The organism is Streptomyces scabichelini, from assembly GCF_011045015.1.
Classification (GTDB): domain Bacteria; phylum Actinomycetota; class Actinomycetes; order Streptomycetales; family Streptomycetaceae; genus Streptomyces; species Streptomyces scabichelini.
The window spans coordinates 1-46697 of sequence record NZ_JAAKZY010000068.1; the positions used below are offsets into that span (position 1 = coordinate 1).

At 69.0% G+C, this 46697-nt stretch carries 47 protein-coding genes, 1 tRNA gene and 2 pseudogenes; 21 read left to right on the plus strand and 29 right to left on the minus strand.

From position 1 onward, the window contains the following. The first annotated feature begins 4 nt into the window (after positions 1–4). Positions 5–1635: pseudogene (locus G5C60_RS21895) on the plus strand (IS200/IS605 family accessory protein TnpB-related protein). A gap of 13 nt (positions 1636–1648) precedes the next feature. On the opposite strand, the gene G5C60_RS21900 reads toward G5C60_RS21895, so the two are convergent. After that, a complete protein-coding gene (locus G5C60_RS21900) occupies positions 1649–2398 on the minus strand; it encodes an SDR family NAD(P)-dependent oxidoreductase (protein WP_165261889.1) in 750 nt (249 codons plus the stop codon). Positions 2399–2526: 128 nt separating this feature from the next. Here G5C60_RS21900 and G5C60_RS21905 point away from each other — a divergent pair, with 128 nt between their 5' ends. Continuing rightward, a complete protein-coding gene (locus G5C60_RS21905) occupies positions 2527–2961 on the plus strand; it encodes an Rrf2 family transcriptional regulator (protein ID WP_165261891.1) in 435 nt (144 codons plus the stop codon). Positions 2962–3124: 163 nt separating this feature from the next. Here the strand turns inward: G5C60_RS21905 and G5C60_RS21910 are convergent, their stop codons facing one another. The 4 genes from G5C60_RS21910 to G5C60_RS21925 all read right to left on the minus strand — a co-directional run bounded on the left by G5C60_RS21910 (position 3125) and on the right by G5C60_RS21925 (position 8534). Next, entirely contained in the window at positions 3125–4156 is a 1032-nt protein-coding gene (locus tag G5C60_RS21910) for an FAD-binding oxidoreductase (RefSeq protein WP_165261893.1), read from the minus strand. Then, on the minus strand, positions 4153–5442 hold the full coding sequence (locus G5C60_RS21915) for an aromatic ring-hydroxylating oxygenase subunit alpha (protein WP_165261895.1): 1290 nt from the start codon (positions 5440–5442) through the stop codon (positions 4153–4155). The genes G5C60_RS21910 and G5C60_RS21915 overlap by 4 nt, the downstream gene beginning before the upstream one ends. Before the next feature lie 53 nt (positions 5443–5495). Further along, a complete protein-coding gene (locus G5C60_RS21920) occupies positions 5496–7556 on the minus strand; it encodes an oxidoreductase (protein WP_165261897.1) in 2061 nt (686 codons plus the stop codon). A 195-nt stretch (positions 7557–7751) separates the two neighbouring features. Beyond that, positions 7752–8534 carry an IclR family transcriptional regulator gene (locus G5C60_RS21925; RefSeq protein WP_206439831.1) on the minus strand — a complete coding sequence of 261 codons (783 nt, stop codon included), beginning with the start codon at positions 8532–8534 and terminating at the stop codon, positions 7752–7754. Positions 8535–8843: 309 nt separating this feature from the next. On the opposite strand from G5C60_RS21925, the gene G5C60_RS21930 reads away from it, so the two are divergent. From G5C60_RS21930 to G5C60_RS21940, 3 genes are read left to right on the plus strand one after another with little or no spacing between them, the layout of a single operon-like run. After that, a complete protein-coding gene (locus tag G5C60_RS21930; protein WP_241266971.1) occupies positions 8844–9998 on the plus strand; it encodes a quaternary amine ABC transporter ATP-binding protein in 1155 nt (384 codons plus the stop codon). Next, positions 9991–10926 (plus strand): ABC transporter permease, encoded by a 936-nt coding sequence (locus G5C60_RS21935; RefSeq protein ID WP_165261901.1) that lies wholly within the window; start codon positions 9991–9993, stop codon positions 10924–10926. Before G5C60_RS21930 ends, G5C60_RS21935 begins: the two co-directional genes overlap by 8 nt. 38 nt (positions 10927–10964) lie before the next feature. Beyond that, positions 10965–11894 (plus strand): glycine betaine ABC transporter substrate-binding protein, encoded by a 930-nt coding sequence (locus G5C60_RS21940; RefSeq protein WP_165261903.1) that lies wholly within the window; start codon positions 10965–10967, stop codon positions 11892–11894. An 89-nt stretch (positions 11895–11983) separates the two neighbouring features. On the opposite strand, the gene G5C60_RS21945 is transcribed toward G5C60_RS21940, so the two are convergent. The 3 genes and pseudogenes from G5C60_RS21945 to G5C60_RS21955 form a co-directional block, all read right to left on the minus strand. Continuing rightward, positions 11984–12433, minus strand: coding sequence for a DUF6336 family protein (locus G5C60_RS21945; RefSeq protein WP_241266970.1), 450 nt, complete (start codon positions 12431–12433; stop codon positions 11984–11986). A gap of 347 nt (positions 12434–12780) precedes the next feature. Next, positions 12781–14139 (minus strand): alkaline phosphatase PhoX, encoded by a 1359-nt coding sequence (locus G5C60_RS21950; protein ID WP_165261905.1) that lies wholly within the window; start codon positions 14137–14139, stop codon positions 12781–12783. Between the two features lie 314 nt (positions 14140–14453). Then, a pseudogene (locus tag G5C60_RS21955) lies at positions 14454–14579 on the minus strand (translocation protein TolB); the annotation flags it as partial. A 132-nt stretch (positions 14580–14711) separates the two neighbouring features. Here G5C60_RS21955 and G5C60_RS21960 point away from each other — a divergent pair. Continuing rightward, positions 14712–15095 (plus strand): hypothetical protein, encoded by a 384-nt coding sequence (locus G5C60_RS21960; RefSeq protein ID WP_165261907.1) that lies wholly within the window; start codon positions 14712–14714, stop codon positions 15093–15095. Between the two features lie 86 nt (positions 15096–15181). On the opposite strand, the gene G5C60_RS21965 is transcribed toward G5C60_RS21960, so the two are convergent. After that, positions 15182–15640, minus strand: a complete 459-nt coding sequence (locus G5C60_RS21965; protein WP_165261909.1) for a type II toxin-antitoxin system VapC family toxin — start codon at positions 15638–15640, stop codon at positions 15182–15184. Then, a complete protein-coding gene (locus tag G5C60_RS21970) occupies positions 15630–15899 on the minus strand; it encodes a type II toxin-antitoxin system prevent-host-death family antitoxin (RefSeq protein WP_165261911.1) in 270 nt (89 codons plus the stop codon). The genes G5C60_RS21965 and G5C60_RS21970 overlap by 11 nt, the downstream gene beginning before the upstream one ends. Before the next feature lie 471 nt (positions 15900–16370). Between G5C60_RS21970 and G5C60_RS52230 the strand changes: the two genes are divergently transcribed. Next, entirely contained in the window at positions 16371–17117 is a 747-nt protein-coding gene (locus G5C60_RS52230) for a DUF2637 domain-containing protein (RefSeq protein WP_338145891.1), read from the plus strand. Here G5C60_RS52230 and G5C60_RS21980 read toward each other — a convergent pair. Then, positions 17112–17894, minus strand: a complete 783-nt coding sequence (locus G5C60_RS21980) for a hypothetical protein (RefSeq protein WP_165261913.1) — start codon at positions 17892–17894, stop codon at positions 17112–17114. The two genes, G5C60_RS52230 and G5C60_RS21980, sit on opposite strands and share 6 nt — an antisense overlap. Positions 17895–18297: 403 nt before the next feature. Here G5C60_RS21980 and G5C60_RS21985 point away from each other — a divergent pair, with 403 nt between their 5' ends. The 4 genes from G5C60_RS21985 to G5C60_RS22000 are packed head-to-tail and all read left to right on the plus strand — an operon-like array spanning position 18298 to position 23778. Beyond that, a complete protein-coding gene (locus tag G5C60_RS21985) occupies positions 18298–18933 on the plus strand; it encodes a DUF4365 domain-containing protein (protein ID WP_206439832.1) in 636 nt (211 codons plus the stop codon). A gap of 10 nt (positions 18934–18943) precedes the next feature. Then, positions 18944–20029, plus strand: coding sequence for a hypothetical protein (locus G5C60_RS21990; RefSeq protein WP_165261915.1), 1086 nt, complete (start codon positions 18944–18946; stop codon positions 20027–20029). A gap of 30 nt (positions 20030–20059) precedes the next feature. Beyond that, a complete protein-coding gene (locus G5C60_RS21995) occupies positions 20060–20671 on the plus strand; it encodes a hypothetical protein (RefSeq protein WP_165261917.1) in 612 nt (203 codons plus the stop codon). Further along, complete coding sequence (locus tag G5C60_RS22000) at positions 20668–23778, plus strand: helicase HerA domain-containing protein (RefSeq protein ID WP_165261919.1); 3111 nt, start codon at positions 20668–20670, stop codon at positions 23776–23778. Before G5C60_RS21995 ends, G5C60_RS22000 begins: the two co-directional genes overlap by 4 nt. A 154-nt stretch (positions 23779–23932) precedes the next feature. On the opposite strand, the gene G5C60_RS22005 is transcribed toward G5C60_RS22000, so the two are convergent. Then, the gene (locus tag G5C60_RS22005; protein WP_165261921.1) at positions 23933–24085 is read right to left on the minus strand and encodes a hypothetical protein; all 153 of its coding nucleotides are present in this window, start codon (positions 24083–24085) and stop codon (positions 23933–23935) included. Here G5C60_RS22005 and G5C60_RS22010 point away from each other — a divergent pair. Together G5C60_RS22010 and G5C60_RS52235 are read left to right on the plus strand one after the other, a co-directional pair. Continuing rightward, positions 24078–24338, plus strand: coding sequence for a hypothetical protein (locus G5C60_RS22010; protein WP_165261923.1), 261 nt, complete (start codon positions 24078–24080; stop codon positions 24336–24338). The genes G5C60_RS22005 and G5C60_RS22010 overlap by 8 nt on opposite strands. Before the next feature lie 368 nt (positions 24339–24706). Then, a complete protein-coding gene (locus tag G5C60_RS52235; protein WP_338145888.1) occupies positions 24707–25339 on the plus strand; it encodes a DUF2637 domain-containing protein in 633 nt (210 codons plus the stop codon). Positions 25340–25526: 187 nt separating this feature from the next. Here the strand turns inward: G5C60_RS52235 and G5C60_RS22020 are convergent. Next, positions 25527–25602: transfer RNA gene (locus G5C60_RS22020), tRNA-Arg, on the minus strand. Positions 25603–25913: 311 nt separating this feature from the next. Between G5C60_RS22020 and G5C60_RS22025 the strand changes: the two genes are divergently transcribed. From G5C60_RS22025 to G5C60_RS22040, 4 genes are all read left to right on the plus strand, one after another. After that, on the plus strand, positions 25914–27521 hold the full coding sequence (locus G5C60_RS22025) for a dynamin family protein (RefSeq protein ID WP_165261925.1): 1608 nt from the start codon (positions 25914–25916) through the stop codon (positions 27519–27521). 5 nt (positions 27522–27526) lie between these two features. Next, the gene (locus G5C60_RS22030; RefSeq protein ID WP_165261977.1) at positions 27527–29542 is read left to right on the plus strand and encodes a GTPase; all 2016 of its coding nucleotides are present in this window, start codon (positions 27527–27529) and stop codon (positions 29540–29542) included. 157 nt (positions 29543–29699) lie between these two features. Beyond that, positions 29700–30170 carry a single-stranded DNA-binding protein gene (locus G5C60_RS22035; protein ID WP_165261927.1) on the plus strand — a complete coding sequence of 157 codons (471 nt, stop codon included), beginning with the start codon at positions 29700–29702 and terminating at the stop codon, positions 30168–30170. Positions 30171–30469: 299 nt separating this feature from the next. After that, positions 30470–31876: a TQXA domain-containing protein gene (locus tag G5C60_RS22040; protein WP_338145889.1), complete on the plus strand. Its 1407-nt coding sequence runs from the start codon at positions 30470–30472 to the stop codon at positions 31874–31876. 246 nt (positions 31877–32122) lie between these two features. On the opposite strand, the gene G5C60_RS22045 is transcribed toward G5C60_RS22040, so the two are convergent. From G5C60_RS22045 to G5C60_RS22105, 13 genes are all read right to left on the minus strand, one after another. Beyond that, on the minus strand, positions 32123–33385 hold the full coding sequence (locus G5C60_RS22045) for a tyrosine-type recombinase/integrase (RefSeq protein WP_165261931.1): 1263 nt from the start codon (positions 33383–33385) through the stop codon (positions 32123–32125). Further along, on the minus strand, positions 33385–33582 hold the full coding sequence (locus tag G5C60_RS22050) for a helix-turn-helix transcriptional regulator (protein WP_165261933.1): 198 nt from the start codon (positions 33580–33582) through the stop codon (positions 33385–33387). Before G5C60_RS22050 ends, G5C60_RS22045 begins: the two co-directional genes overlap by 1 nt. A gap of 1 nt (position 33583) precedes the next feature. Further along, positions 33584–34960, minus strand: a complete 1377-nt coding sequence (gene repSA, locus G5C60_RS22055; RefSeq protein WP_165261935.1) for a replication initiator protein RepSA — start codon at positions 34958–34960, stop codon at positions 33584–33586. Continuing rightward, positions 34953–35138 (minus strand): hypothetical protein, encoded by a 186-nt coding sequence (locus tag G5C60_RS22060; protein ID WP_165261937.1) that lies wholly within the window; start codon positions 35136–35138, stop codon positions 34953–34955. Before G5C60_RS22060 ends, repSA begins: the two co-directional genes overlap by 8 nt. 88 nt (positions 35139–35226) lie before the next feature. Continuing rightward, positions 35227–35409 (minus strand): hypothetical protein, encoded by a 183-nt coding sequence (locus tag G5C60_RS22065; protein ID WP_165261939.1) that lies wholly within the window; start codon positions 35407–35409, stop codon positions 35227–35229. 1 nt (position 35410) lies between these two features. Beyond that, complete coding sequence (locus G5C60_RS22070; RefSeq protein WP_165261941.1) at positions 35411–35725, minus strand: SpdD-like protein; 315 nt, start codon at positions 35723–35725, stop codon at positions 35411–35413. 24 nt (positions 35726–35749) lie between these two features. Next, on the minus strand, positions 35750–35905 hold the full coding sequence (locus tag G5C60_RS22075; RefSeq protein WP_165261943.1) for a DUF4175 domain-containing protein: 156 nt from the start codon (positions 35903–35905) through the stop codon (positions 35750–35752). A 13-nt stretch (positions 35906–35918) separates the two neighbouring features. Beyond that, positions 35919–36110 carry a mobile element transfer protein gene (locus G5C60_RS22080; RefSeq protein ID WP_165261945.1) on the minus strand — a complete coding sequence of 64 codons (192 nt, stop codon included), beginning with the start codon at positions 36108–36110 and terminating at the stop codon, positions 35919–35921. 21 nt (positions 36111–36131) lie between these two features. After that, positions 36132–36797, minus strand: a complete 666-nt coding sequence (locus G5C60_RS22085; RefSeq protein WP_165261947.1) for a DUF2637 domain-containing protein — start codon at positions 36795–36797, stop codon at positions 36132–36134. Between the two features lie 4 nt (positions 36798–36801). Next, complete coding sequence (locus G5C60_RS22090) at positions 36802–36972, minus strand: hypothetical protein (RefSeq protein ID WP_165261949.1); 171 nt, start codon at positions 36970–36972, stop codon at positions 36802–36804. 78 nt (positions 36973–37050) lie between these two features. Then, a complete protein-coding gene (locus tag G5C60_RS22095; RefSeq protein WP_165261951.1) occupies positions 37051–38406 on the minus strand; it encodes an FtsK/SpoIIIE domain-containing protein in 1356 nt (451 codons plus the stop codon). 2 nt (positions 38407–38408) lie between these two features. Continuing rightward, positions 38409–38762 (minus strand): SCO3933 family regulatory protein, encoded by a 354-nt coding sequence (locus G5C60_RS22100; RefSeq protein WP_165261953.1) that lies wholly within the window; start codon positions 38760–38762, stop codon positions 38409–38411. A gap of 139 nt (positions 38763–38901) precedes the next feature. Beyond that, complete coding sequence (locus G5C60_RS22105; RefSeq protein ID WP_165261955.1) at positions 38902–39681, minus strand: GntR family transcriptional regulator; 780 nt, start codon at positions 39679–39681, stop codon at positions 38902–38904. Between the two features lie 18 nt (positions 39682–39699). Between G5C60_RS22105 and G5C60_RS22110 the strand changes: the two genes are divergently transcribed. Further along, positions 39700–40164 (plus strand): NUDIX domain-containing protein, encoded by a 465-nt coding sequence (locus G5C60_RS22110; RefSeq protein WP_165261957.1) that lies wholly within the window; start codon positions 39700–39702, stop codon positions 40162–40164. A 332-nt stretch (positions 40165–40496) separates the two neighbouring features. Here G5C60_RS22110 and G5C60_RS22115 read toward each other — a convergent pair whose 3' ends face one another. Further along, complete coding sequence (locus tag G5C60_RS22115) at positions 40497–41594, minus strand: pentapeptide repeat-containing protein (RefSeq protein ID WP_165261959.1); 1098 nt, start codon at positions 41592–41594, stop codon at positions 40497–40499. A 370-nt stretch (positions 41595–41964) separates the two neighbouring features. Here G5C60_RS22115 and ettA point away from each other — a divergent pair, with 370 nt between their 5' ends. The 3 genes from ettA to G5C60_RS22130 are packed head-to-tail and all read left to right on the plus strand — an operon-like array spanning position 41965 to position 44746. Continuing rightward, entirely contained in the window at positions 41965–43629 is a 1665-nt protein-coding gene (ettA, locus tag G5C60_RS22120; RefSeq protein WP_165261961.1) for an energy-dependent translational throttle protein EttA, read from the plus strand. Positions 43630–43631: 2 nt separating this feature from the next. After that, positions 43632–44060 carry an acyl-CoA thioesterase gene (locus G5C60_RS22125; RefSeq protein ID WP_165261963.1) on the plus strand — a complete coding sequence of 143 codons (429 nt, stop codon included), beginning with the start codon at positions 43632–43634 and terminating at the stop codon, positions 44058–44060. After that, entirely contained in the window at positions 44057–44746 is a 690-nt protein-coding gene (locus tag G5C60_RS22130; protein ID WP_165261965.1) for a DUF8185 domain-containing protein, read from the plus strand. Before G5C60_RS22125 ends, G5C60_RS22130 begins: the two co-directional genes overlap by 4 nt. Before the next feature lie 112 nt (positions 44747–44858). On the opposite strand, the gene G5C60_RS22135 is transcribed toward G5C60_RS22130, so the two are convergent. Continuing rightward, positions 44859–45821, minus strand: coding sequence for an ATP-binding cassette domain-containing protein (locus tag G5C60_RS22135; RefSeq protein WP_165261967.1), 963 nt, complete (start codon positions 45819–45821; stop codon positions 44859–44861). Between the two features lie 128 nt (positions 45822–45949). Further along, positions 45950–46697, minus strand: a 748-nt coding sequence (locus G5C60_RS22140; RefSeq protein ID WP_165261969.1) for an FtsX-like permease family protein, incomplete at its 5' end; no start/stop codon positions are given.

The window sequence follows — 46697 nt, forward strand, 5'->3', positions numbered from 1 at the left end:
ACATATGGGCGGGCTGCGGGAGTTGGCGGCACCGTTCGTGGTGCCCGGCCCGGCCGGGGTGGCGATCCGGGATCGGCTGCGGGTGAGCGAGTCGGATGCGGCGGTGCTGGCCGAGGTCGGAGCGTTCCTCGGTTCGCTGGCCTGCGGTGATCTCGCGGAACGCTCTCGGCAGGGGCTGGCGCACGATGCGGCCGGGTGGGCGGTGCGTAAGCGGGCGCTGACGGGCAGGTCGTCGGCGCGCTGGGCGGGCAGTATCACCAAGGCCACCCACGACCAGTGGGCGCTGGCGAGGCGCGGGCAGGCCGCCCATATGGGCTGGCTGCGGGGGCAGATCGTCGCCATCGAGGCGCGGCTGGCTAGGCCGCTGGGTGCCAAGGCGGACAAGCGGGAGGACCTGGTGCGCGGCTACGGCTCGCGTAGTGAGTGGCGTGCCAAGTCCCGCCGTCTGCACGCCCTGAAGGACCGGCTGGCGGGGGTGGAGGCGGACTGGGCGGCGGGCCGGGTGCGCGTGGTGCGCGGCGGCAAGCGCCTTGCGCACGCCCGTCACCACTTGGCGGCGGCCGGGCTGGACGAAGCGGCGTGGCGACAGCGGTGGCGGGCGGAGCGGATGTTCCTGGCCGCGGACGGGGAGTCCGGCAAACGGTTCGGCAACGAGACCCTCCGCGTCACCGACACCGGACAGCTCTCCCTCAAGCTCCCGGCTGCGCTGGCCCACCTGGCCAACGCACCGCACGGCCGGTACGTCCTCGACGCGACCGTACGGTTCCAACATCGGGGTCAGGAATGGCGGGATCGGGTTACCGCGAACCGGGCAGTGGCCTACCGCATCCACCACGACATCGCGCGCGGCCGCTGGTATGTCACCGCGTCCTGGCAGCGTGCTGCCGCCCCGGTCCTGCCGCTGGAGGCGGCGTTGGCCCGGGGTTGGTGGGGGTGGACATGAATGACGACCATCTCGCTGCCTGGCGTCTGGATGTGCACGGCAACCCGGTCGGCGAGCCGCAGCGTTTCTTCTACGACCTCTCGGGCAGCGCGGAACACCGGGATGCGCAGATCCGGCATGCGCTGAGCCGGCTGCTGGTCTACAGCCGCCGTTGCGGGGCCGCCGCGATCGCCCTCGAGGACCTTGACTTCGCGGCGGAGAAAAGCCGGGAGCGGCATGGCCGCAACAAACGCTTCCGGCGGCTGCTCTCCCGCTTCCCCACCGCGAAACTCAGGGCCCGGCTGGTGTCGATGGCTGCCGAGCAGAACGTGGCCGTCGTCGCGGTGGACCCGGCGTACACCAGCCGGTGGGGTGCCCAGCACTGGCAGAAACCGCTGACCACCCCACGATGTACACCGTCCCGGCACGATGCGGCGAGCATCGCGGTCGGGCGACGCGCCCTCGGGCATCCGATCAGGCGACGGACGGCACCGCCCCACGACGACCGGAGTGATCGTCGTGGGCATCGGACCGTCCAGGCCGGACCGGGCACCCGGCGGCGTGAGGGACCCCGTCCCCGTATCCCTGGACCACGGACAAGATCCGTGTCACCGGACGCGGAGCGAAAGCGGGCGACCAGGACATCCAACACCGTTCGGGATGTCCGCAGTGACCAGGTATGGGTCCAAGACTCACTCCTGCTCACTGATTAGGAACGGTTCGGGTTCAGGCGTTGTAGCCGCCGTGGGCGTCCAGCACCGCGCCCGTGACGTACGACGCGGCGGGGCTCGCCAGGAAGGCGATCGCCGCGGCGATTTCGTCGGGGTGCCCCATGCGTTGCAGGGACAGCGAGCCGAGCAGGACCTTGAGGGTCTCGGGGTCCGGCGGTTCCATGCCGCCCTCCATCAGTCCGGCCTCCACGACGTTGGCCGTGATGTTCCGGGGTCCGAGGTCGCGTGCGACGCCCATGGTGTACCTCTCGATGCCTGACTTGGTCGCCGAGTAGTCGGCAAGGCCGGGGGCGCCGACCCGGGAGCCCAGTCCGGAACTCACCGTGATGATGCGGCCGCCCGTGCGCAGCACTCGGGAGGCGGCCCGGATGACGGAGATCACGCCGAGGTAGTTGGTGGCGTGCATCCGGTCCAGTGCGGCGGTGTCGGCGTCCGGGTCGTCCACCGTGCCGGCCGCGGGGATCGCCGCGTTGTTGACGAGGATGTCCAGGCCGCCGAAGTGCGCGACCACGTCGTCGATCAGCGCCGGCGCCCGGCTCGTGTCCGCCTGGTCGGACTGGAAGGCGACGGCCTTGGCTCCCTTGCCGTGCACCTCGTCGACGACGGCCTGCGCCTGCTTCTCGGAGCTGACGTAGGTGAAGGCGACGTCGGCGCCCTGCTCGGCCAGCAGCCGTACGGTCGCGGCTCCCAGTCCGCGCGACCCTCCGGTGACCAGGGCGACCTTGCCCGTGAGTGGCTTGCTCATTCTTCTCACCTCGTTGATTGACCCTTCCTGGCAGTCGCAACACTAATTGTTACGACAGGCTGTCGCAACCTTCACTGTTACGACTGCGCTGTCGTAACATGAAGCGTTGCGGCCGGGAGGAGGAGTCCATGAGCGCCAACAGCAGGCTGACCATCGCCGCCCACGCGCTGGCCTGGATCGGCCTCTACCAGCGCCAGGGCCATGAGGTCGCCACCTCCGAGCAGATCGCGACCAGCGCGAACACCAACCCCGTGGTGATCAGACGGCTGCTCGGCGAGCTGCGCAGGGCCGGGCTCGTGGAGTCCCGGCGGGGCGTGGGTGCGGGCTGGTCGCTGGCACGCGAGCTGGAGTCGATGACCCTGCTCGACGTGTACGAGGCAGTGGAACCCGGCCCGCTGTTCGCAATGCACCGCACCACCCCGGACCAGGGATGCGTGGTGGGTCACGGCATCCAGCCGGCAATGCAGAGCATCTACGAGGGCATCGAGGAGACCGTGAGACACGAGCTGGCCCGCGTCACGCTCGAGAACGTACTCCGGGACGTACTCGCGGCACCTCGCTAGCCTCCCTGTCACGCCCTACCGCAGCCGCCCATGCCCGGGGGTGGCCCGCTCCGGCGTCGACGGCGCCGTAGTGCTCGACGGCCGCGCGGGCGCGGCGGATGTCCGTCGTTCACAACCTGGGTCGTTCACAACCCGGGCCGGGTCGCGTCGTGTTGTCGTGTCCTCACGCGTCGATCGCGAGGTCTTCCAGCGGTTTTGAGCAGCAGAGCAGGATCTTGTTCTGGGTGATCTCGCGTGGCCGGATGCCTCCGTTGTGCTGCATGTCGACGGAGCCGGAGAGCAGGGTCGTCTTGCAGGTGCCGCACATGCCCTGCGCGCACGAGGCCGGCAGGCTGAGGCCGGCTCGGGACGCGGCGGCGAGGAGCGAGGTGTCGGCGTCGCACTCGATGGTGCGTCCACTGCGGGTGAACTCGACCTTGAAACCCGCACTCGTGCCGGCGGCGGAGGCGTCTGTCGACGCGGTCGGCGCCTCGAAGGTGAAGCTCTCCTCGTGGTAACGCTCCATGTCGAGGCCCGCGTCCGACAGCATGTGCCGTACGGCGGCCATGTAGGGGGCGGGTCCGCAGGTGAAGACCTCCCGTTCGCGGAGGTCCGGTGCGACCTGCCGGAGCGTCTCGATCGTCAGTCGGCCGCGGTATCCGCCCCAGGGGGCGTACGGGCGGTCCTCCTCGCAGATGTGGACCACCCGGATGTTCGGCGCGGTCGCGGCGATGAGGTCGAGTTCGTGGCGGAAGACGATGTCCGCCGGGGTGCGGGCGCTGTGCACGAACACCACGTCGGCGGGGTCGGCCAGGTCGTACAGCGTCCTGGTCATCGCCATCGACGGCGTCACCCCGACGCCCCCGGACAGGAAGAGGTACTTGGGCGCGGGATGCCGGGCCGTGGAGAACTCGCCGAGCGGTCCGCGCGCCCGCACGGTGTCGCCGGGCTTCAGGTGGTCGTGCAGCCAGTTCGACACGAGGCCGCCGGGCACGCGCTTCACCGTGATCGAGAGCAGGAAGGGGCGGGTGGGCGGTGAGGAGATGGTGTAGCAGCGCTGGACCGGCCGGCCGTCGATGTCGAGGGCCAGTGTCAGGAACTGGCCCGGCTCGTGCCGGAACAGCCGGGGTTCGGCGTACTCGAACACGAAGGTGGTGACGTCGTGGGTGAGCGGGTGGACCTGACGGCACACCAGCAGTTCTTCGGTCTCGGTCATCGCTGCCGCTCCAGGTGTGACAGGTGTGCCAGGTGTTCCTTGAGCCGGGTCACGTACCAGTTGACGAACGCCTCGACCTGTTCCTCCGTCGGGCCGTACGGGCCGGGCAGGTAGGCCGGGCTGCTGATGCCCTGATGGGCGCGGGCGACGAACACCGCGTCCTGGTCGTTCGTGGCCTTCCACACCTTCGTCAGCGTGTCGAGGTCGTAGTCGCTCCCCTCGACGGCATCGGCGTGCACGAGCCAGGTGGTGCGGACGAGGGTGCGGTCCGGGGCGAGCGGGATCGCGGTGAAGGTGACCGCGTGGTCGGCCATGAGATGGAACCAGGAGTTGGGCTGCAGATGCAGGGACAGCCGGCCCAGGCGAGCGGTGGGGAAGTCCGCCAGCGGGCGCTTGCAGGCGGCCGTACCGTCCTGGGTGTAGGACTCCCCGGCCCCGTCGAGGGGCTCGCGCTGGACACGGAAACCCGTGGTACGGGTGTCCAGTTCCTCGATCGCGGCATACGGCAGGCCGAGCGACTCGTAGGTCGTGCGGGCGTCCGCGTCGGCCTGTAGGTAGCGCTCGTAGGCCGGCCGCAGCGTCGGAGGGAGGTTGTGCTCCTCGTAGCCGTAGGTGGGGAAGTAGCAGGCCTGGAGTTCGGGGTGACCGCCCGCGCAGTGGTAGCACTCCCGGTTGTTCTCCATGGTCAGCTTCCAGTTGCCGTTCTCGACCAGGTCGATCTGCGTGGCGACCTTCGCTTTGCCCAGGTTGTGCGGTGCGAGGTACGGCTCGACGCGGGCGGCGACCTCGTCGAAGTCGTCGGGCGGCGTCTCGGCCAGGCAGAGGAAGACCAGCCCGGCCACCGTGCGCACGTGCACGGACCGCAGCGAGAAGCATTTCGGGTCGAAGCCGGGCGCCTGGGACTCGGCGTGCAGCAGTCTGCCGTCCACGCCGTACGTCCACCGGTGGTACCCGCAGACGATGTTGCCCACCGAGCCGCGCTCCTCGTTCAGGATGCGCGCGCCGCGGTGGCGGCAGACGTTGTGGAAGGCCCGTACGTCCTCGTCGTCGTCGCGGACGACGATGACCGAGTACGGCCCGATGGTGACCGTGACGTAGTCGCCGGGCTCGGGAAGCTCCGCCTCGGCGGCGACGAACAGCCAGTGCCGGGCGAAGACGGCCTCGATGTCGAGGCCGAAGAACTCCTCGCCGACGTAGAAAGGGGCTTCGAGGCTCTGCCCGAGGGGACGTCGGGCAATGAGGTCGGCTGGGGCGCGCACCTCGGCGGCTGGTGTCACTGCGTTCATCTCATCTCTCCAGCAGGACTCAGGAGTTGACGGGTTGATGTGGTCAGAGGCGTTCAGACCGGCAGACACAGCCGTAGCGCGTCGTAGATCGCGGCGTGGATGTTGCGGGCGGCGACGGCGTCTCCGATGCGGAACAGCTGGTAGCGGCCCGCCTCGTTGCGGACCACCGCTTGTTCCTCGTGCGCAAGCAGGGCGCGGTGGTCGACCTCGCCGAGGTTGGTCGAGCCGGGGAGGAGTTCGACGTACAGCTCGTCGTTCGGCAGCGTCCCGTGCTCCACGACCACCTGGTCCACGATCCGCTCGGTCTCGGCCTCGGTGTACTCGCTGTAGAGGGTCGCGGCGAGCCGTCCGTCCTCGGTGCGGCGTACGGAGCGCAGCCGCTGGGCGAGCGTGGTGACGACCTCGTGTGCGGTGAAGGCCCGCAGGTAGGCGGGGGAGTTCATGCTGCCGACGTCGGGGGCGAGGGTGCGCTCCGGAGTGACGTACTCGATCCAGGCGCCGGATGTCGTGAGGACCTCCACGGCGTCCATGGCCGGGTAGCCGCCGTGGTCGTCGTAGACGAGGATCTCGCCCCGCGGGCGCCGCAGTGAGCCCGTCATCACGTCCCAGGTGTCGAAGACCAGCCCCTCGCCCTCGGTGAGGAAGCTGCGGTTGGGTGTACCTCCGGTGGCGACGATCACGAGGTCGGGGTGTTCGGCGAGGACGTCGTCGGCTTCGGCATACGTTCCCAGGCGCAGGTCGACGCCGAGATGCTTGCACTCCGCGAGACGCCAGTCGACGATCTGGATCAGGTCACCCCGGCGCGGGTTCGACGCGGCGAGTCTGATCTGTCCGCCGGGCTGGTCGCTCGCCTCGAACAGGACGACGTCGTGGCCGCGTTCGCCCAGCACACGCGCCGCTTCCAGGCCGGCCGGACCGCCCCCGGCGACCACTGCCTTCCTGCGGCGGCCGATGGTGGGGGAGATGAGATGCGGTACGTGGAGTTCGCGGCCGGCTGCCGGGTTGTGAACGCACTTGGTGTCGCCGGAGTCGTAGATCGCGTCGAGGCAGTAACTCGCCCCGACGCAGGGCCGGATGCGGTCCTCCTGGCCGGCCTTCACCTTGGCGACCAGGTGCGGATCGGCGATCTGCGCGCGGGTCATGCCCACCAGGTCAAGGAGTCCCTCGCGCAACGCATGCCTCGCGGTGGCGACGTCGGCGATACGCGCCGCGTGCATCACGGGGATGGAGAGCCGTCGCTTGATCTCGCCGGTGAAGCCCAGGTACGGCCCGAGCGGGGTGCCGATGGACGGGATGGTCTTCGCCAGGGAGGCGTCGCTCTCGAGAGAGCCGTGGATGGCGCTGATGAAGTCGATGCCGTCGGCGGCGTACTGCTCGGCGGCGGTGAGTGCCTCGTCGAAGGCGAGACCGGGGAGACCGCCGGGGTGCGCCTCGTCGAGCGACATCCGGATGCCGACGACGAAGTCGGGGCCGACGGCTTCGCGGACGGCGAGGATCACCCGGCGCGGGAACGCCATGCGGTTCTCCAGGCTGCCGCCCCACTCGTCGTCGCGGTGGTTGGTCGCGGGGGAAAGGAAGCTGTCCAGGAAGTGGCCGTATGCCTCCAGCTCGATGCCGTCGAGGCCGCCCTCCTGGCAACGAAGCGCCGCGGCGGCGTAGTCGGCGGCGATCCGGTCCAGGTCCCAGGCCTCGGCGGCTTTCGGGAAGGAGCGGTGCGCGGGTTCGCGCAGCGGTGAGGCGGAGACCACCGGCAGCCAGTCACCGGTGAAGTTGCTGGTGCGGCGCCCGAGATGGGTGACCTGGCACATCACCGCCGCCCCGGCTTCGTGCAGGTCGTCGGCGAGCCGGCGCAGCCACGGCACGATCTCGTCGCGGTACAGGAGCAGATTGCCGAACGCGGGCGGACTGTCGGGCGAGACCACCGCCGAGCCGCCGATCATCGTCAGGCCGACCCCGCCCCGCGCCTTCTCCAGGTGGTAGGCCCGGTAGCGGTCCTTGGGCATGCCCTCTTCGCCGAACGCGGGTTCGTGGGAGGTGCTGACCACGCGGTTGCGCAGGGTGAGGTGCTTGAGCTGGAAGGGCTGGAGCAGGGGATCCAGGGTGGTTGAGGGCACAGCCGCTCCTCGGGGACGCGCCGGACGGTGTCTTCGCCTGCTGGTTTCGCTATGCGAAACGACACCGTGATACGAGACAGATAGTGAAGCTGGGAATCCCCGGCCGTCAAGAGCCCCCTGCAAGAGCCCCCTGTCTGTCTCGGTGTCTGTCCCGGTTGTCTGTCTCGCTGCGTGGCCGGACCGGCGACGCCCGGCTCAGCCGCGCTTCACGTACCCCCGGCGCCAGGAGATCTTCGCGCCGGCCTTCATCACCTGTTCCGCGAGACCGGGAATGGTGTCCTCGTTGATCCGGAAGGTCGGCCCGGACAGTGTCACGGCCGCGATGACCTGGCCGTTCAGGGAGTGGATCGGGGCAGCGATGGCAGCAAGGCCTATCTCGTGCTCCTCGCTCGTGGTGGCGTAACCGCGCTCGCGGACCGCTTCGAGCTCCGCCGCGAGACGCGTCGGGTCGACGATGGTGTGCGGGGTGTACTGCTTCGGCCGCTCCGCGAAGATCTCCTCGATCTCCTCGGGGGTCATGTGCGCCATGAAGAGCTTGCCCGCCGAAGTGGCGTGCATCGGGGAGCGCCGGCCGACCCAGTCGATGCTCATGATCGACGAACCGATCGCCTGGTCGATGCTGATCACGTCGTCGCCGTCCCGGATCGCGACGTTCACGGTGTCGCCTACGGTCGCGGCCAACTCCTGGCAGACGGGGTGGCTCAGTACGGCCAGATCGTTCACCTTGCTCGCGCCGCCCGCGAGTTCGACCATCGTGTACCCGATGCGGTACCGCCCGCGCTCGGTGTCCTGCTCGACCATGCCCCGTGACTCCAGGGTCGCCAGCAGCCGGAACACGGTCGACTTGTGGATGGCCAGTTCATCGGCGATCTCGGTCACGCCGCTGGGGCCCCGCTTGGCCAGCACCTGAAGGATCGATACCGCCCGGTCGACGGACTGCACCGAGTGATCACGTGGGCGGCTGCCGTTGCTGGTCATGGCGGAAGAGTAGTCGAGCGGCAGTCGCTGTCGGCGAGCCCCTGGCCGCCTGGTTTCACCCGGTGCCGCGGCCGCATGCGACCACTGGACGCGCGCCTTCCCGTTGGACGCGCGCCTTCCCGCGACGGTCGTTCCGGGGTTAATTCGCCGTTTCCTTCCTCCGGGGGCCTTGACGGGTTGCCCGACGCGGGGACATCGTTCGTACCGCATTCGTACCGCATTGCACATAAGTTTTGCTATGCGAAACAACCTCGACCTTCCGCCCCGCGCGGACCCCGGAGGTGGGGCACGGTGATTGAGGCATCTCGGCTGAAAAAGGTGTACGGCTCGGCATCCAAATCCGAATCCGAGTCCGACGGAGTGCACGCGGTCGACGGCGTGACGTTCGACGTGGCGCCAGGAGAGCTCTTCGTGGTCATGGGGCTGTCGGGTTCCGGCAAGTCGACCCTGCTCCGCATGCTGAACCGGCTGGTGGAGCCGACCTCCGGTGAACTGCGCGTCGACGGCCGCGATGTGCTGACGATGGGTGACGCGGACCTCCGGGAGCTGCGCAACCGCAAGGTCAGCATGGTCTTCCAGCACTTCGCGCTGTTCCCGCACCGCACGGTCCGCGAGAACGCCGCTTACGGCATGCGTCTACGAGGAGTCGCCGAGTCCGAGCGACTCGACCGCGCCGACTGGGCGCTGCGGACGGTCGGCCTCGGTGACCGGGGCGATGCCTTTCCAGCTGAACTGTCCGGTGGTCAGCGGCAGCGTGTGGGTCTGGCCCGCGCGCTGGCCACGGACGCCGAGATCCTCCTCATGGACGAGCCGTTCAGCGCGCTCGACCCCCTGATCCGCCGCGACATGCAGGACCTGCTGCTGACGCTGCAGCGGGACCTGCGCCGCACGATCGTCTTCGTCACCCACGACCTCAACGAGGCGATGCGCCTCGGCGACCGGATCATGGTCATGCGGGACGGACGCGTCGTACAGCTCGGAACCGCGACCGACATCCTCCACACGCCCGCCGACGACTACGTCCGCGACTTCGTCTCCGACGTCGACCGTTCACGCGTGCTGACCGCGAGCGCCATCATGCGCGAGCCGCTGATGACGGCGAGCGCGGACGACGATCCCCAGGACGTCCTGAGGAGACTGTCGAACATCGAGGCCGCAGGGGTCTACGTACGGGACTCCGGACGCATCGCCGGAGTGGCGCGCGACGACCTGCTCGCCCAGGCGGTCCGGGAGGGCCGTACCTCCCTGCGCGAATGCCTGGTCGACGAGTACGAGCGGACCGGCCCCGACACCCTGCTCGTCGACCTGTGCCCGCGGGTCGGACGGCACGCCGTGCCCCTTGCCGTCACCGACGACGACGGCCATCTCCTCGGTGTCGTCCCCCGGGCGGCACTCCTCACGGCACTGTCCGACCCCCGGAAGTCGGACGCGACCGATCCCCGGAGGGAGGCGGCGCATGTCTAGCCCCTTGTTCACCATCGACCTCGGTACGCCGGTCAGTTCCGCCGTCGACTGGCTCACGCAGCACCTGGGCGGCGTCTTCGACGCCATCTCCTCGGTGATGACCGAGCTGGTCAACGCCGTGCTCTTCGTCCTCACCGCACCGCATCCGCTCGTCATGACAGCGGTGTTCACGGTGCTCGCGTTCCTCGCCCGCAAGTGGGGCTTCGCCGCCTTCACCGTCGTCGCCTTCCTCCTCATCCAGGGCATGGGCCTGTGGACCGAGGCGATGCAGTCACTGGCAGTCGTACTCGTCGCCTCCGTCCTCGCCGTGGCCATCGGAGTGCCGATCGGCGTGTGGGCCGCCCGGGGCCGGGTGGCCAGCGCCGTCGTCCGGCCGGTGCTCGACTTCATGCAGACACTGCCGGTGTTCGTCTACCTCATCCCGGCCGTGTTCTTCTTCGGCATCGGCCTCGTCCCCGGAGTCGTCGCGACCACCGTCTTCGCCGTCCCGCCCGCCGTCCGCCTGACCGAACTGGGCATCCGGCAGGTCGACAAGGAGGTCGTCGAGGCCGCGCACGCCTTCGGCGCCAAGCCCCGCCAGATCCTGCGCGAGGTCCAACTCCCGCTCGCCCTGCCCTCGATCATGGCCGGCGTCAACCAGGTGATCATGCTCGCCCTGTCCATGGTGGTCATCGCCGGCATGGTCGGCGCCGCCGGCCTCGGCACCGTGGTCGTCCGCGGCATCAGCCAACTCGACGTGGGCGTCGGCTTCCAGGGCGGACTCGCCGTCGTCTTCCTCGCCATCTTCCTCGACCGCGTCACGGGCGCGCTGGCCACGCCGAGGCGACGCCGGGGCCGCACTCGGCCCACCTCGGCCGCCGACGCCACATCCGCTCCCGTCTCCGTCTCCGTCCCCGCCCCCGAATCCGCCGTCGCCGCTTCGGCGTGAAGACTCTCTGAGACTGCCTGAGAACAGGAAAACCGCTCATGAACCGCACCTCACGCCGCTCCCGCGGCTCGCTCCTCCTCGGCTGTATCGCCGCCGTACTCACTCTGGTCACCACCGCGTGCAGCGGAGAGACCGCAAGCGTGGACTCCGGCTCCGGCTCCGGCGGGGGGAGCGACGACTCGAAAACGGTGAAGATCGCCGTCGTCGAGGGCTGGGACGAGGGCACCTCCGCCACGTACCTCTGGAAGGAGATCCTCGAAGAGAAGGGCTACAAGGTTGACGTCCAGTCACTGGACGTGGCCAGCACCTTCACCGGCGTCGCGAACAAGCAGGTCGACCTCTACCTCGACGCCTGGCTGCCCAGCACCCACGAGTCGTACTGGAAGAAACTCGGCTCCAAGCTGGAGGTCACCTCCACCTGGTACGCACCGGCCGACCTCAATCTGACCGTCCCCACATACGTCAAGGACGTCAACTCGATCGCCGACCTCAAGGCGCACGCCTCCGAGTTCGGCGGCCAGATCGTCGGCATCGAGGCGGGCTCCGGCCTGATGCGGCTCACGCGTGAGAGCGTCATGCCCGCCTACGGTCTCAAGGACGACTACCAGCTCACCGAGAGCAGCAGCTCCGCCATGCTCTCCGCGCTGCAGAACGCCATCGCGAAGAAGAAGCCGATCGTGGCCACCCTGTGGCGACCGCACTGGGCGTACGCCAAGCTGCCGCTGAAGGTCCTCAAAGACCCCGAGGGCGCATACGGCGCCCCCGACAAGGTCCAGGCCATCGCCCCCAAGGGCTTCGCCGCCGACCACCCCGAACTGGCCGGCTGGCTCAAGAACTTCAAGCTCACCTCGGCCCAGCTGGGCAGCCTCGAACTGCTGCTTCAGGAGAAGGGCTCGGGCCATGAGCAGGAAGCCGCGAAGGAGTGGATCGGTGAGAACAAGCAGCTGGTCGACTCCTGGCTGAAGTGAGCCGCACAGGGAGAAGACCGTGCCGGGTGGTTCGGACCGGTCTTCTCCCTGTGCGGAGCGCAAGGGGGGCCGAGCCACGTCGAAGGTGTTCAGCTGCCGTACAGCCAGCTGTCGTACGCGGCGTTGTCGACCAGGTGGTAGAGCCCGAGCGCGCCGGGGAAGAGCACAAGGGCGAGGACTCCAGCTCGTAGGAAAACCGGCGCCACGATGGTGACGCTTTCGGACTGGCCGGTGATCGTGCGCCAGTCGCGCAAGCGTCTGATGTCGCCCGAGCAAGCCGCCCAAAAGCCGCCTCCGACGACGATCCCCACCCCGGCGAAGACCATGGAGAACCCTGCCACCACGGCAAGGAAGGTCTCGCGGTCATGATGGTCGGCGACGAAGAGTGCGCCCACGCAGAGCAGGGCGACAGCGGCGATACCCTGCACCGCTCCTCGCACCACGACCCCCTTGAAGCGCAACCGTGGCAGACGTACGCCCTCCTCGTCCGTGGCCCGTTGTGGGGCCTGCTGTGCTCCGGTGCGTTGTGTACGCGTCATGGGCGGCAGGCTATCCGGGAGTGGAAAGCCGCCGACGTCCCCACGCGGCAAGGCTCGCGTACACCCCTTGTCACAGTGGCCGCCCCGCGTTTCATGCCGCTCAGCGCCGAGCAAGAACGGCACGCCGTCGATAGTGAGGATGCTCTGGGCCGGGTCCGGGTGTACGGGAGCGCGTCGAGGCCACCCCCCCCACCATGGTGATGCTCGGCGGGGCGTGCGGTGTCCACGACGCGTCCCTGGTCGAGATGGTCTCCGGCACCATCCTTTCTTGCCTGGTGCACGGATGGCCGGCTCAGGTCACGTTGAGCCGCGGCAGCACCGTGCGGCCGCAGTGTCCGGCTGACGGCTCAGAGGGCGCCCTGGGTCCAGGGGCCGGTGATCGCGAAGGTGATGCCGGGGGTCTGGATGTTCACGAACAGCCAGTTGCCGTGCTTCGGTTCGAACACCGAGCCGGCCCACTCCGAGCCCCTGTGGTCGCCGGCCGGGACGTTCTTGCCGGCGGTGCCGCCGCGCAGGTCGACGTTGTTGGTGGCGAAGCGGAAGATCTCGCCCTGCGCAGTCAGTCCGTGGACGTACTCGGTGCCGCCGCCGTCCTCGCAGAGCAGCAGGCCGCCGCGGGGGCTGACGCACATGTTGTCCGGTGCGTTGAGCACGTCGGCGCCGGGGGAGGCGAAGAGCACCCGGAACTCGTCGGTGGCGGGGTCGAGTTCGAAGACCTGGCCCTGGCGGGCCGGTCCGCCGTCGGTCGTGATCACGTAGATGCGGTCGTTGCCGTACCAGGCGCCCTCGAGACGGCTGAACACCGCGGCGCCGTTCGCCTGCGCCTGGACCCGCACCGTGTCCGTGGCCGGGTCGACGTCGTCCACGGGCACCCAGGAGACGGTGCCGTACGCCTTCTCGCCGTCGAGGCGGGTGTCGTACGTCGTCGTGCCGATGCGCATGGCCTCCAGCCGGCCGCCCTTGGACAGGTCGCCGGGCACCGCCGGTACGAAGCGGTAGAGCGAGGCGTCGCCGCGGTCCTCGGTCTCGTAGACGTAGCCGGTCGCCGGGTCGATGGCGATGGCCTCGTGGTTGAACCGGCCCATGGCCTTGTAGGGCTCGGGGTTGCCCTTGCCTTCCGAGGCCACTTCGAAGATGTAGCCGTGGCGCTTGCCCGCAGTGGTGGAGAAGGTTTCCTCGCAGGTGAGCCAGGTGTTCCACGGGGTGGCGCCGCCGGCGCAGTTGCGGATGGTGCCGCCGAGGCTGCCGTAGGACTCCAGCCATTGCCCGGCGTCCGGGTCGAAGACCAGGGTGGTGGTGCCGCCGCCGGCCTCGGGGTTGTAGGCCGGGGCGGTGAAGGCGGGGCCGACGCCGCGCTCGTGGTTGCGGACGAGGTGGACCCGGTCCCCGTAGCGGAAGGCCGCCATGCCGTCGTGCGCGCCCGGGGTGCGCACCCCGTCGTCCATGAGGTCGTTCGTCCAGCCGTAGGAGATGTACTCGAAACCGCGCGGCAGTTGCAGCAGTTCCAGACCGGTTGCCTGGTCCTTGACCGGGCGCAGCGGGCCGTACCCCGCGTCGAATTCCAGCTTGGCCGGCGCGGCTGCCGCAGTCCGTGCCGCGAGGGCCTGGAACGGGACAGACGCGGCCGCGGCCACCGCAGCCCCGCGCAGAAGGGTGCGTCGTTCAAAACCGGAACCGGTCGGTCTTCCGTTGGACTTGCCTGTCATGGGAGTCCTCTCGATGCAACGGACCGGGGGGCGGCGACCGTCACCCTAGGACCGAGCCCATGGTCCGATTCCCAACGGAAGGTGATCGTTGGGAGAACCTCTTCCAGGTCCCAGCGGACCAGGCGGTTCGTACGCCGGTCAGTGGCTGTCGGCGGGTTCGCCGCTGAGCGTCGTGTGGATGCGGGCGCTGGGGACAGCCGGTTGCCGCCTTGTTCGACGGCAACCGGCCTTCGTTGAGGGTGGATGTCGTCGCCGACAGGCCGGTGATGGTTGGACGGTGTGCGCTGTGCCGCCCGACTACCACCGGATCGCTGTCAGGCGGTGGTGCGGAAGGGGCCGGTGACCTCGTAGGTGATGCCGCCGGAGGAGCTGCCGGTGGTGCCGCGCTGGCTGGAGAAGTACAGCCGCCTGCCGTCGGGGGAGAAGGCCGGGCCGGTGATCATCTTCTGCACGCAGTGCGAGCGTCGCTTCCACGGCAAGCCGAGCAAGGGGATCAATCACTACGTCTGCGCGCCGAAGAAGCCGTACCGTGCTGCGGACCACCCGCTGGCATCTGGGTGCCGGAGACGGGCATGGTCGAAGGCCTCGGCGTCTTCCTGTCCGACCAGGTGCTCGGCGAGTACCGGCGAGACCTGCTCACCGAATCCCTGGACCAGATGGACACCGACGCCCAGCACGAACGGGAGCTGCGCGCGGCGTCACTGCGCCAGGCCATCGCCGAGGCTGAGACCACGAGCAAGCGACTCCTACGCGGCCTGGAAGCGGCCTGGAAATGGTCGACAACCCCGACTCGAACCTGCGGCCAAGCGCTTAGAAGGTGTCAGGGGTTAAGCGATGTGCTCACCTGCGTAAAAGCAGGTCGCGCGCGAACGAAAGTCGCCAAGTCGCTTGCTGTCACTTTCTGCACTCATCGGCTGCCCTGCTGCTCCTGCTCGCCATGGGTGCTGGAGCAGTAGGCAGGGCTCCGCGGGACCCTGTATGCGGGAGCGCATCGCTCGCCGGCGTCGGGCGGTCCCGCCGTGGCGGTCGCTCAGGCGCGGTGCTACCGGTCGTGCAGAACCTCGGGCCGCGTTACGGGCACGATGGTGATCAAGTCGCCGAGGCCCTTGAAGTCATCGGGGTTGGTGGTGAAGAGGGGGAGTTCCTCGGCGGCCGCGATGGCGGCGATCATCAGGTCGGCCACACGGCGACGGGGCTGGCGGCCTGCGGAGACGACGGCGGCGCAGATTCTGCCGTAGATGCGGGCCGCCTCCACGTCGAAGGGAATGGGGTCGAATTCGTTCTCAGCGCGCTGCAGGACGTCCACGCGGCGGGCCCGCTCGGCGTGTTCGTCGTAGTCGCTCTGCTCATCGCTGCCGCGTACCTGGTGCGGGCCTGCGGAGAGTTCCGCGAGGGTGATGGTGCTGATGGCCATCTCGGCGGGCAACTCGTCGGCGTCGATCCACTTGCGCAAGATCATGATGTTGGTATCAAGCAGACCTTGCTCGTGCTCAACGGGCATACGGGTCGTCCAACTCTTGCTCGAGGACGGCATTCTGGTCGTCGCGGAAGGCGTCCAGCGAGATGTCAGGGGCGGTGCGTGACATGGCCGCGAACTCGGCACGGGGAACGAAGCGGCGACGGCGGCGGAGCGGGACCAGCTCGCCGACCCGGTGCCCGTCGCGGGTGACGGTGAACGCCTGTCCTCCCTGGACGGCGTCCATGATCTCTTTGGAACGAGTGCGTAGATCGCGCTGCGTGATCTCGGGCTTCGCTGTCATGGAGCCCACGATAGCGAAGGTGTGCTACCAGGTGCTACATCGTGCCCCGGGTGTGGATTCGTCGACGAGGGTTGCTGCTGCCACGACGCCGGGTCTGTCTCTGTCCGCGATCGTGTGCCGGGTGAGGCGCTTGCTCACAGAGAGATGTGCGCGCCGTAAACGGAAGAGCCCCTCACGCGTATCCGCAGGTGAGAGGCATCTTTGCGCCCCCGGCGGGGCACCGACAGCATCTGTACGGGCCCGGAGCCGCCGTGAGCTGGTGCTTTCCGGCACGGTGGCGGTGCCGCGGGTGCGTCGGCGCCGGCGTAGGGGTGGTTCCCGGTGACCGCTCCGAGCGAAACGCCGCGCGGTGAGGCTGCGGGCGTCCGTGACGCTCCTCCGAGCGGCACTGATCCGGGCGTCGGCCTTGAGGGGTGGGTACGGCGGTGCTGCGCGCTGGTGGTGGCGTCGGTGGCCGGGTACGCCTCGTACGTGCATCAGCGGGAGTTCGCCCTGCAGGGTGGGGCGGATGTGGTGAGTGCGACGTTATGGCCGTTGTCGGTGGACGGCTTGTTGCTGCTTGCGACGGTGGGGCTGTTGAACCCGTCCCGTGATGTGGGGCGTCGAACGCGGGCCGTGGTGTGGCTGGCCTTTCTCCTCGGTATTGCAGTCTCTCTGGCGGCGAATGTGGCGGCTGCGCCTGCATTGGCGTGGACTCCGATGCTGGTGGCGGGCTGGCCGCCGGTCGCCCTGCTGCTGTCGGTGGAGTTGCTGGTGCACCGTCCCGCCGTTCGTGACCACGGCGAGAGTCCGGAAGGCCCCTCGGAGCTGTGCGACGAGACTCGGCGAGAGGGCGCCTCGCGGCGAGACCGAGAGATGAGGGGAGCGGATGGTCGTGGGGGAGACCTGGCGGAGCGAGACGAGACCGAGACTGTGCGGCGAGAGACGGGTCGCGGCAGCCGAGAGCCGACAGGCGGTGACGAGCCAGGGCATCCAGAGGTTCGGTCCGTGAGTGATGGTCCGTCGCGGTCTGCAGCTGGGGCGACGGCAGAGGAGGTGATGTGGGAGCACTTCCGGCGGCAGTTGGCTGCGGGGCGGGTGGCCAGTGGCGCGGAGCTGGATCGGGTGGCGGGTACGAACAACTACGGGCGGGCCGTGCTGGCCCGTTGGCGCCGGACCGGCCGGATTTCGGAAACGGTGGATGGGGCGCGCGTGAGCGGACGGCGCAGCCACTCATGAGCACGGGACGGCATCCGTGAGGGCGGCCGAGGCACTGGTCGGGTGGTGCTGCTCTGACAGGGTGATGTGGAAGGAGACGTCGTCGCTGTCGGCGTGCAGGCGGACGGTGAGCTGAGTGGTTTCGAACAGGCGTCGTTGCAGCTGTTCGGGGGCATCGGCGAGATGACGGGCCAGGTAGGGGAGGGCGTCGAGGAGCTCGGCGAGGATGTCGGATGCTTCTGTACGGTCGGCCGTATCGAGAGTTCGGAGTGCGTTGAGAGTGTTGACCCGCTGGTCTTCCAGGTCGTTGTAGGTGTGGCGGAGGGCGGTGGTGTAGGAGTCGTCGGCGGGGCAGTTCTGGGCCTGTTGCAGGAGATTGTGCTGGCGGCGGGCTACGTCGTTGAGCAGGAGGTTCAGCCGGTCTCGTTCGTTTTGGAGTTGGCTCGCGTTGCGGTGCTGGGCGCGTTTGAGGGCGGCGGCCAGCAGATCGGGCCGGTCCGGGCGGAGCACATGGTCGGTGTAGAAGGCGGCCAGGGCGTCCAGCAGGAGGTCCTCGCGGATGTAGGCGGTTTTGGGGTGGCCGGCGTAGGCGTCGGGGCGGCCGCGGTTGTTGGCCTCAGGTTGGCAGCAGTAGGAGGTGATGCCCTTGCGGTGCTTGCCGTACATGCGCCGGCTGCAGGCGTGCAGCACCATCCCGCGGAGCACGTAGGTGCGGTTCGTCTGCGGATGGGTGTTGATGGTGTTCCCGGCCCGGGACCCCTGGTTGGTCGGCGGTCTCTGGGTGAGCGTGTCGTACATCCATTTGGGGATCAGTGGTTCGTGTACCGGTTGGGGTGACCACACCCACAGGGCGGGGGCGTTGTAGGCGCCGCTTCGGGAGCGGCTGGCGTGCCGTGCGCGACGAACATCTCCGCACCGGCTCGGTGCCGACGCCGTTCTCCACCCAGTGCACCGCATCCGGCGCGATGACGACCAAGTCTCCCGGAGCGCAGCGAGCGGGCGCGAGGGTCGGACGGCCGCGAGGAGCATCAGGACGAGGGTGGTGGTTCCGAATGCGCCGTGGGCGGTGACCACGGGCACGGACAGGTGGCACATCAAGGCCCCCTGACTTCCCAGAACGGGAGAACGAGCCAGATGCGGCAACCGCAGCGTCGTCCGTACCCGGTCGGGGCGGGAGGCCCGCCCCTACATCGCATCAGAGATGAACAGCTGCCTGCCGACCATCGTTTCGCAGGTCTGTCGGAAGGGCCGATATGGGACCCTGACAGTCGTTGGCGCGCCCCGTACGATTCCTCCTGCTGTGTGCCGCAGTAGGGGGACATTGGGGGCTTTCGTGCTCGACGCGAAGCAGCATCAGGGCAAGTTCGGCGAGGACTATGTCCGTGTGCTTGCCTCCGCGGCAGGGTTGATCGTTTCGCAGGACGATCTCGACGCGGATGGGATCGATCTCGGATTCCGTGCCACCGGTCGGTACGGACGGAGGCAGTCACCCACCATCGAAGCTCAGATCAAGACATGGTCGAAGCCGTCCGGATCGTCCGGTCATCTGAACTACCGCGGGCTCAATGAGTGGCAGTTCAACAGGCTCGCCGGCCCCGACTTCACCGTTCCCCGGTTCTTGTTCGTCATCTGCGTCCCCGCGGACAAGGAGGAGTACGCGGCCATGACGACCGAGGGCGTCATGCTCCGTCACTTGGGCTACTTCGTCTCGCTTCGTTCTGAGGAGCCGATCAAGGATCCTGATCGTGAGCGAATACGTCCGGTCAGGGTTCCGACAGCGAACGTGCTCACCGCCTCTTCGCTGCGCCGGCTCACCGAGACCCAGTCGGACTGGTAGGGGAACCGGGATGACGATTCCGCTGAAGGTCGATGACATCGCCGGCTATCTGGCCGAGACGGGCTGGGAGCGGGACCCGCAAGGCTGGCGCGGGGCGAGTGTGTGGCAACACGCGGGCGACTACGAGGTGTTGGTGCCTGCTCGCGACGGCATGGGGGACAACGAGCGCCGGGTCCGGGAGATCCTTCGCTGTCTGTCCGCGGTGGAGGACCGACCGGCGGGCGACATCGCCCTGGAGATCGCCCGACCGCAGCTGGACAAGCAGTATTTCCGGACGTTTCCCACGGGGCACGACCCGGGTTACACGTCGCTCCTCTTAGGTGCGCAGGCCGTGGTGGGTGTCCGCAACCTCCTGAGTGCGGCGACACGCACCGTCGTGCAGGGTCCGCACTTCTCCTTCGTCGGCCGGGCACCGGGCGTGGTGGGTGACCTCCTGCGTGCGGCCGAGCTCGGCCCCTCCAAAGCCGGAAGCTACGTCGTGGAGACCCGGGTGCCGGCGGATACGACGGCTCAGGCCCCGAGTGGAGAGCAGATCGCCGGCCGGACCGTGCTGGTTCAGATGCATGAAGCGGTGAGCGCCGCCCAGGCGGCCGTAGCGGCGGACGAGCCCGCGGCATTCGACGAAACCGTCACGGCCGGCGTCTCGGCGGATCTCTGCAAGGCGCTCAGCGAGCTTTCCGGCTCCGACCGGAGCGAGCCGTTCGAGATCACCTTCCGGTGGGCGCGCTCGCAGCCACTCGACGCGCCGTCCCACGTCGTCGCATTCCCCGAGACCTCGGGATCGCTTCTGTCGGCGGCGGCCAACCGGCTTCGTGACCTCAACGCCACCGGTGCCGCGACGCTCTCCGGCGTGGTCGAGGGACTGCACGACGACGCGGCCGGCAACGACCGGTGGCGGATCAAGATCCGCGGCGAGTTGCGCACCGAGCAAGCCGAACTGGTCCGGCGGGCCGTCTGGGTGCGGCTTCCGGACCAGGCCTCGTACGACCGGGCGATCACCGTGCATCGGGAGCAGCAGGAGGTCACCGTGACGGGCGAGTTGTCCAGCGCGACCGGCCGGGTGGAACTGGTGCCCGGGCCAGGGCTCGACATCTGAACGGCTTTCGGCTCATCGAGGAGGGGTACTGTGCCGACGGAGTTGACCGTACGCGATCATGCATCGCTGTTTGCCCTGATGGTGGTCGCACGACCGGTGACCAACCGTGAACTGCGCGATCTCGCCGGACTTGAGGTCAGCGCGGAGATACGCCGACGAGCGAATCAGGATGTCGAGCGGATCGCGACCAGGAAACGCGGTGCGGTCAACACGCACCAGCTCACGCCCGCGGGCAGGACCTGGTGTGAGTCCGCCCTGGTGGCCGGACGTCCGGACGGAGCGAAGTTTCCGGCCGGTGTGCTCTACGCGGTGCTGGACAGCGTCGGACAGTATCTGGCGAGTTCGGGCACCAAATTCGGCGAGTTCTTCAAACCCGACGTCGAGAGCTGGATCCGCGCGGTCTACACGGAACTCACCGTTCGCCGCGAACCAGGCAGCTGGGTCAAGCTGTCGGCGCTGCGCCCATGGCTCGAAGACATGCCACGGGGGGTCGTCGACGCCGAACTCGACCGGATGATCGAGCAGCCCGACGTACAGCTGATGGCCGAACTCAACCAGCGCGCACTCAGCGACCAGGACCGCGACGCCGCCGTCGACATCGGCGGCGAACCCCGGCACCTGCTGCGGATCGGGCCGGCGTGAACCGGGAGATCGCGGCCCTGAAGGCCATCCACATCAGCACCGCGCCGACGTCGGACGAGGTCTGGACGCCGGTGACCCCCTACCACGTCGACGGCCTTCATCGGGAGGTGTACCGGCGGCTGGAAAGGGCGATGAGCGCTGTCGAGCGCGCCCACTCGCCGGTCGCGGCGGTGGTATGCGGCGAGCGCGGATCAGGCAAGACGCATCTGCTCGGCTGGACCCGCCACGAGATCCAGGAGCGCGGCGGCTTCTTCTTCTACATCAAGCTCGTGACCGGCCGGGACTTCTGGGAGGGCGCCACCAACAGTCTCGTCGACAGTCTGTACCGGAAGGACGAGGGCGACCAGTTGCAGCTGGTTCGCCTCCTCGGCGGGCTTTCGCGCCAGGTCGGCCTCGACACGGAGACCCACAACGCCATCATCGGTGAGCGGGAGTTGACGCGTGCCCATGTCGACGCGTTCGTTCAGGGCATCCGGAGAATCGACCGGCAGGTGGGCAACGAGGCCGCCGATACGGCCCGCGCGCTGGCGCTCGTCGCCTCCACAGGCGATTCCGCGGGGATCGGCCAGGCCTACCTCGCACTTGACGACGACGATCCGGGCCGGCGTGCCGCCTGGGGGATGTCACCCCGCGGGCGACCGGCTCAACTCCTGCTCCGCGATCTCACGCGCCTGTTCGCCCTCGTCGGACCGCTGGTCTTCGCCTTCGACCAGCTGGACAACCTGGTGTCCGCGTCGGAGACGTCTGCGCTGACGTCGTCCGCGTCCGGCGGAAGCCGGGCCGCGCAGCGGCTGAGCAGCGACATCGCCGCCGGCTTGATGGAACTGCGGGAGGAAACCCGCCGGACCCTGATGGTCGTGGCCTGTCTCCAGGACACCTGGGGGCTGATTTCTCGGTCGGCGGTCCGGTCCGCCCTGGACCGGTTCGAGGTCCTGCCGACGCTCGGAGCGATTCCCGACGAGGCCACCGCCGCCGCCATCATCAGTAACCGATTTCGCCAAGGCTACGAGGCCGAGGGGTTCACCCCGCCCTACCCGACCTGGCCGATCAGCCCGGCCGCGCTGGCCGAAGCCTCCCACCGTTTCACCGCACGGCGGCTGCTCAAGCGCGTCGAGAAGCACCTCGACGAGTGTGAGCAGACCGGCACGGTCTCCGAACTGACCTCCTTGACAAGCGAAGAGCCCAGGGGAGCCGCACAGCCCACGCCCGCGAAGGCCGGCAACCTGAACGCCTTGACCGAGTCCTTCGAAAAGCTCCGTGCCGAGGCCGATGATCTCGGGCCGCTCAACGCCGCCTCCGAGGATGACCTGATGCCCGCTCTGCTGGGCGCGGGACTGCGGAGCCTGGTCAAGGAACTCGGTGTGGACGAGACACGGTTCCTCATCGAGACGGACTTCGGCCGCAAGGCGGCGCTGCACGCCCGGCTGCGTCATGTCGTCGACGAGGCCAGCGAAAACGAAGTCCACTGGTCCTTGCGGGCGATCGCCACGGACAACCCTCGCGCCGCCCAGACCCGGATCCGCAACGCGGCTGTGGAGGCCGGCCTGGCGGCCCAACTGACGAGCCGCCGGCTGATCCTGCTGCGGAACACCCCGTATCCGAGCGGCGCCAAGACCAAGGAAATCAAGGACGACTTCGAGGCGCGGGGCGGGATGTCGTTACCGATCGGTGCCGCCGATCTCCGGACCCTGGCCGCTCTCCGGGCCATGCTCGACGACCGTGCGTCAGGCCTGGCCGAATGGCTGCGGCAGGAACGCCCCGCCTCCCGCACAGAGGTCTTCGCGCCGGTGCTGGCCGATCTGCGGCAGCAACTCGGCATCACGGCCACGGACACCGGCTCCGGGGCGGACGCGGCGGACATGCCGGAGGACGCCGAGCCGGCTCGTACCGAGATCGTCATCGGCACCACGGTCCGGGGCCGCCGTCCGTTCGCGGTTCCCATGGAACGGCTCCGGATGCACACCGCTGTGGTGGGGGCCGCGGGATCGGGCAAGACGGTCCTGATCAAGCGACTCGTGGAGCAATGTGCTCTACGCGGTGTCTCGGCGATCGTGCTGGATCCGAACGACGACCTCGCACGGCTAGGCGACCCCTGGCCGCGCACGCCGGATCGCTGGGCGGACGCACATGAGCGCGAGGCTCAACGCTATTTCGCGGATGTCGAAGTGACGGTGTGGACGCCGGGCCTGAACCGGGGACGCCCGATCTCGTTCTACCCGCTCCCCGACTTCGGTCCGGTCCTTGACGACGAGGACGACTTCCCGCGTCTGGTCAGGTCGACCGTGACATCACTCGCGCCGCATGCCGGCATACGGGGCAGCAGCGCTCGCGCGACCCAGCAGCTGGGGGTCCTCAAACGTGCCCTCGAACAGTACGCGCGCGACGGCGGCAAGACCTTGGCCGGCTTCGTCGAGCTGCTCGCCGAGCCCCCGCCCGACATCGTCAACAGCAGGACCAGGCGCTTCGCGGTTCAGATGGCGGACACGCTGGAAGCCGCGATGGAGACCGACCCGCTGTTCGGGGAGTCCGGCGCACCCGCCGATCCCGGCATGCTCCTGATCCCGTCGCCGGGGAAGGCCGCCCGTATCTCGGTAATCAGCTTCATCGGCCTGTCCGGCGACGGACCGGCCCAGTTCGTCAGCCGCCTCCAGGCGACCTTGTTCTCATGGTTCCGGGCGCACCCGGTCGGCGACCGTGCCCTGGGCGGGCTGCTGGTGATGGACGAGGCGCAGAACTTCGTACCGTCCGGTGCGGCGAATCCGAGTACGGAGAGCACGGTCGAACTCATCCGCCAGATACGCAAATACGGACTCGGGATGGTCCTCGCCTCGCAGACGCCCAGGGGGATCCACAACCAGGCGCTGGGCAACACGGTGAACCAGTTCATCGGCCGCCTTACTGTTCCCGCTCAGATCAACGCCGTCGAGACCATGGCGGAGGCGCGGAACGCGGTCCTCGACAACCTCGCCGGTCTCCAGCGCGGCACGTTCAACGCCGCGACCGAGGGGACCGGATTCAGCAAGATCGAGGTGCCGATCTGCCTCAGTCACCACGATGTGCCGCTCACGGAGGACGAGATCGTCGAGCGAGCCCGCCGGGGTACCTGAGCGGTCGTGAGGTGGTGAGCGCGTCCTGGCCCGTGCCGAGATCCTGGCCTGTCGCCCTGCGCTGGTGTGTCCGTGCCGAAACCCTGACCTGCACGGACAGGGTTTTCAGCACGGACAGGGTCGCCAGGGCGCTTGAGCCGTCCTATCCCGGCGGTCACCTCTGCGCCGACCTGGAAGAGGGCAGACGGACCCGCGCGAGCGAACCGCGCTCTTCCGCACTGTCACCGCCGGAGGCGACACCCTCGTCGTCGACAACGCCCGTCAGGCAGCCGAAGTCCGCCCCGGCCACCGGTCTGCTCGTGGTCACCAGCCGCACCGGCCTGCCGGAGCCGGCCATGGACGGCGTGGTGGCCGTCCCCCTCGAACCGCTCGACGAGCGAGCGGGGGTCGAGTTCGTACGCAGGTGGCGCGTCACGGACGCGGACGGCGCGGCCCGGGCGCTGGTCCGGATCTGCAGCGGCCTGCCGCTGGCGCTGCGCGCGGCCGGCGAATGGCTGGTGAAGAAGCGCCCTCAGTTGAGCCTCAACGACGCGGTACTGGCATTCGGCACCGGCGGCTAACCACACTCGGAGGACGGGACCCCATCGGTGAGCACGGTTCTCGACCTGGCCTACCAGGGCCTTTCCGACCCCGCCAGGCAGTTGTCCGGCTGTTCGGCTGCCTGCCGGGTACGACGGGCCACCGGAGGTCTCGCGGCGGCGGCCAGGGTGCCGGCCGTGCAGGATGCGGTGGGTGAACTGCTCACCGCTCATCTGGCCGTCGTAGTCCAGTCCCCCGACGGACCACGCCGTTTCCGACCGCACGATGTCATCCGGGAGCACACACAGCAGGTGTCGAGGGACCTCCGGGAGGCCGAACGCCGCGCCGTTCCGCGGGCCGTGACGTTGCGTCGAAGTTCCCGGCCACCGGTGGCGGTGGCGGGTGTGAGGTGTGGGTGCGGCCTGGCTGCGCGTTGGTCGTGGCGTCGGTGGCTGCGTACGCCTCCTACGTTCACCAGAGGGCGTTTGCTCTCCAGGGCGGTGCGGATGCGGTGAGCGCGGCGCTGTGGCCTCTGTCTGTCGACGGGTTGCTGCTCTTGGCGACGGTGGGGCTGCTGAAGCCTGCCCAACATGCTGGTGGGCGAGCGCGCGCCGTGGTGTGGATGGCATTTCTGCTCGGCATCGCGGTGTCCCTTGCGGCCAACATCGCGGCGGCCCCCGCTCTCGCGTGGAAGCCGGTACTCGTCGCTGGATGGCCGCCGGTGGCCTTGCTGTTCTCGGTGGAACTTCTCGTGCATCGGTCCAGCCGACGCGAGCGGCCAGAGGACGGATGGCGAGACCAGGCTCCCAACCTCGTGGCTCAACCACAGCAGGGCGGAACCGATGCTGAGCGAGAAAGTTTCGGTGCACCGGAGCGAGACTTTCGTGGCGAGCGCACGAGAGAGACCACTGGGTTTCGGTCTTCTGAGGCTGTGCAGCCGAAGGCAGGGCAGAAGGCGGAGCAGATTATGTGGGACTACTTCAAGCACGAGCGGGCTGCCGGGCAGGGAAGCCCGAAAAACCCGCGCAGCGGTAACGGATAGTGAAGTCTCCGCGATTCGCGACATATACGGGGGCGCGAACCTGCGGCTGCAGGACGAGTCGGACAAGGCCTGATGGACGGGCTACCACCTGCGAACGCCCCGCCCCTGCAGGCGAGTGTCGCGATAGGGCGCGACTTTGCGGGGGAGCCGGGAAATGCGCCCTGACCTGCGATAACTCAGAGCAGTGTGGCGCCCCCGGCAGGACTCGAACCTGCGGCCAAGCGCTTAGAAGGCGCCTGCTCTATCCACTGAGCTACGGGGGCCGGGTGTGGTGGCCTTTGGTACTCGTGCCCGGGTGAGGGCGGGACCGTGACCTTGCCGGGGACAAGGATAGGGCTCGCCGGACCTTGTCCCTGGTGCTTCGCCTCCGTGGCTCAATGTGGAGGTTCGGTGAAGCGGTCCTGATAATCGCAGGCAGGTGCGAATCGTGCATTGCTTTTGGCGCCTCGCGCCCCTGGTGTTGTGCACTCGTTATGCCTGCGCCCCAGTCATCCCTTCCGCCCCATGTGTCCGATCGGCGCGCAGACATAGTCATATGCTTCAGAAAGCCTCCAAAATTGGGCATTCTTCGCATGTGGTGACCTTGGACGTACGGCCTCAGCTGCTCGACGCACTCTCCGCCCTGCGCGACCGTGTCGCCGCCGCACGCTTTCCGCTGCCCTTGCCTGGGGCACCACGCGCGCGTGCCAACCGCGACGAACTGCTCGCACAACTCGACGATTATCTCGTGCCCCGGTTGAGGGAGCCCGAAGCACCGCTGCTCGCCGTCGTGGGGGGATCCACCGGCGCCGGAAAGTCGACACTCGTCAACTCTCTCGTAGGACGGCGCGTCAGCGAGGCGGGGGTGCTGCGGCCCACGACGCGTACTCCGGTGCTGGTGTGCCATCCGGAGGACCAGCACTGGTTCAGCGGAATGCGTGTACTGCCCGAACTCACACGCGTGTGGCGACCCCGAAGGGACGGCGGCGACGACCTGCTGCTGCCCGGCGAGGACGGCGCGCGCGTGCTGCGTATCGAGACCGTCGACACCCTCCCGCGCGGGCTCGCTCTCCTCGACGCGCCCGACGTCGACTCCCTGATGGCCGACAACCGCGTCCTCGCCGCCGAACTCATCTGTGCCGCCGATGTATGGATCATGGTCACCACGGCCGCGCGGTACGCCGACGCCGTGCCGTGGCATCTGCTGCGTACGGCCAAGGAGCACGACGCCACCCTCGTCACGGTCCTCGACCGTGTGCCGCACCAGGTGGTGTCCGAGGTGTCTCGGCAGTACGGCGCCCTGCTCACCAAGGCGGGACTCGGCGACGTGCCCCGCTTCACCGTGCCCGAGCTGCCCGAGTCCGCGTGGGGCGGGGGTCTGCTGCCGGCCACCGCCGTGGCGCCGCTGCGGGCCTGGCTCATGCATCAGGCGCAGGAACCCGGGGCCCGGCATCAGGTGATGGCACGTACGGCGTACGGGGTGCTCGACTCGCTGAAGGCGCGGATGCCCGAACTGGCCAGTGCGGCGGCCGCGCAGTACGCCGCCGCGCTGCGGCTCACCGCGGCCGTCGACGGGGCGTACGACAGCGAGCACGCGCGCGTGCGGGGTCGTTTGCAGGCCGGGGCGGTGCTCGCCGGGGACGCGTTGAAGCGGTGGCGCAGCTACCCGCTGGACTGCACAGCCGGCGAGCTGCTCGACGCGCTCGTCGAGAGCCTGGCCGCGCTGCTGCTGTGTGCTGTCGCCGCCGCCGACGAGCGCGTCGACGAGGCCTGGCGGCGTGAACCGGCCGCGGGCGCACCGGGCCTGGCGGACCGTGACCCGAGCCCGGAGGGCGCCGAGCACCGGATCGGGCTGGCCGTACGGCGCTGGCGGCGGGTCATCGAGGAGTACGCCGAGGAGGAGGTACGCCACCTCGACAGGAGCATCGCACCGGACGCCGAGGTGGTGGCCGCGCTGGTCGCCACCGCGCTCCTGGGCGGCCGCCGGGCGCGGTCCGCGGGCGAGAGTCTCGCCGAGCGGATCGGCGCACACGGTGCTCTGCGGCTGCGCGACCGGGGCGGGCGACTGCTCACGGACTACCTCGACAAGACGCTGCACGCCGAACGAGAGCGGCGGCTCGCCCCGCTCGACGCCCTCGACGTACGCCCGGAACCACAGGCCGAACTCATCGCCGCGCTGTCCGTACTGCAGAAGGAGAGGTGACCGCGGTGACCGCCGTCACGGATCACAGGGATCACTCCGACCACACCGGAGACGACGAGGGACGCGGGGACGGTGAGCACGCGCGCGTGGAGAACGATTTCGTACAGGAGGACGCTCGGGTGGAGGGCGACGGCGACGGGCACGCGCGCGTGGAGGACGTCACGGACACCGAGGAGTCCGCTTCGACCGAGGAGTCCACTTCCGCGGGTTCCACGGGTTCCACGGGTTCCACGGATTCTGCGGATTTCATGGATTCCGCGGATTCTGTGGGTTCGGCGGATCCAGTGGGTTCCACGGAATCCGAAGGCTTCTGGGACGACGGACTGATCGCACGGCGCGTGTCCGCTACGGCCGAGAGGCAGGGGCATGGGCAGGGACAGCCCGTACCGGAGGCGGTCGTCGACCCCTGGCAACCGGCGGTGACTCCTCTCGCGTACGACAGGACGCTACGGTCGCGTCTCGACGCGCTGCGCGAACTGGTGGGCCTGTCGCGGACCCGACTCGACAGCGGAACGCTCGCCGAGGCGGGACGCGTCCTCGACGCGGCGGCGGCGCGGCGCAGGCTCTCCGGGCAGCACACCGTCGTCGCCATCGCCGGGGCCACCGGCAGCGGAAAGTCGCAGCTCTTCAACGCGCTCGCCGGAGTGGCCATTTCGGAGACCGGAGTACGCAGGCCGACCACCGCCGCGCCCATCGCGTGCAGCTGGAGTGACGGCGCGGCGACTCTCATCGACCGGCTCGGCATCCCGGGGCGGCTGCGGCGGCGTCCGTTGCAGAGCCCCGAGGCCGAGGCGCAGTTGCGCGGGCTCGTCCTGATCGACCTGCCCGACCACGACTCCGCCGCTGTCCAGCACCGCGAACAAGTGGACCGCATCCTGGGGCTCGTCGACGCCGTCATCTGGGTCGTCGACCCGGAGAAGTACGCCGACGCCGTACTGCACGAGCGCTATCTGCGGCCCATGGCGGGACACGCGGAAGTCACCTTCGTAGTCCTCAACCAGATCGACCGACTCCCCGGAGAAGCCGCCGACCAGGTCCTCGACGACCTCAGGCGACTGCTCGACGAGGACGGGATCGCGCTCGGCGAGTACGGCGAACCGGGCGCGACCGTACTCGCGGTGTCCGCACTCACCGGGAACGGCGTCGGTGAACTGCGCGAGACGCTCGGCCACTTCGTGGCCGAGCGGGGAGCCGCGGCACGCCGGATCTCCGCCGACCTGGACGCGGCGGCGGCGCGCCTGTGGCCCGTCTACGCGAACGGGCGGTGGGCCGGGCTCAGCGAGGAGGCGCGCGACGAGTTCGCCGACCGGCTCGCGGACGCGGTGGGCGCCACGGCCGCGGGCGAGGCCGCCGAGCGCGCCTGGCGCCGCAACGCCAACCGCGCGTGCGGTACCCCCTGGCTGCGGCTGTGGCGCTGGTACGAGGACCTGCGGGAACCGCCGACCGGGCTCCTCTCCTTGCGGACGTACGCCGACGAGGAGGCCACGGCACGCCAGCGCGTCGAGCAGGCGGTGCGCACGGTGGCCGAGCAGGCGTCGGGCGGACTGCCCACACCCTGGGCGCAGTCGGTGCGCGAGGCGGCCGTACGCGGATCGCAGGGGCTGTCCGAGGCGCTGGACGAACTGGCGGTACGGGCCGGGAATCCGGCCGGGCGACCGCCGCGGCCCGGCTGGTGGCCGGCGGCCGTACTGGTGCAGGCGTCCATGACCATCCTCCAAGTCATCGGCGGACTCTGGCTGCTGGGCCAGATCATCGGCTTCATGTCACCGAATCTCGGGGTGCCGGTGCTGCTGATGGTGATCGGCATCGTCGGCGGACCGGGCGTCGAGTGGGCCTGCAAGCTGGCGGCACGCGGTCCTGCGCGGCGATACGGGCACGAGGCGGAACGGCGATTGCGGGAGGCCGCCGCGGGGTGCGGCCGGGCTCGGGTGCTGGATCCGGTGGCGGCGGAGTTGCTGCGATATCGGGAGGTACGGGAGCAGTACGTGCGTGTCACGGGCATTGGGGCCCCGATCGGGTGACGGCGTTGTCCACAACCGGGCGGTAGCCCACAGCGCTCAGCGGGCTCGGGCCCGGCGGAGGCAGTCTGAGATCGCGGCGATCACAGCGCGGTCGTCGCGACAGACGCAGCCGTACGGGACCGGCCCGTACGCGTGTGGACATGGGAGGGGTTCGGCCATGAACGAGATGACGGTGTGCGCGGTGGGGAACGTCGCGACGCGGCCGGTGTACCGGGAGACGGCGTCGGGGGCGTCGGCGCGGTTCCGGCTGGCGGTGACACAGCGGTACTGGGACCGCGAGAAGAACGCGTGGACGGACGGACACACCAACTTCTTCACGGTGTGGGCCAAGCGGTCGCTCGCGACCAATGTGCAGGCGTCCGTGACGCTGGGCGATCCGGTGGTCGTCCAGGGCAGGCTGAAGGTCCGCACCGACCAACGCGACGGTAAGGCATGGACGTACGCCGACATCGAGGCCACCGCGGTCGGCCACGACCTGGCGCGCGGCACCGCGGCGTTCCGGCGGGCGAACAAGGGTGAGACGGCTCCGGCCGCGCCGCCCCGGCCGGAGCCCAGCTGGGAAACGGAGCCGGGAATGCAGCCGGACGCGCCTGCTCAACAGCAGGCAGCGCCAGCACTGGTGACGTGACGTCAAACGCACTCGCCTCGTCAGCCGACCTTGGGTGACATCGGCGCTGACCTCGGCGGTCGAAGTGCGGCTTATCGGCGAATGCGTTCCGAACGATCCCAGTGGATTTGTCGACAAGCCCGGCCCGCCACGCGATCTTGGCGATAACAATTCCGAGTCGGATCGGTTATCCGATGGCATGACTGGGGGGCGTGGTGCGCGCCGTCCCTAGGATGCCGGGCATAGCTCTCGGGGCTTCTGATTCTGCTGGTGGGACCGTAACCCCCCACGTCAACGGGTCCTGCTCGAAGGGGAATTCTGTGCTGTCTTCGTTCTCTGCGCTGTTCGCACGCGGGCGGGGCCCTGCCCGTCTCGCCGCGGCGACGCTGGTGTCCGGACTCGTCGTGGTGAGCGCGGTGACCACCGCGGGTACGGCCGCCGCCGACGAGATCCCCCAGGGCCAGGGCGGCGCGACCGCCACCATAGGCGGCCTGAAGATGTCCGGGCCCGCTGTCATCCACGACAACGGCGAGGACAGGCAGGTGTCCGCGGGACTCTTCGAGATGTCCGTCGACAACGGCGGCACTCTGCAGACCTACTGCATCGACATCCAAACCCCGACACAGATGGCCGCCAAGTACCAGGAGACGCCCTGGAGCGGTACGTCGCTGAACGGCAATCCGGACGCGGGCAAGATCCGTTGGATCCTGCAGAACTCCTACCCGCAGGTGAACGACCTCGCGGCGCTGGCCGAGAGGGCGGGCGCGAGCGGCCTCACCGAGGAGGACGCGGCGGCCGGCACGCAGGTGGCGATCTGGCGGTACTCGGACGGCGCCGATGTGGAAGCGGTGAACCCACGCGCGGAGAAGCTCGCCGACCACCTGCAGAAGAGCGCGCGGAACGTGGCGGAGCCCGAGGCTTCCCTGACCCTGGATCCCCCGGCGGTCTCCGGGCGCGCCGGTGAAATGCTCGGCCCGGTCACGGTCCACACCAACGCGGACAGTGTGGGGGTGACGCCGCCAGCCGACGCGACGAGCGGGGTGCGGGTCGTCGACGAGGACGGCAGGGCCATCACGTCCGCGGCCGACGGCAGCCGGCTGTTCTTCGACGTGCCCGAGGGTGCCGCGGACGGCTCGGCCGCGCTGACGGTACAGGCCTCGACCACCGTGCCGGTCGGCCGGGCCTTCGCCTCCGAGACCAGAAGCCAGACCCAGATCCTCGCGGGCTCCAGCGAGTCGACGGTCTCCGCGACGGCGACCGCGAACTGGGCCAAGAAGGGCGCGATACCCGCCCTGTCGGCCGAGAAGAACTGCGCCAAGGGCGGCGTGGACATCACGGCGACCAACGAGGGGGACGAGCCGTTCACCTTCGAGCTGATGGGATCCGCGCACACCATCGAGGCGGGCACATCACAGACCGTGACGGTCCCGCTCCAGGAGGACCAGCCGTACGACTTCACGATCAGGGGACCGAACGGCTACGAGAAGCGGTTCAACGGCGTCCTCGACTGCCGGACGCAGAGCAGCGCGGGAGGTGAGACCACACAGACGCTGAGCGAGCCGAGCCCCGCCACGGCCGACGGCAACTCCAGCGGGGGCACCGACCTCGCCGAGACCGGCAGCTCCAGCGCCACCCCGGTGATAGCCGGAATCGCGATCGCCCTGCTCGTGGTCGGCGGCGCCGCCGTGTTCCTCGTCCGCTCGAGGAACACCCCGACGCAGGAATGAAGCCGAATGACCGCACCTTGACAACTGCACAGTGAGTGACCGCTCGCTGACTCCCTGATCCCGCGGCCCCGGCCCGCCCCTCCAGCGGCCCGGGGCCGCCACCGTCGCCACCCGCCGGGGGCAGCGGGCGCTCCACTATCCGGTTTCCGCCGAGGGCTGGCCGTACGGCAAGATGGGGTGTTACTTGCCGTCAGAGGGCATGAAAAGGCCCCTCACCAGCGGGTTTTCCACCGATGAGGGGCCGTGTCAGGCAGCTTGGGCCGCCTCTGGGCCGTCATGAGCGTGACCGGCGGCCCGGTACATCGCGGAGATGGCTTTCCGGGTCCGGGTCTCACTGGACGGCATAAGGTGCGTGTAGACGCGCAGGGTGAACCCCGGGTCACTGTGACCGAGGTAGAGACTCAGGGCTTTGATGTTCTCCCCGGCGTCCAGGAGGACCGAGGCGTAGAAGTGCCGTAGGGCGTGCATGCCGTGCTCGCGGGCCGCCGCGTACCGCTGGCCCTTCTTGGGGACCGGAATGATCCCGGCGGACGCCAACGCGGGCTTCCACGACTGGTCGTTGAACCCCTGGCTCCAGATGGCGGCGCCGATGCCGCTCGTGAAGACGAGCCGACGAGTGACCTTCGGGCCGGTCGGGGTCAGCCACGGCAAGGTGACGTCGACCGGCGGGAACTGCTTCATGTGCTCGGTCAGTGCGGCCGATACCTCAAGGTCGAGGGGCACGTCACGGAGCTTGCCTCGCTTGGGAGGGGCGAAGACGAGAGTGCCGTGAACCTTCTTGACCTGCTGGCGCACGTACAGCCAGCCGAGATCACCGATGTTGTCGACGGCGAGTCCGAAGATTTCTCCCTGCCGTAGACCACATCCCGCCCCCACGTCGACCGTGCCCTTGTAGCGGTCGGGCAGACCGGCCCGTACGCCGAACACCTGCTCAGCAGCCCACGGATGCACACGAGTCGGCGCGGGTCGAGGTGCCTTGACCGATCGGGCTCGGCAGGGATTCGAGGCCAGCAGACGGTCATCTACGGCCGCGTTCAGCACGGAGGAGACCGCGTCGAAGATGAGGCGCCGGTACTGGGCGGACGCTACGGCGTCTTCGAGTTGCCGGTTCCAGTCGCGGACGTGCTCAGGCTGGAAGGAGCCGATGGGGCGAGCGCCGAGGTACGGCAGAGCGTGAAGGCGCAACCTGCCTTCCACGGCGGCGCGGCTCGTGAGGTCGGTCGTGAGGGCACCGATCCAGCGTTCCGTGTACTCGCGGAAGGTGACGCGACCAGCCTTCGGGTCCATGTACTGCCCGCGCGCCATGTCGGCTTCGATGTTGGTCAACCACGTGTCGGCCAAGCGCTTCTGCTTGTCGGGGAAGCTCTTCGACTTCTCGGTGCCGTCAGGGGCGACGTATCGCGCCCGATAGCGCAGGCCCTGGCCATGACGATCGGTCTTGACCTTTCGGGTCTTGCCGTCCGAGTCCACCTCGGTCCGGAACCAGCGGTCTTGGACGTGTCCCGCCATCAGGCAGCCTCCCCCATCTGGGAGTCCACCCAGGCCCGCACGTCGTTCGGGTCGAAGCGCAGGTGCCGGCCGACGCGGAAGCCACGGGGACCGGTGCGTTTGCGGCGCCACTGGTAGACCGTCTCGATGCTGGGCAGCTCGAACATCTCCACCAGGTCGTCAGGCGTCAGGAAGCGGCGCGGCAACTCGGAGGCCATGTCACCACTCCCTCTCGTCGGCGGACTGGTCGCGGAGGGCTTCGCGGGCGGTTTCGCGGTTGAGCTGGAGGTCTCGGGCGATCGTCGCGGCGAGGGCGGATTCGCCGGGGGTGTGGCCGTGTCCGGCGTACTGCCAGTCGGTGAGGACGAGGACGGTGTCCGGCTCGCGGTCCTCCAGGCCGAGGGCTTCGCGTTCCTGGGCGGCGCGGAAGTCGGCGCGGGCCTGGCGGAGCTCGCCGAGGGTGGTCGAGTAGCGGCGGGACTTGGAGGAGAAGTGGCCGCGGAAGCCGAGCATGTGCGCCCAGGCCCAGAGGCGCCGGTCGGGGTACAGGCGGTCGAGGTCCTTGCAGGCCTTGATGAGTCGGCGGGTGTGGTCGGGGACCTGGTGGCGGTCGAGTTCGGAGAGTTCGCCGATGCGCCGGTCGAGGGTGCCGGTGTTCTCGGCGGCCTTGGTGGCGTACTTGGCGACGTAGGAGGCCACGGCCTGTTCGGTGATGTCGGAGCCGTCACCGAAGGCCTTGACCGGGCGGACGTCGAGCTGGGTGCCCCAGCGGAAGGTCCGGGCGGGCTGGTCCTCAGCGGCCGGGACCGAGACCGAGGTGTACGAGTGCGCGGCGGCGGCGTGGATTGCGTCGGCGAGCAGGTCGACCGTTGCCCAGGACGGGGGCGGGGTGTCGGGGCCCTCGGGACCGTCGAGGCGGATCACGGCGTGGAAGTGCAGGGCGCCGCGCTTTTGGAACTCGGCGACCTTGCCGTACGAGATGCGTGCGTGATCGGCCAGTTCCCGGCGGGTGAGGCCCGCGCGAGCGGCGATCTCACGGCGGAGGCGAGTCGTGAACCTCATCCACAGGTTGCCCGCGTGGTTGTTGAAGAGGACGGCGGCGGCGTAGTCGTACGTGGTCGGATCGAGTGCCGTGCCGAGCGCGGGGTCGTCGGACGGGTGGCGGGTGCCGCAGCGGCAGGTGCCCCGGTCGGGGCGGTTGTGGACCGGGCCGAAGGAGGGGGCGGTGAGGGTGGCGAAGACGCGGGGGTGGTCGCGGACGGTGGCGGGGATGTCGCGGCGGTCGTCTCCGGCCAGGCCTGCGCGGATGAGGTGGTAGGTGTCTCCGGCGTAGGTGAAGGCGCAGGAGGGGCAGCGGGAGGCGCGGCGGTTGCCGCAGGCGAGGCGGAGGCGTCCGCCGGGCTCGTTTTCGGTGGAGTAGTGGTGCAGGGTCTCGCCGGTCGTCTTGTCCTTGGCGCGGGTCCAGCCGGTGAGGTGGATGGGGTCGGCGCAGCCCCCGGTGCGGCGTATCTGGTCTTTCCAGCGGTCGAAGTCGTCGGCCGAGGCCACCCTCAGCAGGTCGCCGAGGGTGGTCGGGTCGAGCAGCGTGTCAGGCACGGGCGCCCTCCCGGACGGGCGAACGGCGAGCGGTACCGGTGCCGTGGCAGGCCGGGCAGTCGGCGGTGATGATGCGCAGGTGGCCGTGCCGGTCGCGGTCGCCGAGGGTGACGGCGGCGGAAGCGAAGCCGTCGCAGTTGGGGCAGATACGGGACGGCGGGCGAGTGCGGTCAGTCATGCTGGGGGTTCCTTCCGGTTGCGAGATCGGAGTGGGGCACGGCTCCCGGGCGGCGGAGACTTGGCGGTTGAGGCCGCCCGGGGGCCGGTCAGACGCGGCCGGAACGCTTGCGCCCGGCATTGAAGATGCGCTTGTCTTCGCGACTGGCCGTGCCGTTCTGGATCCGGCCGTAGATCTCGCGGTTGCGCTCAGTGGCCTCACGCTTGGCCTGCTGGAGCTGCCGGTCCTGCTCGACCGGGTCGGCGGCGGGACGCTTGCTGAAGATGCCCATTTCAGTGGCCCTTCTGGTTGTTGAGGAGGGAACGGAGCACGACCGCGCACACGGCCACGGAGGTGGCGGTGATGGCGACCGCGAGGAGCATCGAGACGAGGACGGCGCCGACGACCAGGACCACGGCGGTTCCGCCGCCGACGACGGCGACCAGGGCGCCGAGCGTGAGCTGGACCGTGGGCCGGGTCGGGGCCACCGGTGCGGGAGCCGGGGTCTGCGCGAGCGCGGACGGGATGACGGTGGTCGGCTCGACGGCGGCGGGTGGGGTGACGATGCCGGTGGGCATCGGGTTGACCGGGACCTTGGGACGGAACATTGCCGAACTCCCTTCTGTGGCGGGCTACTTGATGGTGGTGTCGATCACGGGGGCAAGCAGGCTGTCGGCGAGGAGGTAGCCGCCGAGGAGGAGCACGGCCACGAGCCACCAGGGCGGGCGGATGAGCTTGATGCCGAGGTAGCCGACGACGGCGAGGGCGAGCCAGAGCGGGACGTCCATGGGCGGTGGCCTCCTAGCGGACCTTGCAGCGGTGGGTGCGGGCGGCGAGCTGGGCGGCGGTCTGGCTGGAGAAGTCGGACGACCAGCCGCACCGGTCGGCGGTGCACACGGCGGCGTGTTTGGTCTGGCCGTGAGGGTCGCGGTGGGTGCCGATCTGCACGGGGCCGATCTGCATCAGGGAGTGGAAGTGGTCGCGGGCAGGCATGTCGGTGGTTCTCCTTTCTGATCAGGCGAGTTGGGCGGCGATGGCGTCGGCGAGCTGGGGCGGGACGCCGAGGCGGGCGCGCAGGGTGTCGGTGTCGATCCGGGTGCCGGTGCGGGCCTGGTGGTCGTCGGCGACCTTGCGGGCGTGGTCGACCAGAGCGGCCGGGACAGCCGGAGTCGCCGGGCTCGGATCGGCAGCGGGCAGAGCCGGGGCCTGTTCAGCCGCGGGGATCTCGGCGGGCTCCGGGGCCTGGACGGAGGCCGCAGGTCCCGGGATCTCGGGTGCGGATTCGGGGGCTGCGGGTGCCGGCGGATCCGGCACCTGGTCCCCAGCCGAGTGGGCGAGGAGGGTGCCGCCCATGAAGGCCAGGGCAGGCCAGGCGGCGACCAGGATGCGCAGCCAGGCCGGGACGTCGCCGAGGTCGAGGAGTCCGGCGGTGGCGACGTTGGCGTCGAGCGAGGCCACCAGGGCGATCAGGAACCAGCACCAGGCCAGCCGGGACGGGCCATCGGTACGCAGCCGTCGCCAGGCGGCAACCAGCAGCAGGTCAACCGAGATGGGATAGGCCCAGGCCTTCCAGCCGTCCTGTCCGGCAGCGGCGGCGAGGTCGTGCAGGTGGGCGAAGGACAGCGCCCCGGCGATGACGGCCTGGACCAGGACGGCATCGATACGCAGTCGCGAGGCCATCACGTCACTGGTCCTGGTCCTGGTCCTGGTCGGGATCGGAGACGTCTTCGGGCTCGAAGTCGCGGTAGTCGTCCATGACGTCCGGCGAGTTGTTCCAGGCGGACAGCAGGGCGGATTCCAGCGGATCGACCGGGCCGGGAGCCGGAGTGCGCTTCGGGAACGGGATGACAGACACAGGGATGACTCCGTTTCAGGCATGGAGGGGGTAGGGACCTGACGCGAGACGGTCACGCCGACCGTGGAGCGGGAGTTGTCAGGCCGTGGCGGGCGCGGTCTTGGACAGCGGGACACGGGCCGAGGGCAGCGGAGCGACGGCGGGCCGGAAGGCTGCGAGTGCGGGCAGGTCCGGGGTGCGGTCGGCGTGCCGGTTGCAGACGTTCACGGCCTGGCGCAGCGAGGTGTGCGGGGCGCGGATACGGGCCCAGCCGCCGGAGGAGTCGCCGGTGACGGCGATGCCGGGGGTCTCGGTGGGGATCTGGATGGCGGCAAGGACGGCGTCCGGGGCGATGTCGCCGAAGGCCATGTTCGCGGAGGACTCATCGTTGACGCGGTGCGCGGTACGGCCGGTGAGCTGGGCGCGGAGCATGGTGATGCCCTTGCCGAGTTCGGAGCCGAAGCGCTGCCCGCAGATCTCCAGGTAGATCCCGGAGGCACGGCCGAGCTGGGCGAGGCGGACCAGGGCGGTGATGATCCGGTCCCGCCGCTTTTCCTCGTCCTTCGAAGCGAACAGGGCGAGTTCGGCGACCTCGTCGACCAGGACCACGACGGGGACCGGGCGCATGTCGGCGGGCAGGTCCCAGATGTCGGCGGCGATCTCCGCGTCCGGGACGTTGACGCTGATGCGCTGCTGGGCGCGGATGAGTTGGTAGACGTCCTGCATGTGCGTCACGAGTGCTTCGAGCAGGTCGAGGGCGGTGTCCGGGTTGTCGGCGAGGGCGGAGAAGCGGCGGGCGAGCGGGAAGAGTTCGACGCCCTGCTTGCAGTCGATGCCGACGAGGGCGACGTCCTGCGCGGCGAGTCCGGCGACGAGGTTGCGCTGATAGACGGACTTGCCCGACTCGGTGGCGCCGAGCGTGAGCCCATGCGGGACGGTGCGGTAGTCGCGGTAGTGGATCGACCCGTCTTCGCGAAGTGCGACGGGTATGCGCATCGGAGCTGATCCGGTCTTGGCGGGCATCTGTACCCGCTTGAGGACGTCATAGCCGGTCATCCTCAACTCAACGACACCGGACCGCAGTTCGCGGGAGGTGACGCCATACATCCCGAAGGAGTGGCGCAGCCGGTCGGTGGCGGCCGAGACGTCGAAGGCGTCCTGTCCGGGGCGGAGCTTGAGCCGTAGGACCAGGCCGGTCCGGGTGGGTCGCAGTCGCAGGATGCGCGGGGCGCGGGACTCGGGGACCGGCCGGTTGGCCACCCGGGCGAGGGTGAGGCGCCAGCGCGAGGGCGGGACGGTCAGGCCGCAGGCGTCCATGACGGAGGCGTAGCGGAAGGCGACCCGCAGGGCGGCGAGGGTGACGCCGAAGGTCAGCCAGTACCAGGCGGGGCGCCGCCACCGCAGAACACCTGCGGCAGCGACGACCAGCACCAGGGCGACCGTGAACCAGGTCATGATCAGGCCGCCTTGGGCTTCGAGGCAGCGGCGGCGAGCGATGTGACGGCGACCGCGCGGAACGCGATGCCGTGGCGCTTCTGCCCGTTGAACTCGTTCTCCCACGCCGAGGCAACCAGACCCGTCAGGGCGACCGGGGTGCCCATGGTCAGGTCCTCGGAGACGCCGGGCTGCGGAACGGTGAGCTTGAGGATCTCGACCTCCTCGGGCGTGGAGAACATGACCTCCACGGTCATCAGGGTGACGCCGTCCTTGTCGAGGGCGATCTCACCGGTACGACGGTCCTTGACCTTGGGCTGCGGGGCCTTGGCGACCATCACGGTGGCGTTGGCGGTGTCGACGGGAATCTGACGCACAGCAGATCACTCCTACACAGGGGCTGGACTCCGTCACTCATGTATATGAGTGACATGAAGAAGAGTGCCTGACTCCTGTACATGAGTCAACCCGCCGCGAAGAAGAACTCGCGACGGGCTGCGGGGAGTTGAGCGCGCGTCAGTCGGCGGCCGGGATCCGGTACTCGAAAACGAACTGGTCAGCAGCCATCAGCGTGTCGCAGACCTCGACCACACGGCCCTCGGTCGTACGCGCCTCCCGGACCAGGTGGACCACCGGAGCACCGGGGCTGAGCGCCAGCTCGGACGACTCCGCCTTGGAGGCCGGGCGCGCTTGCAGCGTCTCAACGAACTCCGCGAACTCGTGCCCGTGGTCTTCGAGTCGGGCGTAGATGCCACCACCGCCGGGGTTCTCGGCGAACAGCTCGGGGATCTCCTTCACAACGTCCCACGGGAGGTACGAGGACGCGGTCTCGACCGGGGTGCCGTTGCGGAAGTAGAGCCGCCGCCGGGCGAGCACCTGAGTGCCGGCGGGGACGCCCAACCGCCGGGCGGCATCCTCGGGAGCCTCCATCGGGCCGATGTAGAGGACGCTCACCTTGGCCGTGGCGCCGGACTGCGCGGACTCAGCGAGATACGCAGCCTGGCCGCCCTGCCGGAGCGAGCGCCGGAAGCGGTCGGAGGAGCGATGCCGTACGGGAGGCCGGTCCTTCACGATGGAGCCCTTGCCGTGCCGGGTCTCGACGAGCCCGCTCGCGCGCACCTCGACCATGGCCTTACGGATCGTGCCGCCCGAGACGTTGTAACGGTCGACAAGTTCGGACTCGCTAGGCACCATCTCGCCAGGCTTCAGGACGCCTGCCCGGATCTGCTGGATGATCTCCTCGGCGATCTGCGCGTACCGAGGTACTGACCTCTGGCCTCCTACTGCAGTTCCCATAGTCCTTCTCTGCCTCCTATGCTCCTGTACATGAGTCAATCACAGGAAGCAACGTCGCCGCCGCTGCACTCCGTATCTGTCGCCGGAGTAGTGGTGCGCGAAGATGGCCGCCTCCTGGCGATCCGCCGCGCCGACAACGGAACTTGGGAGCTCCCCGGCGGCGTACTCGAACTCAGCGAGGCCCCGGAGACCGGCGTAGCCCGCGAAGTCTTCGAGGAGACGGGCATCCACGTCGAGGTGGACGAGCTGACCGGGGTCTACAAGAACACCACCCGGGGCATCGTCGCCCTGGTCTTCCGCTGCAAGCCGTCCGGCGGCATGGAGCGCACGTCGAGCGAGTCGACCGCGGTTGCCTGGCTCACGCCCGAGGAAGTCGCGGAGCGCATGGCCGAGGTCTACGCGATCCGTCTCCTGGACGCCCTGGACGGCAACGGCCCACATGTGCGGAGCCACGACGGCAAGCGCCTCATCCCAGCGGGATAGAACTTTCCCTACTCCATCAAGGCCCGCGCACGGCGCGGGCGCGCGCCGCCTCTGCGGCGCGGCCTGCCTCCTGTCTCCGCCCCGGCTGGCCGCGCCCGGCGGCGCGCTGGCGAGCTGCGGGCATGAAGTGGGAGACACCCTCTGTGGCTGGGGCGGTCGGCTCCACGGCTTTAGGCAGCCACTTTGGGGCGAGCCTCTAAGATCATGGCCCCAACGTCGTGCTTTAACGGGCAGGTCCACAGACTGCCCGACTCGCCGGAAGCTTAAGGGGCCATGATCACTCGCCCCAAAGCAGCTCCAGCCCAAAGCCGTTCCACCGACCTCGATGCAACCTAGTCCGAAGATGGCGGGGGAGCGGAGTGTGTCGAATTTCCGTTCCCTTCTTCTCGCTTCCTCAAGCATTCAGCGATACGAGCAATAACCTTTTCGTCTTGCATGAGACGGGTCGGAAGATGGCAATCTTCATTTATTTCTGCCTTGATTAGATCATCGCTGGCCAAGGTGGTGCCATCCGTGATCATCGCTTCGTTCAAGCGTGCATTTCTGAGGTCTACTTGATCCATGTCGACGTCACTCAATAGGGTCCGGGTGAGTCGTGCTGATTGCAAATTAGCGCCCGTCATTTTTACACCAAATAGTTTTGCATCGTCAAAACGTGCTTGATAGAACATTGATTCCTCCATCGTCCCGCCATCGAACATGGTGTTGCCGAGCGAGGTCATGGTGAGGTTGACCCTGCGGATCGATACATTCCAGAACGTCCCTCTGTCTAGGCAGGCACTTCCCAGGACCATTCCGTCAAGCCGACCGCCTTGCAAGTAAAGCCCTCGCAAGTCTGTGTTGACTAGGGTGATGGTAGCTTCGTCATCCCGCTCGGGCCGTCTACTCAACACAGTAAAGGCGGCATGGATATCTTCGGGTGCGCGGTATCCGGCAGGCGTCTCTTTTAGGCCCTCGGTAATAGAGGCGCGCTGTCGGATGAATGAAGCTAGAACCTCAACAATCGTGGAATGGTCGCGCTCGGAATCTTTCATGATTCGCTCAAGTGAATAGATGCCGCCGAGGCGCTCGGCTATCTTCTCTGATCCGAGTAGTTTGATCGCGTCAATATAGCGGTCTGTAACTTGGCTTTCGCGCGTAAGTTCCGCTTGTTCCCGGTCCTTCTCTCGCGTGTGCTCAAACATGCGCTCAGTCTGTTTGTGGCTCCTATGGGTATAGGAAAGTCCCAGGGCTGCCACCACTCCAGCGCCGATTGCTACAAGCGTTGTGCGAAAACCGGTAATTACGACGCCGTCTGCTGGCTGGAGATCCTTGTCGCGAAGATGGCCGCCGTCTAGCCACCAGGGGCCGCGCCAAAGCAGCAAGAAATAACCGACTACCGCTAGTGCGAGAAGAATGGTTAAGATGGTCCGCTTCAACCTTGTTTTCATGCGACCTATGTACCACTCCAGCCCTCTGTTAGACCCTCTGGGGGATCACACACCTCCAGACGGTGGCTGGACGGCGGAACCGCATGCTTCCGATTGAGGCACAGGCTCGGCAGGGCCGGGTGATCCGCTCGTAGGCGATGAGCACACAGGCAGGCTCAGAACAGAGGCGGATGCTGGGCCGTCTCTGGGCCGTCCGAGGCCCCCCGAGGCCGACCAACGACGACCGACAGTGACAGGCAAGCTACAACCTCCGACCGTGAAGCCCCAGGTCACAGCCCCCCGACCATATGGGTTACCACCCGAGGGTGGACGTCAGGCAAGATGGGGTGTATCTGCCCACTGCCGATTTCAAGCGTCCGGACGGTTTCTCTTGGCTGAGTACATTTACACCATGCGCAAGGCGCGCAAGGCGCACGGCGACAAGGTGATTCTTGACGACGTCACCCTGAGCTTCCTGCCGGGAGCGAAGATCGGCGTCCTCGGCCCGAACGGTGCCGGCAAGTCGACCGTCCTCAAGATCATGGCTGGTCTTGAGCAGCCGTCGAACGGTGACGCCTTCCTGTCGCCCGGTTACAGCGTCGGCATCCTCCTGCAGGAGCCCCCGCTGAACGAGGAGAAGACCGTCCTGGAGAACGTCCAGGAGGGTGTCGCCTCGATCAAGGGCAAGCTCGACCGGTTCAACGAGATCGCCGAGCAGATGGCGACCGAGTACACCGACGCGCTGATGGAGGAGATGGGCAAGCTCCAGGAGGACCTCGACCACGCCAACGCGTGGGACCTGGACTCCCAGCTCGAGCAGGCCATGGACGCCCTGGGCTGCCCGCCCGGTGACTGGCCCGTCACCAACCTCTCCGGTGGTGAGAAGCGCCGCGTCGCGCTCTGCAAGCTGCTGCTCGAGCAGCCCGACCTGCTGCTTCTCGACGAGCCCACCAACCACCTCGACGCCGAGTCCGTGAACTGGCTGGAGCAGCACCTCGCGAAGTACGCCGGCACCGTCGTCGCCGTCACCCACGACCGGTACTTCCTGGACAACGTCGCCGGGTGGATCTGCGAGGTCGACCGTGGCCGTCTCCACGGCTACGAGGGCAACTACTCGAGTTACCTGGAGACCAAGGCCACCCGCCTCAAGGTCGAGGGCCAGAAGGACGCCAAGCGGCAGAAGCGTCTGAAGGACGAGCTCGAGTGGGTCCGCTCCAATGCCAAGGGGCGGCAGGCCAAGTCCAAGGCACGTCTCGCCCGGTACGAGGAGATGGCCGCCGAGGCCGACAAGATGCGGAAACTGGACTTCGAGGAGATCCAGATCCCGCCGGGCCCCCGTCTGGGCAATGTCGTCGTCGAGGTCCAGAACCTGACCAAGGGCTTCGGCGAGAAGCTCCTCATCGACGACCTGTCCTTCACGCTGCCGCGCAACGGCATCGTCGGTGTCATCGGTCCGAACGGCGCGGGCAAGACCACGCTGTTCAAGATGATCCAGGGCTTGGAGGACCCGGACTCCGGTTCGATCAAGGTCGGCGACACCGTCAAGATCAGTTACGTCGACCAGACCCGCGAGCACATCGAACCCAAGAAGACGCTGTGGGCCGTCGTCTCGGACGAGATGGACTACATCAACGTCGGGCAGGTCGAGATGCCGTCCCGCGCGTACGTCTCCGCCTTCGGCTTCAAGGGCCCGGACCAGCAGAAGCCCGCCGGTGTCCTCTCCGGCGGTGAGCGTAACCGGCTGAACCTCGCGCTCACCCTCAAGCAGGGCGGCAACCTGCTGCTCCTCGACGAGCCGACCAACGACCTGGACGTCGAGACGCTGTCGTCGCTGGAGAACGCGCTGCTGGAGTTCCCGGGCTGCGCCGTGGTCGTCTCCCACGACCGGTGGTTCCTCGACCGGGTGGCGACGCACATCCTCGCGTACGAGGGCGACTCCAAGTGGTTCTGGTTCGAGGGCAACTTCGAGTCGTACGAGAAGAACAAGATCGAGAGGCTGGGCCCGGACGCCGCGCGTCCGCACCGAGCCACCTACAAGAAGCTGACCCGGGACTGATCTTGCGGCATATCTACCGCTGCCCGCTGCGCTGGGCGGACATGGACGCGTACGGCCACATCAACAACGTGGTCTTCCTCCGTTATCTGGAGGAGGCGCGCATCGACTTCCTGTTCCGCCCGGACAAGGATTTCCAGCAGGGGTCCGTGGTGGCACGCCATGAGATCGACTACAAGCAGCAGCTGGTGCACCGGCACACTCCGGTGGACATCGAGCTGTGGGTCACACAGATCAGGGCTGCGTCGTTCACCATCGCGTACGAGGTCAAGGACCCGGACCAGGTGTATGTCCGGGCCTCGACGGTGATCGTGCCGTTCGACTTCGAGGCGCAGCGACCGCGCCGCATCACCGCGGAGGAGCGGGCCTTCCTCGAGGAGTACACCGAGTCCACCGAGGACGGTGCCGATCCTTCGGAGGCAGTCGCGGCATGACGGCCCTGCACCTCGCCGACGGCGGGGAGGCGGCGGATCTCGCCGCCTTCCTCGCCCGGCTGATCCACTACGACCGTGCGGCGGCGGTGCGGTTGCAGGGATCGGGGACGGCGCTCGCGGTGTTCGGCCGGCCGCCGTCGTTCGAGGTGCTCGCGATCCGTACGGCGCGGCTGGCGAAGCCGTACGAGAACGGGCTCGACGTGTCGCTGGATGTGACCGTCTCGGCCGGTGAACTCCTGGAGTCCATCGACGAGTCGGCGGTCACGGCGATCGTGCCCGCCGCCGTCACCGGCCCGCCGTGGGCGGGAGTCCTGCCCCCGCGCGGCGGCTGGCGGCAGGAGCCGGGGCTGCCCGCGCTGGACACGGTGCGGGCGATGGTGGCTTCGGCGGTCGCCGAATTCCGGTCCCGCATCGGGGAGTTGACACCCGAGCGGCGTACCCGTGCCGAGCTGGACGGGATCGGGCGGGAGATCTGGTCCCGGCCGATCGGGGACACCGACCTGCCGGTGCGCGCTGCGCACGCGGCACAGTCGCTGGGGTTCCTCAGGCCCGCACGCGCTCCCGTGCCCGAGGAGCCCGCGTTGGCGCTGCTCTCGTCGGGCGCGTGGCTCAGGCTGCGGACTCCGTACGGCTCGATTGCCGTACGCAGGGCGGGACTTGGGGCACTGGACGTCAGCGTGCGCTGACCCGCTCCACGAACGACCGAGTGACCGAGCGGCCAAGCAGTGACCAAGCAAGTGGCCAAGCGACCAAGCGGGTGACCAGGCGAGGCAGACGACGGCCGCGAGGCCGAAGCGCCTACTCGCGCTCGGCCGCGTCGTCGTCGGGCCAGATGCCGATGTGGTCGGGCTCGAGTTCCAGGGCGACGCGGTCGCGCATGCCGAGGGCCTCGGTGTACTCGGCGGGGAGCTGGAGCCGTCCCGCGCGGTCGAGCATGGCGTACTCGCGGGCCACCACCGTCTCGTGGCCGGTCGTGGCGTCGACCTCGGTGCGGCGCAGGACCTCCGTGGAGGTGCGGCCGTCGCGGATGGCGACCGTACGGCGGACCTCGCCGGCGACCGCCTGGTCATGCGTGACGATGACGATGGTCGTGCCGAGGTGTTCGTTCGCGGTGCGGAAGGCGGCGAAGATCTGCTCGGCGGTGTGGGAGTCGAGTTCGCCGGTGGGTTCGTCGGCGAGGAGGACGGCGGGGGAGTTGGCGAGGGCCACGGCGATGGCGACGCGCTGTTGCTGGCCGCCGGACATCTGGTGCGGGTGGCGGCTCTGGCAGTCGGCGACGCCCAGCAGTTCCAGGAGTTCCAGGGCGCGTTCGCCCTTCGCCCGGCGGCCGCGGGCGCCGCGCAGCTGCATGGGGAGCGCGACGTTCTGGGCGGCGGTCAGGTAGGGGAGGAGGTTGCGGGCGGTTTGCTGCCAGACGAAGCCGACGGTCTCGCGGCGATAGCGCAGGCGGTCCTTCGCGTTCATGGTCAACAGGTCGCGGCCCGCGACCCTTGCCGCGCCAGCCGTGGGGGTGTCCAGGCCGGCCAGGATGTTCATCAGGGTCGACTTGCCGCTGCCCGACGCGCCCACCAGGGCCATCAACTCGCCCTCGCGGACCAGCAGATCGAGACCCTGGAGTGCCTGCACCTCCACGCCGTCCGTGGAGAAGACACGGACCAGGCGGTCGCAGGTGATCAGGGCGTCGTGGCCGTAGGCGGGACGGTCGCGGCTGGCCGCGGCGCGGTGGGCCAGGTCGGCGAAGGTGGGGTTGGTGGCTGTCACTGTGCAACTCCTGCCGTGGCTGTCACTGGACGACTCCTGCTGTGGCTGTCACTGGTCGACTCCTGCGGTGGCGTCATCTGGCGTTCCCGTCCGGGACGGACTCCGGACGCCGGACCCCGGACTCCGTGTCATCCGGCGTCCCCCGCCCGTAGTTCCGTGACCGAGCCCTTCCTCCCCGTCCACCAGGCCTGAGCCGCCGCGATGCCCGTCGCGAGGAGGATTACGGCCAGGGCGGGGACCAGCAGGGACACCGGGTCGCTGTGCAGCCGGGCGGTGCCCGGTGAGGGCGCGCCGCCGGGGGTGGCGAGGGCGATGGTGGTCAGGTCGATGCCAGGGGCCAGGAGGCGGACGGCGGCCCAGCCCGTCAGGGTGCCGCCCGCCGCGGCGAGGAAGGCCTGCGGCAGGGATTCCAGTATGAGCAGGCGGCGGCCCTGGCCGCGGGTGAGACCCATGGTGCGCAGGCGGGCCAGCAGGGCGGCGCGTTCCGGCGCCGCGCGCACCAGGGCGAGCAGCAGCGCGAGTACGGCGTATCCGGCGCCCGCCGCGACCGCCGCCGTGTAGACGCGCTCGGCGCCGGACTGGAGGGGCGAGTTCACGTACCGCGCCCGCTCTTCGGAGCGCAGTCGTACGTCCATGCCGGCGCCCGCGGCCTTGCGCAGCGCCCCCGCGTCCATGTGGTCGCCGGTCACCAGCAGGGCGGTCGGGCGCGCGGGCTCGGTGCCGAGGCCGGAACGGTCCACGACCAGGAACTCGGTGCCGGGCACGGCGGGTGTCAGCTCACGTACGAGGGTGATGCGGACGGTGATATCGCTGCCGTCCTCCAGGCGTACGGGGAAGGGACGGGTGCCGTAACGGTCGGCCACGGTGGGGGAGGCG

Excerpts from the sequence above, each read along its gene's own strand:
- G5C60_RS21900 (WP_165261889.1), bottom strand. The coding sequence starts at position 2,398 with ATGAGCAAGCCACTCACGGGCAAGGTCGCCCTGGTCACCGGAGGGTCG.
- G5C60_RS21905 (WP_165261891.1), top strand. The coding sequence starts at position 2,527 with ATGAGCGCCAACAGCAGGCTGACCATCGCCGCCCACGCGCTGGCCTGG.
- G5C60_RS21910 (WP_165261893.1), bottom strand. The coding sequence starts at position 4,156 with ATGACCGAGACCGAAGAACTGCTGGTGTGCCGTCAGGTCCACCCGCTC.
- G5C60_RS21915 (WP_165261895.1), bottom strand. The coding sequence starts at position 5,442 with ATGAACGCAGTGACACCAGCCGCCGAGGTGCGCGCCCCAGCCGACCTC.
- G5C60_RS21925 (WP_206439831.1), bottom strand. The coding sequence starts at position 8,534 with ATGACCAGCAACGGCAGCCGCCCACGTGATCACTCGGTGCAGTCCGTC.
- G5C60_RS21935 (WP_165261901.1), top strand. The coding sequence starts at position 9,991 with ATGTCTAGCCCCTTGTTCACCATCGACCTCGGTACGCCGGTCAGTTCC.
- G5C60_RS21940 (WP_165261903.1), top strand. The coding sequence starts at position 10,965 with ATGAACCGCACCTCACGCCGCTCCCGCGGCTCGCTCCTCCTCGGCTGT.
- G5C60_RS21945 (WP_241266970.1), bottom strand. The coding sequence starts at position 12,433 with ATGACGCGTACACAACGCACCGGAGCACAGCAGGCCCCACAACGGGCC.
- G5C60_RS21950 (WP_165261905.1), bottom strand. The coding sequence starts at position 14,139 with ATGACAGGCAAGTCCAACGGAAGACCGACCGGTTCCGGTTTTGAACGA.
- G5C60_RS21960 (WP_165261907.1), top strand. The coding sequence starts at position 14,712 with ATGGTCGAAGGCCTCGGCGTCTTCCTGTCCGACCAGGTGCTCGGCGAG.
- G5C60_RS21965 (WP_165261909.1), bottom strand. The coding sequence starts at position 15,640 with ATGCCCGTTGAGCACGAGCAAGGTCTGCTTGATACCAACATCATGATC.
- G5C60_RS21970 (WP_165261911.1), bottom strand. The coding sequence starts at position 15,899 with ATGACAGCGAAGCCCGAGATCACGCAGCGCGATCTACGCACTCGTTCC.
- G5C60_RS21980 (WP_165261913.1), bottom strand. The coding sequence starts at position 17,894 with ATGTACGACACGCTCACCCAGAGACCGCCGACCAACCAGGGGTCCCGG.
- G5C60_RS21985 (WP_206439832.1), top strand. The coding sequence starts at position 18,298 with ATGAACAGCTGCCTGCCGACCATCGTTTCGCAGGTCTGTCGGAAGGGC.
- G5C60_RS21990 (WP_165261915.1), top strand. The coding sequence starts at position 18,944 with ATGACGATTCCGCTGAAGGTCGATGACATCGCCGGCTATCTGGCCGAG.
- G5C60_RS22035 (WP_165261927.1), top strand. The coding sequence starts at position 29,700 with ATGAACGAGATGACGGTGTGCGCGGTGGGGAACGTCGCGACGCGGCCG.
- G5C60_RS22045 (WP_165261931.1), bottom strand. The coding sequence starts at position 33,385 with ATGGCGGGACACGTCCAAGACCGCTGGTTCCGGACCGAGGTGGACTCG.
- G5C60_RS22050 (WP_165261933.1), bottom strand. The coding sequence starts at position 33,582 with ATGGCCTCCGAGTTGCCGCGCCGCTTCCTGACGCCTGACGACCTGGTG.
- G5C60_RS22060 (WP_165261937.1), bottom strand. The coding sequence starts at position 35,138 with ATGACTGACCGCACTCGCCCGCCGTCCCGTATCTGCCCCAACTGCGAC.
- G5C60_RS22065 (WP_165261939.1), bottom strand. The coding sequence starts at position 35,409 with ATGGGCATCTTCAGCAAGCGTCCCGCCGCCGACCCGGTCGAGCAGGAC.
- G5C60_RS22070 (WP_165261941.1), bottom strand. The coding sequence starts at position 35,725 with ATGTTCCGTCCCAAGGTCCCGGTCAACCCGATGCCCACCGGCATCGTC.
- G5C60_RS22075 (WP_165261943.1), bottom strand. The coding sequence starts at position 35,905 with ATGGACGTCCCGCTCTGGCTCGCCCTCGCCGTCGTCGGCTACCTCGGC.
- G5C60_RS22080 (WP_165261945.1), bottom strand. The coding sequence starts at position 36,110 with ATGCCTGCCCGCGACCACTTCCACTCCCTGATGCAGATCGGCCCCGTG.
- G5C60_RS22085 (WP_165261947.1), bottom strand. The coding sequence starts at position 36,797 with ATGGCCTCGCGACTGCGTATCGATGCCGTCCTGGTCCAGGCCGTCATC.
- G5C60_RS22095 (WP_165261951.1), bottom strand. The coding sequence starts at position 38,406 with ATGACCTGGTTCACGGTCGCCCTGGTGCTGGTCGTCGCTGCCGCAGGT.
- G5C60_RS22105 (WP_165261955.1), bottom strand. The coding sequence starts at position 39,681 with ATGGGAACTGCAGTAGGAGGCCAGAGGTCAGTACCTCGGTACGCGCAG.
- G5C60_RS22110 (WP_165261957.1), top strand. The coding sequence starts at position 39,700 with ATGCTCCTGTACATGAGTCAATCACAGGAAGCAACGTCGCCGCCGCTG.
- G5C60_RS22115 (WP_165261959.1), bottom strand. The coding sequence starts at position 41,594 with ATGAAAACAAGGTTGAAGCGGACCATCTTAACCATTCTTCTCGCACTA.
- G5C60_RS22130 (WP_165261965.1), top strand. The coding sequence starts at position 44,057 with ATGACGGCCCTGCACCTCGCCGACGGCGGGGAGGCGGCGGATCTCGCC.